General features: G+C 39.9%; 69 protein-coding genes (2 of these 69 only partly in view). 52 read left to right on the forward strand and 17 right to left on the reverse strand.

Annotated elements, in window-relative coordinates; genetic code table 11:
- The 11 genes from G6069_RS01125 to G6069_RS01175 all read left to right on the forward strand — a co-directional run.
- A protein-coding gene (locus G6069_RS01125; RefSeq protein WP_197293116.1) for a type ISP restriction/modification enzyme crosses the window boundary here: on the forward strand, positions 1-2,632 show its 3' portion. Its footprint begins 830 nt before the window's first position; the window shows 2,632 of its 3,462 coding nt (coding positions 831-3,462); its start codon lies off the left edge, out of view; it ends in the stop codon at positions 2,630-2,632.
- A 258-nt stretch (positions 2,633-2,890) separates the two neighbouring features.
- Positions 2,891-3,970 carry a DNA-methyltransferase gene (locus tag G6069_RS01130; RefSeq protein WP_197293117.1) on the forward strand — a complete coding sequence of 360 codons (1,080 nt, stop codon included), beginning with the start codon at positions 2,891-2,893 and terminating at the stop codon, positions 3,968-3,970.
- The gene (locus G6069_RS01135; protein ID WP_197293118.1) at positions 3,970-4,842 is read left to right on the forward strand and encodes an HpyAIV family type II restriction enzyme; all 873 of its coding nucleotides are present in this window, start codon (positions 3,970-3,972) and stop codon (positions 4,840-4,842) included. Before G6069_RS01130 ends, G6069_RS01135 begins: the two co-directional genes overlap by 1 nt.
- Positions 4,843-5,067: 225 nt before the next feature.
- On the forward strand, positions 5,068-6,432 hold the full coding sequence (locus G6069_RS01140; RefSeq protein ID WP_197293119.1) for a S41 family peptidase: 1,365 nt from the start codon (positions 5,068-5,070) through the stop codon (positions 6,430-6,432).
- A gap of 6 nt (positions 6,433-6,438) precedes the next feature.
- Positions 6,439-7,614: an SH3 domain-containing protein gene (locus tag G6069_RS01145; protein WP_197293120.1), complete on the forward strand. Its 1,176-nt coding sequence runs from the start codon at positions 6,439-6,441 to the stop codon at positions 7,612-7,614.
- The gene (locus G6069_RS01150) at positions 7,601-8,314 is read left to right on the forward strand and encodes a 1-acyl-sn-glycerol-3-phosphate acyltransferase (protein WP_197293121.1); all 714 of its coding nucleotides are present in this window, start codon (positions 7,601-7,603) and stop codon (positions 8,312-8,314) included. Before G6069_RS01145 ends, G6069_RS01150 begins: the two co-directional genes overlap by 14 nt.
- Positions 8,311-9,012, forward strand: a complete 702-nt coding sequence (ung, locus tag G6069_RS01155) for a uracil-DNA glycosylase (RefSeq protein WP_197293122.1) — start codon at positions 8,311-8,313, stop codon at positions 9,010-9,012. Before G6069_RS01150 ends, ung begins: the two co-directional genes overlap by 4 nt.
- 88 nt (positions 9,013-9,100) lie before the next feature.
- Positions 9,101-10,093: a type I glyceraldehyde-3-phosphate dehydrogenase gene (gap, locus tag G6069_RS01160; protein WP_197293123.1), complete on the forward strand. Its 993-nt coding sequence runs from the start codon at positions 9,101-9,103 to the stop codon at positions 10,091-10,093.
- Between the two features lie 15 nt (positions 10,094-10,108).
- The gene (locus tag G6069_RS01165) at positions 10,109-11,317 is read left to right on the forward strand and encodes a phosphoglycerate kinase (RefSeq protein WP_197293124.1); all 1,209 of its coding nucleotides are present in this window, start codon (positions 10,109-10,111) and stop codon (positions 11,315-11,317) included.
- A gap of 15 nt (positions 11,318-11,332) precedes the next feature.
- Complete coding sequence (gene corA, locus G6069_RS01170) at positions 11,333-12,289, forward strand: magnesium/cobalt transporter CorA (RefSeq protein WP_000248511.1); 957 nt, start codon at positions 11,333-11,335, stop codon at positions 12,287-12,289.
- 6 nt (positions 12,290-12,295) lie between these two features.
- Positions 12,296-13,024, forward strand: coding sequence for a TerC family protein (locus G6069_RS01175; RefSeq protein ID WP_197293125.1), 729 nt, complete (start codon positions 12,296-12,298; stop codon positions 13,022-13,024).
- A gap of 143 nt (positions 13,025-13,167) precedes the next feature.
- On the opposite strand, the gene hopM is transcribed toward G6069_RS01175, so the two are convergent.
- From hopM to exbB, 4 genes are all read right to left on the reverse strand, one after another.
- Positions 13,168-15,249 carry a Hop family outer membrane protein HopM/HopN gene (gene hopM, locus G6069_RS01180; protein WP_231627792.1) on the reverse strand — a complete coding sequence of 694 codons (2,082 nt, stop codon included), beginning with the start codon at positions 15,247-15,249 and terminating at the stop codon, positions 13,168-13,170.
- Positions 15,250-15,438: 189 nt separating this feature from the next.
- Positions 15,439-16,293, reverse strand: coding sequence for an energy transducer TonB family protein (locus tag G6069_RS01185; protein WP_197293126.1), 855 nt, complete (start codon positions 16,291-16,293; stop codon positions 15,439-15,441).
- Positions 16,259-16,648, reverse strand: coding sequence for a TonB system transport protein ExbD (exbD, locus tag G6069_RS01190; protein WP_000836345.1), 390 nt, complete (start codon positions 16,646-16,648; stop codon positions 16,259-16,261). Before exbD ends, G6069_RS01185 begins: the two co-directional genes overlap by 35 nt.
- Positions 16,645-17,082: a TonB-system energizer ExbB gene (exbB, locus tag G6069_RS01195; RefSeq protein WP_000508568.1), complete on the reverse strand. Its 438-nt coding sequence runs from the start codon at positions 17,080-17,082 to the stop codon at positions 16,645-16,647. The genes exbD and exbB overlap by 4 nt, the downstream gene beginning before the upstream one ends.
- A 323-nt stretch (positions 17,083-17,405) precedes the next feature.
- On the opposite strand from exbB, the gene nikR reads away from it, so the two are divergent.
- Positions 17,406-17,852, forward strand: coding sequence for a nickel-responsive transcriptional regulator NikR (nikR, locus tag G6069_RS01200; protein ID WP_197293127.1), 447 nt, complete (start codon positions 17,406-17,408; stop codon positions 17,850-17,852).
- Positions 17,845-18,360, forward strand: a complete 516-nt coding sequence (gene nadD / locus G6069_RS01205) for a nicotinate (nicotinamide) nucleotide adenylyltransferase (RefSeq protein WP_197293180.1) — start codon at positions 17,845-17,847, stop codon at positions 18,358-18,360. The genes nikR and nadD overlap by 8 nt, the downstream gene beginning before the upstream one ends.
- On the opposite strand, the gene G6069_RS01210 is transcribed toward nadD, so the two are convergent.
- Positions 18,357-19,118 carry a J domain-containing protein gene (locus G6069_RS01210; protein ID WP_197293128.1) on the reverse strand — a complete coding sequence of 254 codons (762 nt, stop codon included), beginning with the start codon at positions 19,116-19,118 and terminating at the stop codon, positions 18,357-18,359. The two genes, nadD and G6069_RS01210, sit on opposite strands and share 4 nt — an antisense overlap.
- Positions 19,119-19,258: 140 nt before the next feature.
- Between G6069_RS01210 and mnmA the strand changes: the two genes are divergently transcribed.
- Positions 19,259-20,287, forward strand: a complete 1,029-nt coding sequence (gene mnmA / locus G6069_RS01215; protein WP_197293129.1) for a tRNA 2-thiouridine(34) synthase MnmA — start codon at positions 19,259-19,261, stop codon at positions 20,285-20,287.
- A 41-nt stretch (positions 20,288-20,328) separates the two neighbouring features.
- On the opposite strand, the gene G6069_RS01220 is transcribed toward mnmA, so the two are convergent.
- Positions 20,329-21,408 carry a hypothetical protein gene (locus G6069_RS01220; protein WP_231627796.1) on the reverse strand — a complete coding sequence of 360 codons (1,080 nt, stop codon included), beginning with the start codon at positions 21,406-21,408 and terminating at the stop codon, positions 20,329-20,331.
- Positions 21,409-21,589: 181 nt separating this feature from the next.
- Between G6069_RS01220 and dnaJ the strand changes: the two genes are divergently transcribed.
- Genes dnaJ through G6069_RS01235 form a run of 3 tightly spaced genes read left to right on the forward strand, consistent with a single transcriptional unit; the run spans position 21,590 to position 23,737 of the window.
- The gene (dnaJ, locus tag G6069_RS01225; protein WP_197293131.1) at positions 21,590-22,699 is read left to right on the forward strand and encodes a molecular chaperone DnaJ; all 1,110 of its coding nucleotides are present in this window, start codon (positions 21,590-21,592) and stop codon (positions 22,697-22,699) included.
- A 10-nt stretch (positions 22,700-22,709) separates the two neighbouring features.
- Positions 22,710-23,396: an azaleucine resistance protein AzlC gene (gene azlC / locus G6069_RS01230; protein WP_197293132.1), complete on the forward strand. Its 687-nt coding sequence runs from the start codon at positions 22,710-22,712 to the stop codon at positions 23,394-23,396.
- Positions 23,390-23,737 carry a branched-chain amino acid transport AzlD family protein gene (locus G6069_RS01235; protein ID WP_120889688.1) on the forward strand — a complete coding sequence of 116 codons (348 nt, stop codon included), beginning with the start codon at positions 23,390-23,392 and terminating at the stop codon, positions 23,735-23,737. Before azlC ends, G6069_RS01235 begins: the two co-directional genes overlap by 7 nt.
- Here G6069_RS01235 and G6069_RS01240 read toward each other — a convergent pair.
- From G6069_RS01240 to crdA, 4 genes are read right to left on the reverse strand one after another with little or no spacing between them, the layout of a single operon-like run.
- On the reverse strand, positions 23,734-26,847 hold the full coding sequence (locus G6069_RS01240; protein ID WP_197293133.1) for an efflux RND transporter permease subunit: 3,114 nt from the start codon (positions 26,845-26,847) through the stop codon (positions 23,734-23,736). The genes G6069_RS01235 and G6069_RS01240 overlap by 4 nt on opposite strands.
- Positions 26,848-27,864, reverse strand: a complete 1,017-nt coding sequence (locus G6069_RS01245; RefSeq protein ID WP_197293134.1) for an efflux RND transporter periplasmic adaptor subunit — start codon at positions 27,862-27,864, stop codon at positions 26,848-26,850.
- A complete protein-coding gene (gene crdB / locus G6069_RS01250) occupies positions 27,861-29,099 on the reverse strand; it encodes a copper resistance outer membrane protein CrdB (protein ID WP_197293135.1) in 1,239 nt (412 codons plus the stop codon). Before crdB ends, G6069_RS01245 begins: the two co-directional genes overlap by 4 nt.
- 4 nt (positions 29,100-29,103) lie before the next feature.
- Entirely contained in the window at positions 29,104-29,481 is a 378-nt protein-coding gene (gene crdA, locus G6069_RS01255; RefSeq protein WP_000731610.1) for a copper resistance determinant CrdA, read from the reverse strand.
- A 174-nt stretch (positions 29,482-29,655) separates the two neighbouring features.
- Here crdA and fumC point away from each other — a divergent pair, with 174 nt between their 5' ends.
- From fumC to G6069_RS01270, 3 genes are read left to right on the forward strand one after another with little or no spacing between them, the layout of a single operon-like run.
- On the forward strand, positions 29,656-31,047 hold the full coding sequence (fumC, locus tag G6069_RS01260) for a class II fumarate hydratase (protein ID WP_197293136.1): 1,392 nt from the start codon (positions 29,656-29,658) through the stop codon (positions 31,045-31,047).
- 21 nt (positions 31,048-31,068) lie between these two features.
- Positions 31,069-31,320 (forward strand): hypothetical protein, encoded by a 252-nt coding sequence (locus tag G6069_RS01265; RefSeq protein ID WP_197293137.1) that lies wholly within the window; start codon positions 31,069-31,071, stop codon positions 31,318-31,320.
- Positions 31,321-31,349: 29 nt separating this feature from the next.
- Entirely contained in the window at positions 31,350-31,964 is a 615-nt protein-coding gene (locus G6069_RS01270) for a ribonuclease HII (RefSeq protein WP_197293138.1), read from the forward strand.
- On the opposite strand, the gene G6069_RS01275 is transcribed toward G6069_RS01270, so the two are convergent.
- Positions 31,938-32,516 carry a hypothetical protein gene (locus G6069_RS01275; RefSeq protein WP_197293139.1) on the reverse strand — a complete coding sequence of 193 codons (579 nt, stop codon included), beginning with the start codon at positions 32,514-32,516 and terminating at the stop codon, positions 31,938-31,940. The genes G6069_RS01270 and G6069_RS01275 overlap by 27 nt on opposite strands.
- Positions 32,517-32,748: 232 nt before the next feature.
- On the reverse strand, positions 32,749-33,834 hold the full coding sequence (locus tag G6069_RS01280) for an ATP-binding protein (RefSeq protein ID WP_197293140.1): 1,086 nt from the start codon (positions 33,832-33,834) through the stop codon (positions 32,749-32,751).
- A gap of 210 nt (positions 33,835-34,044) precedes the next feature.
- On the opposite strand from G6069_RS01280, the gene rpsJ reads away from it, so the two are divergent.
- The 29 genes from rpsJ (at position 34,045) to rplQ (ending at position 47,885) form a co-directional block, all read left to right on the forward strand.
- Positions 34,045-34,359: a 30S ribosomal protein S10 gene (gene rpsJ, locus G6069_RS01285; protein WP_000411561.1), complete on the forward strand. Its 315-nt coding sequence runs from the start codon at positions 34,045-34,047 to the stop codon at positions 34,357-34,359.
- A gap of 36 nt (positions 34,360-34,395) precedes the next feature.
- The gene (gene rplC / locus G6069_RS01290) at positions 34,396-34,971 is read left to right on the forward strand and encodes a 50S ribosomal protein L3 (RefSeq protein WP_000395323.1); all 576 of its coding nucleotides are present in this window, start codon (positions 34,396-34,398) and stop codon (positions 34,969-34,971) included.
- Between the two features lie 34 nt (positions 34,972-35,005).
- Positions 35,006-35,653 carry a 50S ribosomal protein L4 gene (gene rplD / locus G6069_RS01295; RefSeq protein ID WP_053576800.1) on the forward strand — a complete coding sequence of 216 codons (648 nt, stop codon included), beginning with the start codon at positions 35,006-35,008 and terminating at the stop codon, positions 35,651-35,653.
- A gap of 3 nt (positions 35,654-35,656) precedes the next feature.
- The gene (locus G6069_RS01300; RefSeq protein ID WP_000763613.1) at positions 35,657-35,938 is read left to right on the forward strand and encodes a 50S ribosomal protein L23; all 282 of its coding nucleotides are present in this window, start codon (positions 35,657-35,659) and stop codon (positions 35,936-35,938) included.
- 15 nt (positions 35,939-35,953) lie between these two features.
- Positions 35,954-36,784, forward strand: coding sequence for a 50S ribosomal protein L2 (gene rplB / locus G6069_RS01305; protein WP_000985807.1), 831 nt, complete (start codon positions 35,954-35,956; stop codon positions 36,782-36,784).
- Positions 36,785-36,794: 10 nt separating this feature from the next.
- Positions 36,795-37,076: a 30S ribosomal protein S19 gene (gene rpsS, locus G6069_RS01310; protein WP_000091385.1), complete on the forward strand. Its 282-nt coding sequence runs from the start codon at positions 36,795-36,797 to the stop codon at positions 37,074-37,076.
- A 9-nt stretch (positions 37,077-37,085) separates the two neighbouring features.
- Complete coding sequence (gene rplV, locus G6069_RS01315; RefSeq protein WP_000030375.1) at positions 37,086-37,454, forward strand: 50S ribosomal protein L22; 369 nt, start codon at positions 37,086-37,088, stop codon at positions 37,452-37,454.
- Between the two features lie 3 nt (positions 37,455-37,457).
- On the forward strand, positions 37,458-38,162 hold the full coding sequence (gene rpsC, locus G6069_RS01320; protein WP_000529972.1) for a 30S ribosomal protein S3: 705 nt from the start codon (positions 37,458-37,460) through the stop codon (positions 38,160-38,162).
- 2 nt (positions 38,163-38,164) lie between these two features.
- Positions 38,165-38,590, forward strand: a complete 426-nt coding sequence (gene rplP / locus G6069_RS01325) for a 50S ribosomal protein L16 (protein ID WP_000928961.1) — start codon at positions 38,165-38,167, stop codon at positions 38,588-38,590.
- Positions 38,577-38,777, forward strand: coding sequence for a 50S ribosomal protein L29 (rpmC, locus tag G6069_RS01330; RefSeq protein WP_000877895.1), 201 nt, complete (start codon positions 38,577-38,579; stop codon positions 38,775-38,777). The genes rplP and rpmC overlap by 14 nt, the downstream gene beginning before the upstream one ends.
- A gap of 14 nt (positions 38,778-38,791) precedes the next feature.
- On the forward strand, positions 38,792-39,052 hold the full coding sequence (gene rpsQ / locus G6069_RS01335) for a 30S ribosomal protein S17 (protein WP_001092746.1): 261 nt from the start codon (positions 38,792-38,794) through the stop codon (positions 39,050-39,052).
- A 2-nt stretch (positions 39,053-39,054) separates the two neighbouring features.
- On the forward strand, positions 39,055-39,423 hold the full coding sequence (rplN, locus tag G6069_RS01340; RefSeq protein ID WP_000616110.1) for a 50S ribosomal protein L14: 369 nt from the start codon (positions 39,055-39,057) through the stop codon (positions 39,421-39,423).
- Positions 39,423-39,644, forward strand: a complete 222-nt coding sequence (gene rplX, locus G6069_RS01345; RefSeq protein WP_000834240.1) for a 50S ribosomal protein L24 — start codon at positions 39,423-39,425, stop codon at positions 39,642-39,644. The genes rplN and rplX overlap by 1 nt, the downstream gene beginning before the upstream one ends.
- A 12-nt stretch (positions 39,645-39,656) precedes the next feature.
- The gene (rplE, locus tag G6069_RS01350; RefSeq protein WP_000467371.1) at positions 39,657-40,202 is read left to right on the forward strand and encodes a 50S ribosomal protein L5; all 546 of its coding nucleotides are present in this window, start codon (positions 39,657-39,659) and stop codon (positions 40,200-40,202) included.
- Positions 40,203-40,211: 9 nt separating this feature from the next.
- Positions 40,212-40,397 carry a type Z 30S ribosomal protein S14 gene (locus tag G6069_RS01355; protein WP_001085694.1) on the forward strand — a complete coding sequence of 62 codons (186 nt, stop codon included), beginning with the start codon at positions 40,212-40,214 and terminating at the stop codon, positions 40,395-40,397.
- A gap of 9 nt (positions 40,398-40,406) precedes the next feature.
- Entirely contained in the window at positions 40,407-40,802 is a 396-nt protein-coding gene (gene rpsH / locus G6069_RS01360) for a 30S ribosomal protein S8 (protein ID WP_000245805.1), read from the forward strand.
- A gap of 10 nt (positions 40,803-40,812) precedes the next feature.
- Positions 40,813-41,349, forward strand: coding sequence for a 50S ribosomal protein L6 (gene rplF / locus G6069_RS01365; RefSeq protein ID WP_000086582.1), 537 nt, complete (start codon positions 40,813-40,815; stop codon positions 41,347-41,349).
- A 13-nt stretch (positions 41,350-41,362) separates the two neighbouring features.
- Complete coding sequence (gene rplR, locus G6069_RS01370) at positions 41,363-41,719, forward strand: 50S ribosomal protein L18 (protein ID WP_000991861.1); 357 nt, start codon at positions 41,363-41,365, stop codon at positions 41,717-41,719.
- 14 nt (positions 41,720-41,733) lie between these two features.
- On the forward strand, positions 41,734-42,177 hold the full coding sequence (gene rpsE, locus G6069_RS01375; protein WP_001860543.1) for a 30S ribosomal protein S5: 444 nt from the start codon (positions 41,734-41,736) through the stop codon (positions 42,175-42,177).
- A gap of 17 nt (positions 42,178-42,194) precedes the next feature.
- Entirely contained in the window at positions 42,195-42,596 is a 402-nt protein-coding gene (rplO, locus tag G6069_RS01380; protein ID WP_000522167.1) for a 50S ribosomal protein L15, read from the forward strand.
- Positions 42,597-42,635: 39 nt separating this feature from the next.
- Positions 42,636-43,898 (forward strand): preprotein translocase subunit SecY, encoded by a 1,263-nt coding sequence (gene secY, locus G6069_RS01385; RefSeq protein WP_001030180.1) that lies wholly within the window; start codon positions 42,636-42,638, stop codon positions 43,896-43,898.
- Positions 43,898-44,659: a type I methionyl aminopeptidase gene (gene map / locus G6069_RS01390; RefSeq protein WP_001008111.1), complete on the forward strand. Its 762-nt coding sequence runs from the start codon at positions 43,898-43,900 to the stop codon at positions 44,657-44,659. The genes secY and map overlap by 1 nt, the downstream gene beginning before the upstream one ends.
- A complete protein-coding gene (gene infA, locus G6069_RS01395) occupies positions 44,659-44,877 on the forward strand; it encodes a translation initiation factor IF-1 (RefSeq protein ID WP_000090248.1) in 219 nt (72 codons plus the stop codon). Before map ends, infA begins: the two co-directional genes overlap by 1 nt.
- Positions 44,878-44,955: 78 nt before the next feature.
- On the forward strand, positions 44,956-45,069 hold the full coding sequence (rpmJ, locus tag G6069_RS01400) for a 50S ribosomal protein L36 (RefSeq protein WP_000868339.1): 114 nt from the start codon (positions 44,956-44,958) through the stop codon (positions 45,067-45,069).
- A 3-nt stretch (positions 45,070-45,072) separates the two neighbouring features.
- On the forward strand, positions 45,073-45,435 hold the full coding sequence (rpsM, locus tag G6069_RS01405; RefSeq protein WP_079360276.1) for a 30S ribosomal protein S13: 363 nt from the start codon (positions 45,073-45,075) through the stop codon (positions 45,433-45,435).
- Positions 45,436-45,457: 22 nt separating this feature from the next.
- Positions 45,458-45,853, forward strand: coding sequence for a 30S ribosomal protein S11 (gene rpsK / locus G6069_RS01410; protein WP_001129289.1), 396 nt, complete (start codon positions 45,458-45,460; stop codon positions 45,851-45,853).
- A 9-nt stretch (positions 45,854-45,862) separates the two neighbouring features.
- A complete protein-coding gene (gene rpsD, locus G6069_RS01415; RefSeq protein WP_000135247.1) occupies positions 45,863-46,489 on the forward strand; it encodes a 30S ribosomal protein S4 in 627 nt (208 codons plus the stop codon).
- 11 nt (positions 46,490-46,500) lie between these two features.
- Positions 46,501-47,535 carry a DNA-directed RNA polymerase subunit alpha gene (locus G6069_RS01420; protein WP_197293141.1) on the forward strand — a complete coding sequence of 345 codons (1,035 nt, stop codon included), beginning with the start codon at positions 46,501-46,503 and terminating at the stop codon, positions 47,533-47,535.
- Positions 47,535-47,885, forward strand: a complete 351-nt coding sequence (rplQ, locus tag G6069_RS01425; RefSeq protein ID WP_001216119.1) for a 50S ribosomal protein L17 — start codon at positions 47,535-47,537, stop codon at positions 47,883-47,885. Before G6069_RS01420 ends, rplQ begins: the two co-directional genes overlap by 1 nt.
- A 633-nt stretch (positions 47,886-48,518) precedes the next feature.
- On the opposite strand, the gene G6069_RS01430 is transcribed toward rplQ, so the two are convergent.
- The 4 genes from G6069_RS01430 to G6069_RS01445 all read right to left on the reverse strand — a co-directional run bounded on the left by G6069_RS01430 (position 48,519) and on the right by G6069_RS01445 (position 50,874).
- Positions 48,519-49,133 carry a thiamine diphosphokinase gene (locus G6069_RS01430; RefSeq protein WP_197293142.1) on the reverse strand — a complete coding sequence of 205 codons (615 nt, stop codon included), beginning with the start codon at positions 49,131-49,133 and terminating at the stop codon, positions 48,519-48,521.
- Positions 49,121-49,783 (reverse strand): nicotinamide riboside transporter PnuC, encoded by a 663-nt coding sequence (pnuC, locus tag G6069_RS01435; protein ID WP_079373420.1) that lies wholly within the window; start codon positions 49,781-49,783, stop codon positions 49,121-49,123. The genes G6069_RS01430 and pnuC overlap by 13 nt, the downstream gene beginning before the upstream one ends.
- 176 nt (positions 49,784-49,959) lie before the next feature.
- Positions 49,960-50,469 (reverse strand): hypothetical protein, encoded by a 510-nt coding sequence (locus tag G6069_RS01440; protein WP_079373421.1) that lies wholly within the window; start codon positions 50,467-50,469, stop codon positions 49,960-49,962.
- Between the two features lie 39 nt (positions 50,470-50,508).
- Entirely contained in the window at positions 50,509-50,874 is a 366-nt protein-coding gene (locus G6069_RS01445; RefSeq protein WP_165508608.1) for a pantothenate kinase, read from the reverse strand.
- Between the two features lie 727 nt (positions 50,875-51,601).
- On the opposite strand from G6069_RS01445, the gene tenA reads away from it, so the two are divergent.
- Entirely contained in the window at positions 51,602-52,255 is a 654-nt protein-coding gene (gene tenA, locus G6069_RS01450) for a thiaminase II (RefSeq protein ID WP_197293143.1), read from the forward strand.
- A gap of 63 nt (positions 52,256-52,318) precedes the next feature.
- Here the strand turns inward: tenA and G6069_RS01455 are convergent, their stop codons facing one another.
- A complete protein-coding gene (locus G6069_RS01455; protein WP_197293144.1) occupies positions 52,319-52,867 on the reverse strand; it encodes a YceI family protein in 549 nt (182 codons plus the stop codon).
- Positions 52,868-52,990: 123 nt separating this feature from the next.
- On the opposite strand from G6069_RS01455, the gene G6069_RS01460 reads away from it, so the two are divergent.
- On the forward strand, positions 52,991-53,728 hold the full coding sequence (locus G6069_RS01460) for a 5'-nucleotidase, lipoprotein e(P4) family (RefSeq protein ID WP_197293145.1): 738 nt from the start codon (positions 52,991-52,993) through the stop codon (positions 53,726-53,728).
- 67 nt (positions 53,729-53,795) lie between these two features.
- Positions 53,796-54,565: the 5' portion of a glycosyltransferase family 9 protein gene (locus tag G6069_RS01465; RefSeq protein ID WP_197293146.1), read on the forward strand. 271 nt of this gene lie beyond the right edge of the window; the window shows 770 of its 1,041 coding nt (coding positions 1-770); the start codon lies at positions 53,796-53,798; its stop codon lies off the right edge, out of view.

Below are 54,565 nucleotides of genomic sequence, written 5' to 3' on the forward strand. Positions count from 1 at the left end.
TCATGTTGATATGGACTCTATCCTTAAAGATTTGAATGACGATAAAGACCCTTATTTGCACTTTTATGAAACCTTTTTAAGCGCTTATGACCCTAAATTACGAGAGAAAAAGGGCGTGTATTACACCCCAGATTCTGTGGTGAAATTCATCATTAACGCTTTGGATAGCCTGCTCAAAACGCATTTCAAAGACGCTCCCTTAGGCTTAAAAAGTGCTTTAGATAACGAAAACATCAAGCTCTTAGATTTTGCTACCGGCACAGGCACTTTTTTATTGGAAGCGTTCAGAAAAGCGCTAGAAACGAGAAAAACAAGCGATGGAGGCACCTCCACTAAAGAGGACAAATACCAAAACCTTTTGAAGCAATTTTATGGGTTTGAATACTTGATCGCTCCTTATGCGATCGCTCATTTGAATCTCAGCCAAGCCTTTAAGGAGGAATTTAAAAAGCCTCTCAAAGACAACGACGCGCTTAAAATCATTTTAACCAACACCCTCATACAGCCTAGTGAAATCGTTGCTTATCGTGGGCTAAACCCGATTTTTGAAAAAGAGCTTTTAAACGCCAAAGAAATCAAAAAAAATGAAAACATCCTTATCATCACCGGTAACCCCCCTTATAGCGGGGCGAGCGAGAATAAGGGCTTGTTTGAATGGGAAGTGAAAGCCACTTACGGTATAGAGCCTGAATTTCAAACCATAGAAATAGAAAAAACGGTTAAACTTGCCGATAAAATCCAAACGCTTTTAAAGAACATTCAAAAACAAAAAGAAAGCGGCAGTAAAAACGCCCTAAAGGAACTTAAAAATCTCCACTCTAAATACAAATTGCAAAAGGAGAAAAACCCTAAATGGCTCTTAGACGATTACGTGAAATTCATGCGTTTCGCTCAAAACAAGATCGAATTATTAGGGCATGGCCTTTTTGGCTTTATCTCTAACAACGCCTTTTTAGACAACCCTACTTTTAGGGGGTTAAGGCGCTCTCTTTTAGAATGCTACGATGAGCTTTATATCCTAAACCTGCATGGAAACGCTAGGAAAAAGGAGAAAACCCTACAAGGCGCAACAGATGAAAACGTTTTCAATATCATGCAAGGTGTGTCCATTAATCTCTTTGTCAAAAAGGCGCAAGCCACCAAGCAAAAAATCCACTATTACGATGTGTATGGCGGAAGGGCTGAAAAATACGCCTTTTTAGCCCAAAACGATTTGGATAGGATTGAATGGCTTGAGCTTGCCCCAAGAGAGCCTTTTTACTTACTCATACCCCAAGAAACGCCCTTGTTAGAGGAATACGAACAAGGCTTTAGCGTCCAGGAGATGTTTCAAATTGGAAGCACCGGTATTTGTTCGCAACGAGACCATGTCGTTTTTCATAAGGATAAAGAAAGCTTGCTCAAGCTTCTAAAAGATTTTTCAACCTTAGAACCTAGCGAGTTACGCAGAATTTATAATATTAAAAAAGATGGTAGGGATTGGCGTTTAGAATATGCCATTAAAGATGTTAAGGCAAACGCTAACAATTTAGAAGAATACATTGTTTCGTGCCAATACCGCCCTTTTGATTTTTACTACACTTATTATACCGGTAAATCAAAGTCTTTTATCGCTTATCCACGAGGCGAAGTCTTCAAGCACATGTTACCCCCCCCCCCAACAAACCCTAAAACACCCAATCAAACGCGCCAAAATGTCGCGCTAAACACCCCACGACAGCTAAAAAACAACGATAAAAGTTGGACGCAATGCTTTATAAGCTCTAGCATTAATGATCAAGGGTTAAGCTCTGGGGGCAATGGAGCTGGGGTTAATTACCCCCTCTATCAATTCAAACACCCCAACTACACCGAAAATTTTACGCCAGAGTTTAGAAGCTTTATAGACAAGCATTATAGCCACCATTTTGAGCCGTTAGAGGTTTTAGGCTATATCTATGCGTTATTGTATTCCCCACATTACCGCAAGCGTTATGAAGACTTTCTCAAAGCCGATTACCCTAAAATCCTTTTCACAAACAATAAAGATTTGTTCAGGGTTTTAAGCCTTTTAGGGATTGAACTAATCGGCTTGCATGTCTTAAATAAAGAAAGCCTGAATCACAGCTTTGACAAATTAAAAGACGCCACCATAGGCGAATCCTACTACAAAGAAGAGCATGATCGCATCATCAAAAAACCCTCTCATAACGAACCAGAACAACGGCTTTATATCAACCATAGCGCTTATTTTAAGGGGGTGAGTAAAGAAATTCATGATTATAGAATAGGGGGGTATGGCGTTTTAGACAAGTATTTAAAAAGCCACAAAAACGAGCCTTGCGACTTTGATCATGTAACTAATATCATTAAAGTCATCGCGCGCACGATTGAAATCCAAAAAACGCTTGGATTTTTAACGAGCGATTTGCCCCATTTAAAAGGGAATGACAGCGAAGCGTTAATGCAAGAAATCTTGCAAAATCCACCCCCCCCCCCATTTAATACCAATATCGCCCTTATCTTATCGCGCCAAGCCAAAGCCATCGGAGATTTTGACTTTGATGCCGCATTCATCAGCAAAGAAACAAGCGACAACAATATCTATCGCAGAGGCGGAGGATCGGCTTTCCCCTTATTCTGTATTGCCTAATCTTGCTCTCATTTGCGATAGAGGCTCTAAAGTAAGCCCCATTTCTAATGTTTTTGTAACGGGCATGCTTTGCGATTTGCATTTGAACGGATCGGGGAGTTATGCGTTTTTGTTGTATCGTTTAACATAGGTGGGGATAGGTAGCTTCTATCATTTGATGCATTTGATGAGAACAAAGCTAAAGACTAAACATTAAGATAGCCTTAAAACGCTTGTGTTAAAATGGCTAGAGTAGCAGATATAAAAGGTTAATTAATAATGGATTTTTTAAAAGAAAACTTAAACACTATCATAGAGGGGGATTGTTTAGAAAAATTGAAAGACTTTCCTAACAGAAGCGTTGATTTTATCTTTGCTGACCCCCCTTATTTTATGCAAACAGAGGGGGAATTGAAGCGTTTTGAAGGCACAAAATTTCAAGGCGTTGAGGATCATTGGGATAAATTTGGCTCTTTTAAAGAATACGATACCTTTTGTTTGGGTTGGCTAAGAGAGTGCCAAAGGATTTTAAAAGATAATGGCAGTATTTGTGTGATGGGGAGTTTTCAAAATATTTTTAGAATTGGTTTTCATTTGCAAAATTTAGGGTTTTGGATACTCAATGATATTGTTTGGCACAAGAGTAATCCGGTGCCTAATTTTGCTGGCAAGAGACTATGCAACGCCCATGAAACGCTTATTTGGTGCGCTAAACACAAAAACAGCAAAGTTAGCTTTAATTATAAAACAATGAAGTATCTCAATAATGACAAACAAGAAAAATCGGTTTGGCAAATCCCTATTTGCATGGGTAACGAAAGACTAAAAGATGCGCAAGGTAAAAAAGTGCATTCCACGCAAAAACCAGAAGCGCTTTTAAAAAAAATCATTTTAAGCGCGACTAAACCTAAAGATATTATTTTAGATCCCTTTTTTGGCACAGGCACAACAGGGGCTGTGGCTAAATCCATGAACAGGTATTTTATTGGCATTGAAAAAGATTCTTTTTATATTAAAGAAGCGGCAAAACGCCTGAATAACACTAAAGATAAAAGCGATTTTATCACTAATTTAGAATTAGAAACTAAACCCCCAAAAATCCCTATGAGTCTTTTAATTTCTAAACAACTATTAAAAATCGGGGATTTTTTATATTCATCTAACAAGGAAAAAATTTGTCAAGTTTTAGAAAACGGACAAGTGAGAGATAATGAAAATTATGAAACTTCTATTCATAAAATGAGCGCTAAATATTTGAATAAAACCAACCATAATGGTTGGAAATTTTTTTATGCGTATTACCAGAATCAATTTTTATTGTTAGATGAATTGCGTTATATCTGCCAAAAGGACTCTTAATGGACTATCAAACCTTTAACGAGATTTTTAATCGGTTTGTTTTTGGAACATCTAAAGCAAAGTTACTTGAAAATATTGCCGAAAACCCTGAACGCTATTTGGGGATTTTTAGACCCACTAAGCCTAAAACAAAATTATTACAAAATTTATTGACTTCCCATGAGATTAAGTTTGGCGATGCGTTTGAATGCTTAATAGAACAATATTTAAAAGAGCATAACTTTTCACCTTTATCTAAAAAAATCCCTTATTACAATAAGGATAAAGAAAAAAGGGAATCTTTAGAATTAGATCAGTTGGCTAAAAAAGATAACACCTATTATTTTATAGAACAAAAAATGCGAGATGACCATGACAGCGCCAAAAAGAGAGGGCAAATAGACAACTTTGAAAGGAAATTAGAGGCTTTAATCCATCGTTATGGCGAAAACATTCAAGGCTATTTTTACTTTATAGATGAGGGTTTGAATAAAAATCAAAATTATTATAAAGAAGAATTGCAAAAATTATCTGTTGATTATGGCGTGCCTTTGAGCTTGTGTTATGGTAAGGAGTTGTTTGAAAAACTTAATATTCCGCAAGTTTGGGATGAGGTTTTAAACCATTTAGCGCGATGGCGTGAAATTTTACCTGATTTACCCAGTTTGAATTTTGATGAAAATCCTTTAGAAAGCTTTAAAGAAATCAAAGATTTAGCGCCAAGCGTTTATAGGAAGCTTTTGGATAATGATGAAATTTTCAATCTTGTGTTAATTTTATTCCCAGAACAAAAAGTTTTAAAAATGTTAGTAGAGCATTTTAGACAACAAAATAAAACAATTTATCAGCAATTAGCGTCAAAGTTAGCACAAAAGTTATTGTCTTTGCGATAGAGGCTCTAAAGTAAGCCCCATTTCTAATGTTTTTGTAACGGGCATGCTTTGCGATTTGCATGTGAATGGATCGGGGAGTTACGCGTTTTTATGTATACCGATTAGGCTCAAAATGAGTGAACGAATGGGCATGTTATCTAAATTTTAGATAGAATAAACGCAAAAATTGAATAAAACCTTAAAGGTGATTCTTTCTAATCTCAAAAATGGGTGGTGCTATTAACAATGACAAAACGACTTTTTAAAGGGTTGTTAGCGATTTCTCTTGCGGTGAGTTTGCATGGTGGTGAAGTTAAGGAAAAAAAGCCGGTCAAGCCGGTCAAAGAAGATCCGCAAGAATTAGCGGCTAAAAGGGTGGAGGCGTTCAGTCGTTTCTCTAATGTGGTTTCAGAAATTGAAAAAAAGTATGTGGATAAAATCAGTATTTCTGAGATCATGACTAAAGCGATTGAGGGCTTGCTCTCTAATTTGGACGCGCATTCAGCGTATTTGAATGAAAAGAAGTTTAAGGAGTTTCAAGCTCAAACCGAGGGCGAATTTGGGGGGCTTGGGATCACGGTGGGCATGCGCGATGGCGTTTTGACCGTTATTGCTCCCTTAGAAGGCACTCCCGCTTACAAGGCTGGGGTTAAATCAGGCGATAACATTTTAAAAATCAATAACGAAAGCACGCTGAGCATGAGCATTGATGATGCGATCAACCTCATGCGCGGCAAGCCAAAGACCCCTATTCAGATCACCATTGTGAGAAAAAACGAGCCAAAACCCTTGGTGTTTAATATCGTTAGGGATATTATCAAGATCCCCTCTGTCTATGTGAAAAAGATTAAAGACACGCCTTATTTGTATGTGAGAGTCAATTCTTTTGATAAAAATGTTACCAAATCGGTTTTAGAAGGCTTAAAAGCTAACCCTAAGGCTAAGGGGATCGTGTTGGATTTAAGGGGGAATCCTGGAGGGCTGTTAAACCAGGCGGTAGGCTTGTCTAACCTCTTCATTAAAGAGGGGGTTTTAGTTTCTCAAAAAGGCAAAAACAAAGAAGAAAATTTAGAATACAAGGCTAACGGCAGAGCCCCTTATACCAATTTGCCTATAGCGGTGTTAGTCAATGGCGGTTCAGCGAGCGCGAGCGAGATCGTAGCAGGAGCGTTGCAAGATCACAAACGAGCCATCATTATCGGTGAAAAAACCTTTGGTAAGGGAAGCGTGCAGATGCTGCTCCCTGTCAATAAGGACGAAGCCATTAAAATCACGACCGCACGCTACTATTTGCCGAGCGGGCGCACCATTCAGGCTAAGGGGATCACGCCTGATATTGTGATTTATCCGGGTAAAGCGCCAGAAAATGAAAATAAATTCAGCTTGAAAGAAGCGGATCTAAAACACCATTTAGAGCAAGAGCTTAAAAAACTTGATGATAAAACCCCTAATTCCAAAGAGGCGGATAAAGACAAGAAAAATGAAGAGGAAAAAGAGGTTACTCCTAAAATGATCAATGATGATATTCAGCTAAAAACCGCTATTGACAGCTTGAAAACCTGGTCTATCGTTGATGAGAAAATGGATGAAAAAGCGCCTAAGAAGAAATAAAAACTCATGGGGTTTTTATTTGAAAAATCGTTAATGATTTTTTTCGCCCACTCAATCAAAACCCTTAAAATCATCAGTTTGATTTTAAGCCTTTTGGTAAGCTTTTGGACAAGCTTTTTGGTTGCCGAGAACGCTCATGAGCCAGAAGAGATCAAAGCTAAAGTGGCTTATGTGAAAATCCCCCAATTAGAAGATTTGGAAAACAATCCGGTTTATATCGGTCAAATTATAGGCGTAACTTATGATTTATTGCTGTTTGACGCTGAGTTTTTGGAAGCCAAAATCAAAGACGGGTTGGATAAAACCCAAATTGAGCTTTTAAATAAGATGCCTAAATGGAAAAAGGTGGAAAAAGAGCTTTTCAGAGCGACTTATTATTACAAGATTAAGGGCATAAAAGCGATTATTCCGTCCTTAGAAGTGAGCGCGTTTTCCAATAAAGACAAATACATCGATCATTCCATAGCCCCAAAAGTTGCTTTGCAGGTAACGGATTTGTCCAAAAACCCTCGTTATGCGAATGTCATGGCTAAAGATTTACAAGTTGTGCAATACAAAACTAAAGACTATGACGATAAAAACAATATTTTGGTGATGGAATTAGCGTTCAAAGAGGCTAATTGGGAAGATTTTCACATCAAAGAAGCACTAAAACAGGGGTTTGATAACGCCTCTTTAAGCCAGATCAAGGCTAAAGAAGGGAGCGTTTTTTATTATTGCGTGCTGCCTAAAACCCTTCAAAACCTTTCTTTTGATTATTTTTCGCTTTCAAATAGGCAGTTTAAAACGCTGTCTTTTTCAGCCATTCCCACTCAAGACACTACCGGTATTCAAAGCGATCTCATCCCTAAAAACAATTTTTTAGTCTTTTCTAATGTGGCGCTGCTTGCTTTGTGCGTGTTTTTTTTGGTGTTGTTTTTCATTTTTGGGCACAAACTCATTTTTTTAGGGTTTGGGATTTTGTGCTTAGGGTTTGTTTTGTATCACCTTTTATTCACGCAAAAATCAGCCCTATTGCTCGCTCATAAAAAAATCCGCATTCTGCCCACGCAAAATTCCACCATTTTAGGGCTTTCTAAAGATGAAATGCCCATTAAAATCTTAGGTTCGCATGATGATTATTATAAAATCCTAACGCCGCATGAACAAATAGGATGGGTCAAAAAAGATGAAGTCAAATAAAAAATCCAATCATTTAAGAGCGATTTATAGGGCTTTAGTAATCGCTATAGGACTAGCTGTTATCATTGTTTTCAATTATTTTAACCGCAAAAACAATAACGCTCGTTCTAGCCGTAGGGCTTGTTCGTGCTTTTTTTCCCTTACCAGGGTTACTTTAGAAAAAATAGGCGCTTTTGATACGGACGCTAAACTCATTGTCTTAAACCACCAAAGCTTACTGGACATCATTTATTTAGAAGCCTACCACCCTAGCAATATTTGCTGGATCGCTAAAAAAGAGCTGGGTGAAATCCCCTTTTATGGGCATGCCTTAACGGATACCGGAATGATCTTAATTGACAGAGAGGATAAAAAAGGGATAGTGAGTCTTTTGAAAGCGTGTAAGGAAAAACTAGACCAAAACCGCCCTTTAGTGATTTTCCCTGAAGGCACTAGAGGCAAAGGAGGAGAAAAATTCCTCCCTTTCAAGCAAGGGGCTAAAATCATCGCCGAAAAATTCCAGCTCAAAATCCAGCCGATGGTGTTAATCAATTCCATTAAAATCTTTAATTCCAAACCCCTAGAAGCCTATAAAGCGCGCACCCGTTTAGTTATGCTAGAAAGCTATACGCCTGATTTTAACTCGCCCACCTGGTATGAAGAATTACAAGAACGCATGCAAAAAGAGTATTTAAAACACTACCACGAACTAAACGCATGAAGCTTTTTGACTACGCTCCTTTGAGTTTGGCTTGGCGGGAGTTTTTGCAAAGCGAATTTAAAAAACCTTATTTTTTAGAAATAGAAAAACGCTACTTAGAAGCCCTAAAAAGCCCTAAAACCATTTTCCCTAAAAGCTCTAATCTGTTTTATGCGCTCAATCTAACGCCCCCTAGCGCGGTTAAAATCATTCTTTTAGGGCAAGACCCTTACCATTCCACCTACCTAGAAAATGAACAAGAATTGCCGGTGGCGATGGGGTTGAGCTTTAGCGTGAAAAAAAACGCCCCCATTCCTCCAAGTTTAAGGAATATTTTTAAAGAATTGCATGCGAATTTAGGCGTGCCTGTGCCTTGTTGTGGGGATTTGAGCGTGTGGGCTAAAAGGGGCATGCTGTTATTGAACGCCATTTTAAGCGTGGAAAAAAACCAAGCCGCTTCGCACCAATATATTGGCTGGGAAGCTTTTAGCGATAGGATACTGATGCGTCTTTTTGAAACGATCTCCCCTTTAATCGTGGTGCTATTAGGGAAAGTCGCCCAAAAAAAGATCGCGCTAATCCCTAAAAACAAACACATTATCATCACAGCCCCTCACCCCAGCCCATTATCTAGGGGGTTTTTAGGGAGTGGTGTTTTTACAAGCATCCAAAACGCCCACAGAAAAATTTACCATAAGGATTTTGATTTCAGTTTATGATTGATGCTTAATGAGACAGAACCCCTTAAGAATACCTTTATTTAAGAGCATTTGTGATAGAATGTTAATTTTTAAATAAAGGGAAAACATGCCAATTAGAATCGCTATCAATGGGACCGGGCGCATCGGTTTGTGCGCTATAAGAGTTGCTAGCCAAAGAAAGGATATAGAAATTGTCGCCATCAATTCTACCGCTGAATTAGAAACTCTTTTGCATTTGATCCGCCATGACAGCGTGCATGGGCATTTTGAAGCCCAATTAAACGCCAATAGAACCCTAAATATCGGGCATAGTAAAAATATTTTAGTGTTGAGCGAGCGAGACATTAACAAGCTTGATTTTTCTGTCGCTAACGCAGAAATCATCATAGAATGCACGGGGAAATTCAATTCCTTAGAAGCTTCAAGCACTCATCTTAAAAACAGTGTGAAAAAAGTCATCATCTCCGCTCCCGCGCAAAACACCCCCACCTTTGTCTATGGGGTGAATCACACCCATTATCATAACGAAAGCGTGATTTCTAACGCCTCTTGCACGACTAACGCTACCGCTCCTTTATTAAAAATCTTAGATGAAGCCTTTAAAGTAGAAAACGCGCTTTTAACCACCATCCACAGCTACACTAACGATCAAAACCTCTTAGACACCAAGCACAAAGACATCCGCCGCGCTAGAGCGGCTAGCCTTAATCTTATCCCCACAAGCACCGGCGTGAGCAAAGCCATTTCGCTAGTCTTACCGCATTTAGGTCCTAAAGTTACAGGCCTTGCGATTAGAGTGCCTACCCCTAATGTGAGCTTGGTGGATCTATCTTTAAATTTTAAAAAATCCGTGAGTAAAGCAAGCGTTCAGCATGCGCTTAAAGACGCTTGTAAGCATGCCTTTAAAGGGGTTGTGGGCATTGATGAAGAAAGGCTTGTTTCAAGCGATTTTATTTCTTCGCCTTTTAGCGCGATCGTGATTGATGATCAAATCATGACAATAGGCGAAAAAAATGCTAAAGTATTGGCATGGTATGATAATGAGATGGGTTATAGCGAGCGCTTGATAGACATGGTGCAATATATAGCACAAAATTAAAAGAAAGGATTTTTCATGTTAGCTAAAATGTCGTTTATGCAAAATGTTAAAAACATTCAAGAAGTGGAAGTGAGCCATAAAAGGGTGCTTATTAGAGTGGATTTTAATGTGCCTTTAGATGAAAATTTGAATATTACCGATGATACGCGCATTAGAGAGAGCTTGCCTACCATCCAATATTGTATTGACAACAAGGCTAAAGATATTATTTTAGTGAGCCACTTGGGCCGCCCTAAAGGGGTTGAAGAAAAATTGAGTTTAAAACCCTTTTTAAAACGCCTTGAAAGACTTTTAAATCATGAAGTGGTTTTTTCTCAAAATATCGCGCAACTCAAGCAGGCTTTAAACGAAAACGCGCCCACAAGGATTTTTCTTTTAGAAAATATCCGCTTTTTAAAAGGCGAAGAAGAAAATGATGAAAATCTGGCTAAAGATTTAGCGAGTTTGTGCGATGTGTTTGTGAATGACGCTTTTGGCACGAGCCACAGAAAGCATGCCAGCACTTATGGCACGGCGCAATTCGCCCCTGTTAAAGTGAGCGGGTTTTTACTCAAAAAAGAAATTGATTCGTTTTATCAAGCGTTTAACCACCCTTTACGCCCTTTATTGTTGATTGTAGGGGGGGCTAAGGTCAGCTCCAAACTCACCCTATTAAAAAACATTTTAGATCTCATTGACAAGCTCATCATTGCCGGGGCGATGAGCAACACCTTCTTAAAAGCCTTAGGCTATGATGTGCAGGATTCTTCTGTGGAAGACGCCCTAATCAATGACGCCCTAGAGTTATTGCAAAGCGCCAAAGAAAAAAAAGTCAAAGTCTATTTGCCCATAGACGCTGTAACCACTGATGACATTCTCAACCCCAAACACATCAAAATTTCACCCGTCCAAGACATTGAGCCTAAGCACAAGATCGCTGATATAGGGCCTGCGAGCCTGAAATTATTTTCTGAAGTCATAGAGAGTGCGCCCACCATTTTATGGAATGGCCCCTTAGGCGTGCATGAAAAACAAGAATTCGCTAGAGGTACAACCTTTTTAGCCCACAAGATTGCTGACACTTACGCTTTCTCGCTCGTTGGTGGGGGCGATACCATTGATGCGATCAATCGCGCGGGCGAAAAGGATAACATGAGCTTTATCTCTACCGGTGGGGGGGCGAGCTTGGAATTGTTAGAGGGCAAAATTTTACCTTGTTTTGAGGTTTTGGACAAACGCCATTAACTCTAAGGATCGCTTATGGTGAATGTGTTTTTCAAGCAGCAAAAATTCGTCATTAAAAAACGCTTTAATGACTTTAATGGTTTTGATATAGAAGAAAATGAAGTGTTGTGGTTTGAGTTAATCAACCCCACGCCTAATGAATTAGCCACTCTAAGCCAAGAATACGCCATCCACTACAACACGGATCATTCCCAACGAGTCTCATCAGTTACCAAATATTGGGAAGACAGCTCCAGCGTTACGATCAACGCTTTTTTCACCAATCAGGATGAAAATGAGACTTTTCATACGGAAATGGCGACCTTTATTTTGTCTAATAACATTCTTTTCACGATTTATTATGGGACTTTAGAAATCTTTGATTCTATCCAAAAAAAGGTTTTGGCTAGCCCTAAAAAATTTGAAGACGGGTTTGATATTCTAACCAAAATCTTTGAAGTGTATTTTGAAAAAGGCGTGGAATGTTTGGAGTGGATCAACAAACAAACGAGCCTGTTGCGCAAAAACATCATTTTCAAAGAAACTTCTACGCATGATGATATTTTAGTGCGCTTGTCCAATTTGCAAGAATTTAATGTGGCTTTAAGGGATTCTTTTTTTGACAAACGGCGCATTATCACCGCTTTATTAAGGAGCAATAAAGTGGATAGCGATACTAAAAATAATTTAAATATCATTTTAACCGATTTTAGCTCTTTGGTGGAGTCTACAACGGTCAATCTCAACTCGCTTGATAATATCCAAAACCTGTTCGCTTCTCAAGTGAATGTGGAGCAAAATAAAATCATCAAGCTCTTCACTGTGGCGACTATGGCGATGATGCCCCCCACATTGATTGGCACGATTTATGGCATGAATTTTAAATTCATGCCGGAGTTAGAATGGCAATACGGGTATCTTTTCGCGCTGATTGTCATGGCGATTTCTACGATTTTGCCTGTGCTCTATTTTAAAAAGAAAGGCTGGTTGTAGCCTTTTATGGAATTTTTATCCTCACTCTTAGACGCTCTTTCTACACCGCATGGCATAGTCTCCTTGGCTACGCTCACGCTTTTAGAGATCGTTTTAGGGATTGATAATATCATTTTTATCACGGTGATGGTCTATAAACTCCCCAAACACCAGCAAAATAAGGCCATGATTTTAGGCTTGGGCTTAGCGATGATCGCTCGTATAGGGCTTTTAGGGAGCTTGTTTTTTATCAGCCATTTGCAAAAGCCTTTATTCACTATAGCGGGCATGAGCTTTTCATGGCGTGATGTGGTGTTGCTTGTAGGGGGGGCGTTTTTGGCTTTTAAGGCGTTAGTGGAACTAAAAGAGCAGATTTACCCTAAAGAAAAACGCCAAGAAAAAGCGTTTGGCTTTTCCATCGCCTTAATAGAAATCATGTTTTTAGACATTGTCTTTTCTTTAGACTCTGTGATCACGGCTATTGGGATCGCTAAACACTTAGAAGTCATGGCGCTTGCTATTATTTTATCCGTAATCGTGATGATGTTTTTTTCCAAAATCGTTGGCGATTTTATTGAAAGGCATTATCGCATCAAAACTTTAGCCTTTGTGTTTTTGCTCGTTGTGGGCGTGTTTTTGTTTTTAGAAGGCTTGCATTTGCATGTTGATAAAAATTATTTGTATGCGGGTATTGGTTTTGCCTTGCTCATAGAATGCTTAAACATTTTCATAGAAAAGAAAATGAAAAAAAGTTAAAAAGCGTTTTTTAAAAACAAAATTAAAGGAGTTATTTGTAAAAGGCTTTCATGCTTTTATGAACAACTAAATTTTAATCAAAACTCATAAGCGCATAGGGGCATTTCGCAATGAAACCCCCTTAAAAAGAGGATTTGTGCCACCTAGTAAGCAAACACATAATTGAGATACACGCTATAGAGCCTTCGGTATTCTAGTTTCGCGCCCATGAAAGAATAATAGTTGGTGTTGATCGTAGGGATTTTAAAGCCTAGTTCAATGCCATGCTGAGCGGTATGATCGTTGCCTTTTTTCTTAGGCCTAGCGAGGTTCATTCTCAAGCCTAAGTCAAACAAAAATTGGAAGTTAGAAGTGCTGACATTAGCGTTATAAATGCCATTCATCATGGTCAAATTCACTTGTTGGGAATTAAGCCACGAAGTCCCGGCTAACGCAAAGCCACCAAAAAGCCCCACGGAAAGCTTGTTGTTCTTGCCTAAAAAGTTGGTGTTTTTATCGTTGATGAAGTTATAAAGCGCATCCATACCCACCCCATAAGTCCACACGTCAGAAGCCGAGTTGAAGAAGTTGGATTTGATATAAGCATGGTTGTAATCAAAGAAACCATAATACCTTAACCCCCAATTCCTTTTTTTACCAAAGAATTGTTTGTAACCCACTTGCACGCCGATCCCGTTCATCGCCCCGTTATTGTTTTGGTAGTCAATCACGCCGATGCGCCTAAAGGGGTTTTTGCCTAATTCTTGCGCGATGGTTTGGAATTGGTTGTATTTGCTGGTATCCAAAGAATAGGTGAGCAAACCTTCTGGGGAATTAGGGTTTTGAGCGGCATGCGTCATGTTTTGAAGAGATTTAGCGTTAGGCAAGTGAGAGATACCGCTATTGATTGCTGTAGAATCTTTATTCAGGGTGTTAAGGGCTTCTTTAAAATTCAAAATGGTTTGAGACAAAGCCTTATCCTGATTGACCTGGTTGCCATAATAAGCGGTGTGTTGCTCTAAGGAATTGAGAGTCTCTTTCACAAACGCGCAACCTGAACCCCAAGTGTTATTAGTGATCACGCCAGCCGATCCTGCTTTACATTCTTCTAAATCCCCTTGGATAGGCCCTTGAATGCTGTGGAAATTGTCCGCAACTTGCTTAGCTAAACCTAAAATCTCTGCTTGAGCTTCAGCCCTATTGAGCATTTCTTGAGCGAACTGCGTGTCTTTAGAAGTGTAGGGGTTGAAATTGTCTGGTTGCGTGATTTGGGTGTTTTCATTAGCGTTAAGCTGTTTGGTTTTTTCTAAAACGGCTTGAGCGTTTTTGATCATTTCGTTAATAGCGTTAAAAGAAGGGCCAAAAATATCCACTACATTCCCAGGCGTAGAACTCAACCCCCACGCTTTACCGCCATTGCTCGTTTGCACATGGGGGTTTTGAGTGGTAAGGACTTGCATGATAGTAGCGGCTTGTTGCAAAAGGTATTCAGCGTTATTGTGGTATGTCAATTGTATTGTAGGTGAGAATGCTGATCCGCCTGAATAAGAGGTTGGGATCTCTTTCCCATTCTCTGTATAATAATGCTCTATGATGTTGTTTTGTGTGGTGGTCTTATAATTGGTTTGTTGTATGTTGACTACCCCTGTTTTGGTGGTGTCATTCAAGGCAGGCATCCCACCCCCTTGACTTTGGTTTAAAGCGGTTTGGATGATCTGATAAGCTTGGTTGAGTTTTTGGTATTCGTCAATGGATAGGATGCCATTAGGGCCTGTCCCATACGCTTGATTGCAAGTGGTGGTGGTCCCATTAAGGGCTGGTGTGTTACCAAACGATTGGTAGCTTTGATTGTTGGTAGGGCCAGGGCCACAGCCAATAAAAAGGGCTATGACTTGCCACATGCCAACAGCCGCATTGAGCGCTAAAGCCACAGCTTGATAGGCGGGGGAAGTGGTGGTAGCGCTAGTGAGGTTGATCGCGCTTGAGCTTAGATTGTCAATCGCACCCGTGATAGCGCTAGGCGTGCTGGCTAGATTGACTAAGGAATTTAAGTAATTGTATTGGTTTAAAAGGTTGCTCAAATTATCGTATCTGTCCGCAAGATTTTGCAACGCTCCAGTGTTTTTCACTTTTTGAACCGCTTCACCGATTTGATAGCCCACGCTCATGTAAAATCCGTCATCTTCAGCTCTTGATAATGAGAGCATGAGAGAAAGAGAGAGCAAGAGAGATTTTTTGATTTTCATGTTTTTCTCCTTTTATTAGATTTTTCTTTGATACAAAGAAACTTCATATTATAAGCAATAAATGGAATTTTATGGCTAATTTTAGCTCTAAATTTTAGAGATTTTGTTTTTTTTTTTTTTGTAAATTGCGAAAAATAGGGGTTTTGGCCTAACTTTTAAGGCTTGAATCGCCCCTAAAAGAAAGGCTAGTTAGTCTTCTTTCAAGCTATAAGCGATAGGGATTTTTAGATGCACGGTTTCGTCTGGTTTAGGGAACAAATGCGCCGCGCTCTTAATGGCTTCTAAAGCCGCATGGTTTAAAATATCCGTCGTGTTGCTTTTGACGACTTTAATGTCTGTAACGCTCCCATCAGCATTGATCGTAAAGCTCACTAACACTTCGCCCTCAATGCCCCTAATTTGCGCCATTTTAGGGTAGCGGTTTTTAGAAGAAATAGCGGTTTGGATCTTCATTAAAAATTCGTTGCTTACCCCTGGGTTATAAGCTTGAGCTTCAGAAGTTGCACCCTCAGAGGTTTTGTTAGACTCTTCTTGCTTGTCTTTTTCTTTGACTACATCTTTAGTCGTTACTTGTTTAGGAGCGCTTTTTTCTTTAGCTTCCTCTTTAGCTTCTTCTTTTTTGGGTTCTTCTTTAGGCTCTTCTTTCTTAGGTTCTTCAACTTTAGGTTCAGGCTTAGGCTCGGGTTTTGGTTCAGGTTTGGGTTTTGGCTTTGGTTTAGGTTTTGGTTTTGGCTTGGGTTTGGGTTTGGGTTTAGGCTTTGTCTCTTTTTTGGGCTCTTCTTTTTTTGGCTTTTCTTTCTTGGGTTCTTCTTTAGGCTCTTCTTTGGGTTTAGCCGACTCAGCATTGGTCTTTGTATTGGAATTGGTGTTAATGCTGGCTAAACTCATGGTAACCTTAGTGGTCCCAGCTTGTGCTAAAGGCTCTGGGGCGTCTTCGTGCAGTAAAAAATAGCCAAACCCTATAGCGTATAGGGCAAAAGAAATTAAAAAGCTAACACTCGTTGAAACTTTACTGAGCTTGCGTGGAGATGGAGAAATTTTCATGATTATGCTCTTTTAAAATATCCATAATGCTGATAAAAGTTTCAAAACGAGAGCTTTTGTCGCTTTTTAAGTCTATAAGGGTTTTAGGGTCTGTTTGTTTGACTACAGCGCTCAAAGCTTCTAAATTCGTCGGTTTGTCATCTACGAAAATATTGTCATGCTCATCTACGGAGATGACCACCACTTTTTGATCGTTTGACTGCGTTTTTTCCGCATTTTTAGCGTTAGGGAGATTGACTTTAATCTTACCTTGCGCGATAAAAGTAGAAATACTCAACACAATCGCTAGCAAAACGAGCATAATATCAATGAAAGGGACAACATTCAGCCCATCGCCTCTTCTGATGCTTTTCATTTTTTCATGATCCTAAATTTTTCACTCAAAACATCGGACTTTCTCAACAAGCTATTATAAGCGATCAAAGTGGGAATCGCCACAGCAAGCCCTAGAGCGGTCGCTTTTAAAGCTAAAGACAAACCTACCATGATCGTTTTAGCGTCCATCCCGCCGCTCATGCCCATGTCATAGAAAATTACCATGATCCCTAAAACCGTCCCCAATAAGCCCACATAAGGCGCGTTAGAAAAAATCACATAGAGAATGGTTAGATTCTTGGTTAAATCCAAATTTAGGGCATCTATATCATCATAAGCTTTCAAATCGACTTTAGAATAAAAAATAACCCTTTCAATCACAAACCACAAAGCTAAAAAACTGGCCACGCCAAGCACCGCAAAAACAAATATGTCCACATAATCTTTCAACATTCCCACTGAAAAACCGCCCATAAAAACTCCTTGTCTATGATAAAACAATTCCCTTAAGATTAAAGCAACATGCGATACAGCCATACTAAAGAGCATGCGCTCTTTAAGAAGCATTCGTTCGCATAAATGCTCCAAAATGATAAAAGAATGTTAGTTTGTTGATTATATTGTTTTAATAATAACAAGTCAATGATAATTAAGATAGTAATTGTAATTAAATTCAAACGCTCTTATGGCCAACCATTTAAATCCAATCTGTATTATAATTGTTCATTTTAAATTAATTCAATCATACTAGCATGAGCGGCTTTTAATAAACTCATGCCAAAAAAGGATTTTTCTCAATGGATACACCCAATAAAGACGATTCAATCATCCGCTTTTCGGTTTCTTTGCAACAAAATTTATTAGACGAATTAGACAACCGCATCATTAAAAACGGCTATTCTTCTCGCTCAGAATTAGTGCGCGACATGATCAGAGAAAAATTAGTAGAAGACAATTGGGCAGAAGATAATCCTAATGATGGGAGTAAGATCGCCGTGCTTGTGGTGATTTATGATCACCATCAAAGGGAATTGAACCAGCGCATGATAGACATTCAGCATGCCAGCGGGACGCATGTTTTATGCAACACTCATATTCACATGGACGAGCATAATTGTTTGGAGACGATTATTTTACAAGGCAATTCGTTTGAAATCCAACGCTTGCAATTAGAAATCGGGGGGCTTAGGGGGGTTAAATTCGCTAAATTGACTAAGGCGTCTAGCTTTGAACACAATGAATAGCGTCTTAAAATACAAAGAATTAGCGCTCTATGGAGGGAGTTTTGATCCCTTACACAAGGCTCATTTAGCCATTATTGAGCAAACTTTAGAATTACTGCCATTCGCTCAGCTCATTGTCTTGCCCGCTTATCAAAACCCTTTCAAAAAGCCATGTTTTTTGGACGCAAAAACCCGTTTTAAGGAATTAGAAATAGCTTTAAAGGGAATGCCTAGGGTGCTATTGAGCGATTTTGAAATCAAGCAAGAAAGGGCTGTGCCTACGATAGGAAGCGTGCTTCATTTCCAAAAACTCTACCGCCCACAAACGCTTTATTTAGTCATAGGGGCGGATTGTTTGAGGCACCTTTCTTCTTGGACTAACGCTACAGAGCTTTTAAAAAGGGTGGAATTAGTGGTTTTTGAAAGGATTGGCTATGAAGAGATCCAGTTTAAGGGACACTATCACCCTTTAAAGGGCATTGACGCGCCGATTTCTTCTAGCGCGATTAGGGCCAGTTTGGGGGTTTAGGCGTGTTTTTTAATGTGGCGGTAGGCTTCTTGAATAATAGCGAAGCGTTTGGCATAAAGAGCTTTTTTTTCTTTCAGATCGCATAAATCAGGGTGGTAGGTTTTAGCCAATTCTAAATAGCGTTTTTTGACTTCGCTGAAATCTTCATGCTTGATAAACCCTAGCGTTTTATAGCATTCTTTTAATTTGCGTTCAGCCATAGTGGTGTAGCTGTCCTTGCCAAAGCCATTAGGATAGATGAAATCTAAGCATGCGTTATGGACGATCTTGTTTTCGTTGAGCGTTAAAATAAGTTCCCAAAAACGCTCTGAATCGCCCCTTATATGCAATTCATCTTGGGTTTCTAAAAACACATAGCCACTAAATTTTTGGCGTAAAAAGCGCTTAGCGATAGGGTGCTTGGTGATAAAAAGCGCGTATTCTGCCCTAAAGGTTAGAACTTTCACCTCTATTTTTTCTAAAAGCGTGTTTTGATTGATGATTTTGATGCGTATGGGCAAGCGGCTTTTTTGTAAAATCTCTTCTAAAGAATGCATGCTAATATCTTTCTCATGCGCGCATTCAAGGGCATGATAGACCCAATTGAGCAAGTAGTTTTTTTTAAAACATTCCGTGTCGTTTAAAATGAGTAGCGATGAAGAGAGCATGTGGCACTGGCTGAAATGTTTTTTAGCGTAGTGTAAAACTTTTTTCAATAAAGGGTGGTTGTTAGGGAGCGCGATTTGCGTGAATCTGGCTAACAATTCAATTTTGGCCATTACCCTTATTTTCTCCATGCGTTTTAGGTGGTTTTAAAAAATACTAGGCGTATTTTAGCATGCCAATGGTTAAAAAGGGTAGTTATGAATGGTTTTTGCGCTAGACTACAAGCCACATACTAATGATGAAAGATACAAAAATGAAAATAGCGGTATTACTCAGTGGGGGGGTGGATAGCTCTTATAGCGCTTATAGCTTAAAAGAGCAAGGGCATGAATTAGTGGGGATTTATTTAAAACTCCATGCGAGTGAAAAAAAGCATGATTTATACATTAAAAACGCTCAAAAAGCGTGCGAGTTTTTAGGTATTCCTTTAGAGGTGTTGGATTTTCAAAAGGATTTTAAAAGCGCGGTTTATGATGAATTTATCAGCGCGTATGAAGAAGGGCAAACCCCTAATCCATGCGCGTTGTGCAACCCTTTAATGAAATTTGGGCTAGCTTTAGATCACGCTTTAAAATTAGGGTGTGAAAAGATCGCTACCGGGCATTATGCGAGAGTCAAAGAAATTGACAAGGTAAGTTATATTCAAGAGGCTGTGGATAAAACTAAAGATCAGAGCTATTTTTTATACGCTTTAGAGCATGAAGTGATCGCTAAATTGGTGTTCCCTTTAGGGGATTTGTTAAAAAAGGATATTAAGCCTTTAGCCTTGAATGCGATGCCTTTTTTAGGCACTTTAGAGACTTATAAGGAATCTCAAGAAATCTGCTTTGTGGAAAAAAGCTACATTGACACTTTAAAAAAGCATGTTGAAGTGGAAAAAGAGGGCGTGGTGAAGAACCTACAAGGCGAAGTCATTGGCACGCATAAAGGCTATATGCAATACACGATTGGCAAACGCAAAGGCTTTAGTATTAAAGGCGCGTTAGAGCCGCATTTTGTGGTGGGGATTGACGCTAAAAAGAACGAGTTAATTGTGGGCAAAAAAGAAGATCTCGCCACGCATTCCCTTAAGGCTCAAAACAAATCTTTGATGAAAGATTTTAAAGATGGCGAATATTCTATCAAGGCTCGTTACAGGAGCGTGCCTGCTAAAGCGTTTGTGAGTTTGAAAGACGAGGTGATTGAAGTGGAATTTAAAGAGCCTTTTTACGGCGTGGCTAAAGGGCAAGCCTTAGTGGTTTATAAAGATGACATCTTGCTTGGTGGGGGCGTGATCGTTTAAGGCTTTTTGCGTTTATAGCCTAGTTGATCGCTTTTTTAAGCTCACTCTCGCTTAAAATTTTCAAAGCTAGGGAATCCATGCGGATCTAGGCGGATATTTTTAATAAAAGCCTTTTTATCGCTCAAATCACCGCTCAAATTGAAAGGCTTTGGCGTTTTGGCATGCTGTTTGGCTAAAAGGGCTAAAACTTGGGCGTTTAACGCCATGGTTTCATTCAAAAACGCCATTTGCTCACTCAATTCGCTTAGAAATTCTATATTCAAGGTTTTTAAAGTGTGCTCGTAATTGGCTAAGATTAGAGCATGCTTTTCTTTGTTGTTTTTAGCGTTTTTTAATTCCTTGTCTCGCTCTATAAGGGCGTTTTGGTAGCGTTGGCGCAATTGGTTAGCGCATGATTTGAGATTTTCTTTGTCGCATAAAAAGCGCGATTTTAAAGTTTCTAGGCGTTTTTCTAGAGGTAAAAAGGTTTTTAGGGCGTCTTCTTTAGCTTGGATTTGGCTTTGAAGCTTGTTTTTAAATTTTCTCAAACGCATGGCTTTATAGGCTTGAAAATCATGGTTCATAAGAGCGTTGTATTCTAGGGTTTTGTTATGGGATTGTTGATCCTGTATTTCATTTTCTAAAACCTGATCGCATAAGGCGTTTAAAGCGCTCATCAAATCCAGTTGCGAGAGCAAATGGGCGAGTTTAGGCTCTTTGAGTAAGAAAAGGGCGTTGTTTTGCTCTTGGACTTCTAAAGCGTTTGAAGCCTCTTCTAAATTCTTAACGTCGCTCAAATAAGGGCAATGCTCTTGCAAAAAAAGCGTTTGGGATTCTTTGATTAAGCGTTCTTGTTCCATGCTCTCTTTTAAGCGTTTTTCTAAAGCTTGTAATTTTTCTAATTCCAAAGCGCTTTGTTTCAATAACGCATCCGTGTCCATAAGGCGGATTTGGCTGGCGTTAAAAAAACGCCTCTGGCTAGTTAGGGTGCTGTTAGCCTTTTTGATTTCTTTAAGTTGATCTTGGTTGTTGGAAAGCACGCTTTGATAGATTCTTAAACTTTCATTGAGTTTATAAAGCATGTCTGAGAGCTGTTCGTTAGAGCGTGAGAGTTTGGCGTTTGTTTGAGAATCAAAAGTCATCATTATCTGTGCGTTTGAAAAGGTTAGAGAAAATAAGAAAAAGCAAAAAAATCTCATAAGGTTATCTTTATTACTATAGTTTCATCGTGTTATTTTATCTAAGTTTTGGCATGCACTAAAACACGCAAAATTATCGCTTTTAAGATAAAATAAGCGTTTTGATGCCATTTTTGGAGCGATCGTGGAATTGAGTTATTATGAAATTTTAGAAGTGGAAAAACACAGCAACCAAGAGACCATTAAAAAGTCTTACAGAAAGCTGGCTTTAAAATACCACCCAGACCGAAACGCCGGCGATAAAGAAGCCGAAGAAAAATTCAAGCTCATCAATGAAGCCTATGGGGTGTTAAGCGATGAAAAGAAACGGGCTTTATACGACAGGTATGGTAAAAAAGGCTTAAACCAAGCCGGCACGAGCCAAAACGATTTTTCTGATTTTTTTGAAGATTTAGGCTCGTTTTTTGAAGACGCTTTTGGGTTTGGCGCTAGGGGGAGCAAAAGGCAAAAAAGCTCTATCGCACCGGATTATTTGCAAACCATTGAATTGAGTTTTAAAGAGGCGGTTTTTGGCTGTAAAAAAACCATTAAAGTCCAATACCAGAGTGTTTGTGAAAGTTGCGATGGCACGGGCGCTAAAGATAAAGCCTTAGAGACTTGCAAGCAATGCAATGGGCAGGGGCAGGTGTTCATGCGTCAAGGTTTTATGAGTTTTGCGCAAACTTGTGGGGCGTGTCAAGGCAAGGGCAAGATCATTAAAACCCCATGCCAAGCGTGTAAGGGTAAAACCTACATTCTTAAAGATGAAGAAATTGACGCGATAATCCCTGAGGGCATTGATGATCAAAACCGCATGGTGCTTAAAAATAAGGGCAATGAATACGAGAAGGGGAAAAGAGGGGATTTGTATTTAGAAGCGCGAGTCAAAGAAGATGAGCATTTCAAGCGCGAAGGCTGTGATTTGTTCATTGAAGCGCCGGTGTTTTTCACCACTATTGCTTTAGGGCATACGATTAAAGTGCCGTCTTTAAGAGGAGGCGAATTGGAATTAAAAATCCCTAGAAACGCCAAAGACAGGCAAACTTTTGCGTTTAGAAACGAGGGCGTGAAACACCCTGAAAGCTCTTATAGGGGGAGTTTGATCGTGGTGTTGCAAGTGATTTACCCTAAAAGCTTGAATAAAGAGCAGCAAGGGTTATTGGAAAAATTGCATGCGAGTTTTGGCTATGAGGGCGAACCGCATAAAAGCGTTTTAGAAACCTGTATTTCTAAAATTAAAGACTGGTTTAAGTAAAAGGTTATTGGTGCGCGAGTTTCTAAAAGCCTTCAAAGACGCTTTCCCTCATACCATTTCTATCTTTTTAGGGTATTTGCTTATGGGAATGACTTTTGGAATGCTTTTAGTCCAGCATGGCTATGATTATAAAGTCGCTCTGTTCATGTCGTTATTCATTTATGCTGGGGCGGTGCAGTTTGTAGCGATCACGCTTTTAAGCGCGCAAGCGAGCTTGATGAATGTCGTTATTGTGAGCTTGTTAGTGAACGCGAGGCAGACTTGTTATGCGCTTTCTATGCTAGATAGATTTAAAAACACCCAATGGCGTTTGCCCTATTTAGCACATGCGCTCACGGATGAAACCTTTGCTTTATTGAATTTATACGCCCCTAAAGAGGGGGTTAGTGAAAAAGACTTTATTTTTAGCATTTCCTTACTCAACCACTCTTATTGGATTTTTGGCTCGTTAGTGGGTTCGTTAGTGGGTTCGCATTTTTCTTTTGACACTCAAGGCATGGAATTTGTGATGACAGCGATTTTTATCGTGCTGTTTATGGAGCAATACAAACGCACCACGAATCATAAAAACGCATGGCTTGGGATTATTATTGCGGTCGTTTGTTTAGCGCTCTTTGGGACTGAATACTTTTTGCTCATCGCTTTAGTTTTAATGGTGCTTGTTCTCATTGTTTTTAGAAAGCAGTTAGAATGTTAACGCATTCTATACTTATTCTTTTAGTTATTATAATAACGACTTACTTCACGCGCATTTGGCCTTTTATGGTGTTTAACGCTAAAAACCCGCCCAACGACTTTGTGCGTTATTTGGGTAGGGCTTTATCATGCTCAGTGATAGGCATGCTCGTGATCTATTGTTTTAAAGACATTCACATTTTAAAACCCCCTTATGGGATCAATGAGATCACCGCTTTTTTGTCCGTTATCCTTTTGCACCGCATTTTTAAGGTGTTTGTTTTAAGCATCACGATCCCTACCATTCTTTATATGGTTTTAGTCCAAAGCCATGCGTTAGAAAAGGCTTTTTTTAATTCTTAAAATGATATTTGATTGCTTTTAATTCCCGCATTCTTGATCACAAAATACGCCGTAGGGATAATAAAAAGCGTTAAAACAACGCTACTTATCATTCCCCCTAGCATGGGTGCGGCGATGGATTTCATGATCTCACTACCTGTGCCATGGCTATACATGATCGGAATGAGTGAAGCTAAAATGCTAAAAAAGGTCATCAGCTTGGGCCTTACCCTAAGCACCGCCCCATGCATGATAGCTTCTTTTAAGGCGGTAGTCGTTCGCTCTTTTAAAGGGGTTTTGATGAATTTTTGAAACGCGTCTTCTAAATAAATGATCATCACAATAGCCGTTTCGCTCGCCACCCCCAAAAGGGCTAAAAAGCCCACTAACGCCGCCACGCTCATGTTAAATCCCATGAGATTCATAAAAATCAACCCCCCCAAAAACGCAAAAGGCAGAGTGAAAAAGCATAGTAAGGAATTAGTGAAATTTTTTAAAGCAAAGACAATTAAAATAAAAATGATAAAAACGCTCACCGGCACGATGTATTGTAAGGTTTTAAACGCCTCTTCTAAATACTGGCTTTCGCCGCTAAATTCATAATAATACCCGCTAGGCAATTGGATTTTTTCTAGCGCTTTTATCGCTAGTTGTCTGTAAGTGTCAGAGCTGATACCATTTTGCGGCACAATATAAATAAAATTCACGTTCAAGCCCTTTTCGCTCTTTAGCACCGCCGGCGAGTTGTCGTAATACACATGGGCTAATTCCCTTAAGGGCATGTAATTGTAAGCGGTTTTGATGTAGAGGTTTTTTAATTTTTCAATGGTGTCTCTATCGGTGTCTTCTAAGCGTAAAGAAATAGGGTAGCTTTCTACGCCTTTAATCATGGTCGTGAGCGTGGATCCGCCCAGAGCGAATTTAATCGTGTCCAATACGGCGTTTTTGTTGATGCCATAACGAGCCAGATTTTCATCGTTCAAATCCAGCGTGATGTAGTAGCCGTTATTCGATCGCTCGGCAAAGACGGATAAACTCTCTTTTAGGGTTTTGAGCTGTTGCTCCATAAGGATCGCTAATTCTTGTAATTTATCCGTGTCATTACCATAGAGCTTGATGCCTAGGGGCGTTCTAATGCCGGTTAAGAGCATGTCCGTTCTGCCACGAATGGGGTAAGTCCATGAATTAGTCAAGCCTTTTAATTGCAGGGTTTTTTCCAATTTGTCCCTAACTTCTTTATAACTGAGCTTTTCTTTCCATTCGTTTTTTGGCTTTAATTCAATGTAGGTTTCTATCATTCCTAAACCGGCGGCATCGGTGCTGGTGTTAGCACGCCCCACTTTACCAAAAACCTGTTTGACAAAATCCAGTTGCTTGATAGCGGCATTGCTTTTTTTCAAATATTCTAAAGCGGTGTCAATGCCCACGCCATTAAGCGTTACTGGCATATACATGATTACCCCTTCATTGATTTGGGGGATAAATTCCCAGTTGAGTTTTTTATACGCTAGATACAAGCCCCCTAAACCTAAGATGCTCGCTATTAAAAAAGCGTATCTGAATTTAAGCACAACATTCAAACTCACGCCATAAATTTTCATGAAAAAAGCGTTAATGGGGTTTTTAGACTCTTCTAAAATCCGCCCTTTAATGAGCCATACCATTAAAATAGGGACTATCGTAATAGAAAGCATTGCTCCCACTAGCATGGCAAAGGTTTTGGTGTAAGCTAAAGGGGCAAAAAGCTTTTCTTCTTGGCCGGTGAGCGCAAAAATAGGCAAGAAAGAAACCACGATGATCATTAAAGCAAAAAATATCGCACCCCCCACATGCTTAACCCCTTGCATGATGGCATTAACCCTTTGGATATTGTCTTTCGTATCAATGCGCTGCAAATGCTTGTGAGCGTTCTCCACCATCACAATCGCCGCATCCACCATCGCCCCTATAGCGATCGCAATGCCCCCCAAACTCATGATACTCGCTTCAATATTGAAATAACGCATGAGCAAGAAACTGATGCACACGCTTAAAGGCAGAGTGATAATCACCACTAAAGCGCTCCTGAAATGCAGTAAAAAAATCGCAATAATGACTAGCACAATGACGCTTTCTTCTATGAGCGTGTGGATCAAATTGTCAATGCCTTTTTCAATCAATTCGCTCCTGTCATACACGCTGGTGATTTTCACATCAGGGTTACTCGCTTGTAAGGTAGCGATTTTTTCTTTAATGGCTTTAAGCACCTTATAAGTGTCAGCGTGATAGCGCACCATGACAATCCCGCCTACCACTTCCTTATCGCCGTTGAGATTGGCTGCTCCTCTGCGCGGTTTTGGCGTTAGCCTAACGCTGGCTATATCTTTGATTTTTAAAGGGATAGCCCCTTCTTTTTTAACCACAATTTCTTCTAAATCCTTCAAAGATTGGATATAACCATGCGATCTTATGATTTTTTCAAACCCGTTTTCTAAAATAACGCCCCCACCGGTATCGTTGTTGGAATTTTTAATCGCGTTAGCGACTTGCTCTAAACTCAAGTTATAGCGGATCAGAGAATCGTTTTGAAGCGTTACTTCATAATCTTTTACAAATCCCCCCACACTCGCAACCTCACTCACCCCATCAACCCCTAAAAGCGCGTAGCGGTAATAGAAATCTTGCAAGACTTTCAAATCGCTTAAATTCTTGCTATCGCTAGATAGAGCGTATTGATACGCCCAGCCAATAGAAGTGGAATCGCTCCCTATTTCCACTTTAGCGTCCTTAGGCAGATTATTCACTCGGTTTAGCTGCTCTAAAACCCTATCCCTAGCCCAATACAAATTGACGCCGTCTTTAAAAATGATGTAAATCAAGCCGCTTTCATAGCTAGAAATCCCCCTAACCGTGTCAATGTTAGCGATGCTCATGAAAGTAGAAACTAGTGGGTAAGTAACCTGCTCTTGCACGATTTTAGGGCTTTGATTGGGGTAAGTGATTTGCACGACCACTTGAGCGGGGCTTAAATCCGGCAAAGCGTCTAAACGAACGCTTTTTATCGCCCACAAAGAGGCTAAAAAAATGAGTAGAGTGAATAAAGTGGTAAGGAGTTTGTTTTTAACGCTTAAATCAATGATTTTTTCTATCATTCAATAATCCCCATTGTTTTGAGCGTCAGCGTCTAGCACGAATAAAGCGTTATTAGCGACTTCTTCGCCCGCTTCTAAACCCTCTAAAATTTCATAATTCCCATCGCTCAAGCGAACGGCTTTAATTTCTAACGGGCTTAAGCCAAAATCATCTTTTTTAAACACGATAGCTTTCCCCCCCTTAATCAAAACCGCTTCTTTAGGCAAAATCTTCATTTTTTGTGGTTTTTGAAAGATTTCTACTTGAGCGAACATGTTAGGGTAGTAAAGCTGTTTAAGATTAGGCACATTGAAGCGCGCTTCTAGCATTTTATCTTGCGCATTTATGATGGGGTTGATGTTTTCAAGCGCGATTTCTTGCTTGCCTTTAACCCCTTCTACGAACAAGATCGCTTGATGCGTGTTTTTTAAAAACTCTAAATCCTCTTGATTGACTTTAACAAGCGCCCACAATCGGCTTAAATCTATGATTTGAAACAACTCTTGCCCTTTTTTAATGAAACTCCCCTCATTGAGATTGGGGCTTTTTTTAAAAATAACGCCGTTGAAACGAGAGTAAATAGTGATTTCATTTTGGACTTTATGGCTACTGATGATTTTTTCAATGCTAAAGTTTTCTAGCCCTAGTAGTTTTAATTTTTCTTTAATCGCTCCCACTTGTTGGTTGAATTTCAATGACGATAACAATTCGCTTTGAACGCCCGCTAATTCAGGGGAATACACGCTCAATAACCTGTCGCCCTTTTTAATGGGGGTATAGGTTTTATTCGCATAAAGCTTTTCCACATAGCCATCAAAACGCAGGGTTTGAGAAAAAATCAGCGCTTCATTAGGCTCTAAAATCGCATAATAGCGCCGGCTTTGGGCGAATTCTTTTTCTATGACCTTAGTGGTGGAAATATTAAAACGGGTTTGGCTTTTAGCTTCTTTGGTTTCTTTAATTTCTTGAGTTTTTTGAGTGTTAGCGAATAAGGGGTTAAAAAATAAAATCAAGGCCAACAATAAAAGCCGTTTCATTCTAATCCTTTAAGGTTTTGTAAAGACAAATAAGCGCTATTTAGAGCGCTTAAGGTTTCAAGCTGGGTGATTTGGATAGTGATTTTGTCGTTAAAAGCGTTGTAATAAGCGTTGTAATCGCCATTAGATTTCAAGTCAAGCGCATAAATTTGCGCGATTTTTTCATTCTGCTTGATGATTTTATTGATCGATTCTAGGTTTTTTTGCAAGGTTTCTAATTTTTTAAGGAGTTTTAGGGCCAGGTGGCGCGTTTTGTTTTTGGTGTTTTCCACTTCGCTTTTAAACACCAAGCTTTCTTTTTTCTTTTGCTCCACTAATTTGGCTTGCTTGCCATAAAGGGGCAAAGGGATGGACAAGGCGACGCTAAACATGTCATAGTTATAGTATTGTTTGGAGCGGAAATAATACACCCCGGTAACATTCACGTCTTCTAAAAAGCTTTTTTTAGCCAAAGTGATGTCTTTTTGCGCTTTTTCTTCATCAAGCCTGGCGATCGCAATATCGTAATTAGTGGCGCTAATGTTATATAACTCTTGCTCCTTATTAAATTCAAAATTTTTAGGGGCAATACTTAAAAGCTCGTTTTCTTTAAAAGCCAATTCACCCATGGAATAATGGCTACTAGAGAGCGCTTCTTCTAAATTGTTTTTTTTGATTTCTAATTGCGATTTTAAAATTTCTAGCTTGGCGATCGCTATTAAATCGGGCGAACTGGAATGGTTGGCTTGATAAAGGGTGTTTTCTAAATTTTTAATCGCTGTGTTTAAAAGCTCTATTTCTTGTTGGTTTTTATAATTTTCAATGCCGCTTATCATTAAACTAATCGCTAATTGCTGCTTGGTTTTTTTAAGCTCTAATATCTTTTTTTGCTTTTCTAAATTAATCATTTTAGACTGCGTGAGTTTTTTACCATTTAAATCCACTTTTTGAGATAAACCCACGCTCATGTTTTGCATTAAGGTGCTATCCAGCCTGAAAAAATCGCTCACATTAGCGTTGTTATAGCCTAAATACAAAATAGGGTTATCCCACTTACTAACGGCTTTTTCTTGAGAACTTAAAGCGTCAATTTGCTCTTGTAAGGCTTGTATTTTTTGATTTTTAGAAAGGTATTTAGCCACAAAAGATTGGATCTCTAAATCTTTAGCAAAACCCAAACTAAAAAGCAGTAAAAAAGCACTTAAAAGGCGTATTGAAACGCCCCTTTTATAAAACGCACTTATAAAAGATAGCATGCTCTTATAAATCCAGGCTTGTTTTAGCGCGATAAACCTGGCCCTCTTTAGATTTAATATCCACCCTCACCTGCCATGTCCCGTTCATAGAAAGATTGGTTTTCGCTTCATAAAGGCCGTTTTTTTCACTCACTTGCGCCATTTCTTTCATCGCTGGCATGCCAGGCATTTCAGGCATCATAAACTGCACCCTAACGATAGCTTTTTCTAAAGCCTTACCTTTTAAAGTGGGGCTAAGCACAAAAGTGTTATCGCCTTTAATGGGGTTACCCACGGATTTGATTTTCACTTCCAAGTCATTGGCTTTTAGGGTTTGCTCCCATGCGTTCAAACTCATAACCCCCAACGCGCTTACTAAAAATAAAGCGGCTAACTTTTTCATCGTTTTGACCTTTACATTAATATAACAAGAAAATTCTTGTTGCGGACGAATGATAACCCTCTTTTGTGTAAAAATTGTGGAAATGGTTTTTAAAAAAAATGGGGTTTTAAGTAGAAGGTATAAGAGTTTATGCTATTTTTTTAAGGTTTTAAAATCAAATTTCAAAGGATTAGCATGCAATTTAGAATTGAACATGACACGATGGGCGAAATCAAAGTAAATGATAGCCAATACTGGGGGGCTCAAACGCAACGCAGTCTTGAAAACTTTAAAATCGGCACTGAAAAAATGCCTAAAGAACTCATTGGCGCGTTTGCCAAACTCAAAAGGAGTCTGGCGGTTGTCAACCACAAGTTAGGGAAATTAAGCTTGGAAAAATCGCAAGCCATTATCAAGGCGTGCGATTGCATTTTAAAAGGCGAGCTGTGCGGCGAATTTCCCCTAGCGATATGGCAAACAGGGAGCGGGACTCAAACGAATATGAATCTCAATGAAGTCATTGCCAATAAGGCTACCGAAATTTTAGGGGGCAATTTCAGGGAGAAAAAACTCATCCACCCTAACGATGATGTGAACATGTCTCAAAGCTCTAATGACACTTTCCCTACCGCAATGCATATTGTGAGCGTGCTAGAAATCACGCATAAACTGCTCCCTAGTTTAGAGAATCTGTTAAAAACCTTTAAAGACAAAAGCCAGCAATTTAAAGAGATTGTCAAAATCGGGCGCACGCATTTACAAGACGCTACGCCTTTAACTTTGGGGCAAGAATTTAGCGGGTATGCGAGCATGTTAGAGCATTCTAAACAACAAATTTTAGAGAGTTTGGAGCATCTAAGAGAATTAGCCATAGGCGGGACGGCCGTAGGCACAGGGCTAAACGCTCATAAAGAATTGAGTGAAAAAGTGGCTGAAGAATTGAGCCAGTTTAGCGGCGTGAAATTCATTTCTGCGCCCAATAAATTTCATGCGCTCACTAGCCATGACGCTATCGCTTATGCGCATGGGGCTTTTAAGGCTTTAGCGGCGAATTTAATGAAAATCGCTAACGATATTAGATGGCTTGCGAGCGGACCGCGCTGTGGTTTGGGCGAGCTTAATATCCCTGAAAACGAGCCGGGCAGTTCTATTATGCCCGGTAAAGTCAATCCCACGCAATGCGAAGCGATGACAATGGTGGCCGTGCAAGTGATGGGGAATGATACCGCTATTGGCATTGCGGCCAGTCAGGGTAATTTTGAATTGAATGTGTTCAAGCCGGTGATCATTTATAATTTCTTGCAAAGTTTAAGGCTCTTAAGCGATAGCATGGAAAGTTTCAATATCCATTGCGCGAGCGGTATTGAGCCTAACAAAGAAAAAATTGATTATTACTTGCACCATTCTTTAATGCTAGTAACCGCCCTAAACCCGCATGTAGGCTATGAAAACGCCGCTAAAATCGCTAAAAACGCCCACAAAAAAGGTATTTCTTTAAAAGAAAGCGCGCTGGAATTGAAACTCTTGAGCGCTGAAGACTTTGACAAATTCGTGGTGCCTGAAAAGATGATCGGACCTAAGGCTTGAAACCTTGGGCGGGCGTGCGAGATGAATCCTGAAAAAGCCACTCATTGCAAAGAGATTCGTAAGATCTTAAAAGAAGCGTTGCACGACAATAAAGATTTGAATCTTTATTTGGAATCTGGAAGCAAGCATGCCAAGCTAACTGATGGGGCGCATCATTTGACTATCCTCTCATCGCCAAGCGACAGAAAAAGCGTGAAAAACTTTGAAAAAGAATTAACAGAGTTTATTAAGAAGCTAAGAGAAAACAGGATAACGCATGGAACGTGTGAGTAGGAATTTTATACCGGTTTGGTTGCGTATCAATGATTTTAGGCATTGATGAAGCGGGTAGGGGGTGTTTGGCCGGTTCGCTTTTTGTGGCGGGGGTGGTGTGCGATGAAAAAACGGCCTTAGAATTTCTAAAAATGGGCCTTAGGGATAGCAAGAAGCTCAGCCCAAAAAAGCGCTTTTTCTTAGAAGATAAAATCAAAACGCATGGTGAGGTGGGGTTTTTCGTGGTTAAAAAAAGCGCGAATGAAATTGATAGCTTGGGCTTAGGGGCGTGTTTGAAACTCGCTATTGAAGAGATTTTAGAAAATGGTTGCTCTTTAGCCAATGAAATAAAAATAGACGGCAACACGGCGTTTGGCTTGGATAAACGCTACCCCAATATACAAACCATCATCAAGGGCGATGAAACAATCGCTCAAATCGCTATGGCGTCTGTTTTGGCGAAAGCTGCTAAGGACAGAGAAATGCGACAATTGCACGCTTTGTTTAAGGAATACGGCTGGGATAAGAATTGCGGGTATGGGACTAAACAACATATAGAAGCGATCATTAAGCTAGGGGCTACGCCTTTTCATCGGCATAGCTTCACGCTTAAAAACCGCATCTTAAATCCCAAACTTTTAGATGTGGAACAACGCCTTATTTAAAAGGGCGCTGAGATGGGTAGCGCTCGCTGAAGAAAGACTGATGCGTTTGGTTTTAAAGTAAGCGATTAAGTCTTCAGGCTGAATGAAAGGGAATTGCACCATGACATACACACGATGGTTGGTGGTATCCACGAACCTTTTAGCCAAAATGGATTTAGACGTTAAAAAATCAACAAGCCCGAATAAATAGCTGATAGAGTTATTTTTAACTTGAAGCACTTTAACAATGCGATGGTGTATTTTAGTGATTAAAACGCTTTCTAACGAGCTGTAAGCGTTCATTCTGGCCCTTAAAAGAGCGATTTCTTCAGCGTTTTGTTCAGGGGGCAATTGGTCATCATAGGGGATGTAGTTGGCGTAAAAATCGTTCCTTTTACCAGAAATAAAAGCCGATCCGACATATTGATTGGGCGGGTTCTTTTTGTCAAAAAGATTGACTTTAAGCCAACTAGGATAGTTGATCGTGTCCTTTAAACTATGAGCATGCGCTGTTTGAGCGAAGAGGCCTAGGGATAACAAGGCGCATAAACTTAATTTTTTCAATGCGTTCATTGTAGCTTCCTTTCTATAAAAAAAATATCCTACGCTTTTAGGGTAGGCGGTATTTCTCAAAAAGGCGAAATACTGGGATAGCTTATAGCGAGTTAGCTTAAGAAAAAATAAAAAATATTAAATAATCAATTAAAAATTTTAGTAATAATATTAAATACATAAATACATAAATACATAAATACATAAATACATAAATACATAAATACATAAATACATAAATACATAATAACTATTATACCAAAATAGATTGAATATCCAAAGAAAAATCAATGAAATTAAGGTGTTTGTAGGGGGTATTGGTTGCTGAAATAGGGGCGTTGATAGAAACCACCACGATATTTAAAAACCCATGCTCATGGCACCATAGAAGCTGTTTTTCTAAAAAATGGGGCGTGGGGAAAGCGTGGGCGATGAGGGCGAGCTTGCTGGTAGGATTTCGCAAGATAAAAATCCCATTATCATGGGAGTAAAGCTCATAATGGGGGAATTGCTTGTAAAGCTCTAAAAAAACCATGTTTTCAAAAACGCTTAAAAGCGAGGGGCTAGGAGTCAGGCTATAAGGCAAGGCAAAATCGCACAAATACAATTTGGTTTTATGGCTTTCAAAACTAGGGACTAAAAAAAGGATGCGTTGTTTTTCTAGCGCGTGTAACAATTTATAAAGGGTGTCTTTAGAGGTTTTAAGCTCTTTTTTGAATTGCGTATAAAGATAAAAAGCGCTCACAAACTTAGATTGATACGCACAGATTTTAGCCATTAAGGGGGCGTAAGCTTGAAAGGCTAGTTTGATATTTTCTTGTTTTTTTAGGATTTTTTCTTGTTCGTTTTCTGTAAAAAGCGAGTCTAAAGCGTTGCCGTCTCTTAAAAAGCGGTTAAACAGGGTGTTTTTAGGGGTGTTGGATTTGAAAAAGCTAATATATTCTTTAAAATTCAACCCTAACGCATAGCGCAAGCTAAAATTGGGCACTGTTATGGGGCTTAAATAATTAGGGATAAGAACGATTTTAGGGAGCTTAGGCAGGCTGAAATCCAAGCGCTCAATATGATCTAAAATGAGCAAGTCCATTTTCTTTTCTAAATGCCATTTTAGAAGCCATGAGCTTAGAATGTTTTGGTTCAAACGCATGTCATTGTAATTGAGATACACAGGGTTTTTGAAATTTTTCGCTAGTTTGAGGGCGAAAGTGGTTTTACCGGATTTCATCGGCCCTAAAAGACAGATTTTATCGCTTGAAGGCGCCTTTAAAAGCGGGTTGTTTAAAGCCGGCTCTTTAGGGGTTTCAAAAGGCCCAAAAGGGTGCAAGCAAGAAAGGGGCATGAACTTCCTTACAAAGGGGATTGGATTAAGATAATCGTAGCGCATTTTTTTATATTTCCTTATAAAAAGGAAGTAAAAATCTCTAAAAAGCCCTAAAAATAGCAAAAGTTATTGACTAAATGGCGCATTTTGAGTAGTATTTCAGTTTTTATTTTATTGTTTTATTCTGTTTTTAAGTAACGAATGAAACGAGTTCTTTTAGGAGAGTTTATGGAAAAAATCAGGTTGAAGCTCAAAGCTTATGACCATAGAGTGTTGGATCGCTCTGTTGTGGCTATCGTGGAAGCCGTAAAGCGCTCAGGTTCTGAAATTAGAGGGCCTATCCCTTTACCGACTAAGAATAAGCGTTACACCGTTTTGCGCTCCCCGCATGTCAATAAGGATTCAAGAGAGCAGTTTGAGATTAGGGTTTATAGCCGATTGATTGATATTATTTCGGCCACCCCAGAAACCGTGGATAGCTTGATGAAGTTGGATTTGGCTCCTGAAGTGGATGTAGAAGTAACCTCTATGGAAACGAAGTAGTCCTAACGCATTGAGATAATAAAATAAGGGTTAGATATGGAATTTTTAGTTCAAAAGATAGGCATGAGCCGCACGATTGATGCTAACAGCACACCTGTAACCTTGCTTAAAGTCTTGCAAGCGAAAGTGTGCCAGCTAGAAAACGGGAAAGCTTTAGTGGCCTATGCGATGCATAAAAAACACAATAAGGCGATTGAAGGCCAGCAAAAGAAATACCAACTCAGCAAAGAGTTTAACCACTTCGCTACCTTAAAAGCTTCCCAACAACAAGAGTTGGGCGATTTGGATTTGAGCGCTTTAGAAACGCTTAAAAGGGTTAAAGCGAGCTTTAAAACTAAGGGGAGAGGCTTTGCGGGGGTGATGAAGCGTTGGAATTTCCAAGGCGGGCCTGCAGCGCATGGGAGCCGTTTCCATCGCCGTCCTGGCTCTATTGGTAACAGAGAATGGCCAGGAAGAGTGCAAAAAGGTAGGAAAATGGCAGGGCATTATGGCAATGAGCTAGTTACTTGCCAAAACGAGGTGCTCTCTTTTGATAAAGAAAGTATGGTATTAGTGCTAAAGGGTTCAGTGGCCGGCTTTTCTGGGGCTTATGGACGCATTAGAGCGGTATAAAACCATACATTGAATATAATATAAAGGGTTTGATATGAGTAAGGCCATCGTTTTAGACAGCCATTTGAAAGAAAAGGGTAGCGTGGAGTTACCTAAAAGATATGAGGGTATCAACAGCCATAACCTCTATCTTTATGTGAAACATTATTTATCTTCTGTGCGCGCTAATACCGCTAAAAGTAAAAACCGTGCTGAAGTGAGCGGGGGCGGCAGGAAGCCTTGGGCGCAAAAAGGGGGCGGAAGAGCCAGAGCAGGGAGCATCACTTCGCCTGTGTTTGTGGGTGGGGGTGTCTCTCATGGGGCTACGAATGAGCGCAATTACAACCTTAAAATCAATAAAAAACAAAAACGCCTGGCTTTAGAATACGCTTTAGAAGAAAAAGCGCAAGCGAACAAGCTTTTTGTGGTGGAAAAAATCGCTATAAAAGGCGTGGTTGAAGACAACAAAAGAAAGCATTTGACTAAAGAAGCCAACCAAATGTTCCAGGCTTTGGAGCAACGAGACACTTTGTTTGTGTGCATGAACATGGACGAATACACCGAGTTAGCCTTTAGTAACCTTAAAAAATGCCTTATTGTTGATGTGAGCGAGTTAAACGCTTATCTTTTAGCGGCGTTTAGCTCTGTCGTGATGGAAGAAGCAGCGTTTCAGCATGTGGTGCAAGATAAGACAGAGGAGTAAAAAATGGCAGACATCATGGATATAAAGTCAATTCTTTACACTGAAAAGTCATTAGGATTGCAAGAAAAAGGTGTTTTAGTGGTCCAAACGGCTCAAAATGTAACCAAAAACCAGCTCAAAGAAGTGTTTAAAACTTACTTTGGCTTTGAGCCTTTGAAAATCAATTCTTTGAAACAAGAAGGTAAGGTGAAACGCTTTAGAGGGAAGCTTGGACAAAGAAAGTCGTTTAAGAAATTTTATGTGAAAGTTCCAGAGGGCGCTAGCATTGCCGCCCTTGGCGCGTAGAAAGGAGAAAGCGTTATGGCGATTAAAACTTATAAGCCCTACACCCCAAGCAGACGCTTCATGTCGGTGTTGGACTCTAAAGACATTACCGCAAAAAGCAGTGTCAAAGGCTTACTCACTAAGCTTAAAGCGACAGCAGGGAGAAACAATAACGGGCGAATCACTAGCCGCCACAAAGAGAGAGGGGCTAAAAAACTCTATCGCATTATTGATTTCAAACGCAATAAATACAATATTGAAGGGAAAGTGGCTGCGATTGAGTATGATCCTTACAGAAACGCGCGCATCGCTCTTGTAGTCTATCCTGATGGGGACAAACGCTATATTTTACAGCCAAGCGGTTTGAAAGTGGGCGATAGCGTTATTGCTGCTGAAGGCGGTTTGGATATTAAAGTGGGCTTTGCGATGAAGTTAAAAAATATCCCTATAGGAACGGTGGTGCATAACATTGAAATGCATCCAGGGGCTGGCGGGCAATTAGCCAGAAGCGCAGGGATGAGCGCTCAAATCATGGGTAGAGAAAATAAATACACCATTATTAGAATGCCAAGCTCTGAAATGCGCTACATTTTAAGCGAATGCATGGCGAGTGTTGGTGTGGTAGGGAATGAGGATTTTATCAATGTCTCTATCGGTAAGGCAGGGCGTAACCGCCACAGAGGCATTCGCCCACAAACTCGTGGTAGCGCGATGAACCCAGTGGATCACCCGCATGGTGGGGGTGAGGGTAAAACAGGGACAAGCGGTCATCCTGTATCGCCTTGGGGCACTCCAGCTAAGGGCTATAAAACTAGAAAGAAAAAAGCTAGCGACAAGCTCATCATTTCCAGAAAGAAACATAAATAAAGGTTAAAGAATGTCTAGGTCAATTAAAAAGGGTCCTTTTATAGACGACCACTTGATGAAAAAAACGCTCAAGGCAAAAGAGGGTAAGGATAACCGCCCGATTAAAACATGGTCTAGAAGAAGCACCATTTTGCCTGAAATGATTGGTTTTACTTATAATGTGCATAACGGAAGGGTTTTTGTCCCTGTGTATATCACAGAAAACCATGTGGGTTATAAGTTAGGGGAATTCGCTCCTACAAGAACTTTTAAAGGGCACAAAGGCAGTGTCCAAAAAAAGATTGGCAAGTAAGGGGGCAGAATGAGTAAAGCGTTATTAAGATTTGTGCGGTTATCTCCTACTAAAGCCAGATTGATTGCAAGACAGATTCAAGGCATGAACGCTGAATTAGCGATCGCTAGTTTGGAATTTACGCCCAATAAAGCCGCTAGAGTGCTTTCAAAAGTGGTGGCTTCTGCGGTCGCTAACGGCTCTTTAGACGCCAAGAGCGCTCTGATTGTTTCTTGTAGAGTGGATGCTGGCCCTGTGCTTAGGCGCTCCATTCCAAGAGCTAAAGGCAGAGCCACAGCCATTAGAAAGCCAACATCTCATGTATTCGTAGAAGTAGCAGAAGGAAAAGAAATGAAATCTTCTAAAAGCCATAAAAAAAATCAAGCAGAAGGTAAGTAGGGCATGGGACAAAAAGTTAATCCGGTAGGTTTAAGATTAGGTATTAATAGGAATTGGACTTCCAGATGGTTCCCTAGCGCTCGCACCGCTCCAAGCAATATTGATGAAGACAATAAAATTAGGAAGTTCCTTAAAAAAGAGCTTTATTACGCTGGCGTGAGCGAGATTGTGATTGAAAGAGCGGCTAAAAAACTGCGCGTTACGGTCGTAGCGGCTCGCCCAGGGCTTATCATTGGTAAAAAAGGCGTGGATATTGAAAAAGTCAAAGAAGGCTTAAAAACGCTCATTAAAAAAGAAGTCTCCATTAATATTAAAGAAGTCAAACGCCCCCAAGCTGACGCCCAATTAGCCGCAGAAAATGTAGCCACCCAGCTAGAAAAAAGGGTCGCTTTCCGCCGCGCGATGAAAAAAGTCATGCAAGCGGCGTTAAAATCCGGTGCTAAAGGGATCAAGGTGCGCGTTTCTGGCCGTTTAGCAGGGGCTGAAATCGCTCGCACCGAATGGTATATGGAAGGGCGCGTGCCTTTACACACCTTAAGGGCTAAGATTGATTACGGCTTTGCTGAAGCGATGACGGTATATGGTATTATTGGCGTGAAAGTGTGGATTTTCAAAGGGGAAGTTTTGCAAAAAGGCATCCAATTTGAGAAAAAAGAAGAGGCTAAAGAAGAAAGAGAGCCTAGAAGAAGCAGAAGAGGGAGGCAATAATCATGTTAATGCCAAAAAGAACAAAATACAGAAAGCAAATGAAAGGGCGCAATCGTGGGAAAGCCCATCGTGGTAACTCTATTGCGTTTGGGGATATTGCGATTAAAGCCATAGAGCATGGGAGGATTGATTCACGCCAGATTGAATCCGCAAGGGTGGCCATGACAAGGCACATTAAAAGAGCGGGTAAGGTGTGGATTAGAGTGTTTCCCGATAAGCCTTTGACCGCCAAACCTTTAGAAACGAGAATGGGTAAAGGTAAAGGCTCTGTGGAAAAATGGGTGATGAATATCAAGCCGGGCAGGATCGTTTATGAAATGCTAGGCATTGAAGAAGGACTAGCGAGAGAAGCTTTAGCGTTAGCTCAGAGCAAACTTCCTTTTAAAACCAAAATTGTAACTTGTGAGAGCGAAAATGAAATATACTGAATTGAAAGATAAAAGTATCAAGGAATTAGAAGAGTTGTTGCATGCTAAAAAGGCGGAGCTTTTTGAGTTGCGCGTTAAGTTAAAGACCATGCAATTGAGTAATCCTAACGAGATTAAGAAAGCTAGAAGGAATATCGCTCGCATTAACACGGCCATTAACGCATATTATTCTTCTAGCGTTGAGTAAAAAAAGGGTAAGCAATGAATACAAAAGAGCCGCATAAAAGGCTGGTGCAAGGCAAGGTTATCAGCAAGTTTGCTGAAAAAAGCGCTGTGATTCTTGTGGAAAGAAAAGTGGTGCATGAAAAATACCGCAAGATTGTTAAAAAGTTTAAAAAATACACTATCCATGATGAAAACAATCAGGTGAAAGTAGGGGATTTTGTGAGCGCGATTGAGTGCAGACCGCTTTCTAAAACCAAGTCCTTCACGCTTAAAGAAATTTTAGTGGTGGGAGTATAAGCATGATACAGAGTTTTACGAGATTGAATGTCGCTGACAATAGTGGCGCGAAAGAAATCATGTGCATTAAGGTGTTAGGAGGCAGTCATAAACGCTATGCGAGCGTGGGTAGCGTGATCGTGGCTTCCGTGAAAAAAGCTATCCCTAATGGTAAGGTGAAGCGCGGTCAAGTCGTCAAAGCCGTTGTGGTGAGAACGAAAAAAGAAATCCAAAGGAAAAATGGTTCTTTGGTGCGTTTTGATGACAACGCAGCAGTGATTTTGGACGCTAAAAAAGATCCTGTTGGCACAAGGATTTTTGGGCCAGTGAGCCGAGAAGTGCGTTACGCTAATTTTATGAAAATCATTTCTCTAGCGCCGGAGGTTGTGTAATGAAAAGCGAAATCAAGAAAAATGACATGGTGAAAGTCATTGCAGGAGACGATAAGGGTAAGGTCGCTAAGGTTTTAGCGGTGTTGCCTAAGACTTCTCAAGTGGTTGTTGAAGGGTGTAAGGTGGTGAAAAAAGCGATTAAACCTACTGATGATAACCCTAAAGGGGGCTTTATTAAAAAAGAAAAGCCCATGCACATTTCCAATGTGAAGAAAGCCTAAGGAGTTGGATACATGTTTGGTTTGAAACAATTTTATCAAAATGAAGTGAGGGCGAAACTCGCTCAAGAATTAGACATCAAAAACCCCATGCTTTTGCCCAAGCTAGAAAAAATCGTTATCAGCGTGGGTGCTGGGGCTTATGCAAAAGACATGAAAATCATGCAAAATATCGCGCAAACGATTTCTTTGATTGCAGGGCAAAAAGCCGTGATCACTAAAGCGAAAAAATCCGTTGCAGGCTTTAAGATCAGAGAAGGCATGGCGGTAGGGGCGAAAGTTACCTTAAGGAATAAACGCATGTATAATTTCTTAGAAAAGCTGATTGTGATTTCATTGCCCAGAGTGAAAGACTTTAGAGGGATCTCACGGAATGGCTTTGATGGGCGCGGGAATTACACCTTTGGGATCAATGAGCAGTTGATTTTCCCGGAAGTGGTTTATGATGATATTATGGTCAGTCATGGCATGAACATCACTATGGTAACTTCTACGGACAACGATAAAGAAGCGTTCAAGTTGTTAGAATTGCTTGGATTGCCTTTTGCAAAAGTGAGATAAGGGGTTAATATGGCTAAAAAATCAATGATAGCAAAGGCTCAAAGGAAACCAAAATTTCAAGTGAGAGCCTATACGAGATGCCGCATTTGTGGGAGACCTCATTCGGTTTATAGGGATTTTGGGCTTTGTAGGGTGTGCCTTAGAAAAATGGGCAGTGAGGGACTCATCCCAGGCTTGAGAAAAGCCAGTTGGTAAGGATAAGATATGGTAAATGATATAATTGCAGATTCATTAACTCGTTTGAGAAACGCTTCTATGCGCCGTTTAGAATTCACGCAACTTTATTACGCAAAGATCGTGGTTTCTATCTTAGAGATCTTTAAAGAAAAGGGTTTCATTAAAGATTTCAATGTCAAAGATAAAGACAAGAAACAATCGGTTTATGTGCAATTGGCTTATGATGAAAAAGGGCATTCAAAAATCAGCGAAGTGAAGCGCTTAAGCAAGCCCGGTCGTCGTGTGTATAAGCAAAAAAACGAGTTGAAGCGCTTTAAAAATGGCTATGGCGTGATTGTGGTAAGCACTTCTAAGGGTGTGATCACTAACGAAGAAGCTTACAGACAAAATGTCGGTGGCGAAGTGCTTTGCAGCATTTGGTAAAGGATTAAAAATGTCAAGAATCGGGAAAAGAATCATTGAAATCCCAAGCTCTGTGCAAGCGAGCGTGGAAGGGAGCAAGCTTCTTTTTAAAAACAGCAAAGAAAAGCATGAGTTAGAAACTCACAACCGAGTGAAAATCACGCTTGAAAACAACCAATTGAGCTTCCAACCTGTGGGCGAAGACGCACAGTCTAGGGCTTATTGGGGGACTTATGGGGCTTTAGCGAATAACATTGTAATAGGATTAAGCGCCGGTTTCAGTAAGACTTTAGAAGTCAATGGCGTGGGCTATAAGGTGGCCTTGGGTCATAAAACTTTGGATTTGAGCTTGGGTTTTAGCCACCCGGTGAAATACCCCATTCCAGCAGGGATTGAAATGGTGGTGGAAAAAAACACGATCACTATCAAAGGGAGCGATAAGCAACAAGTAGGGCAAGTCGCCGCTGAAATCAGGAGCTTCAGACCCCCAGAGCCATACAAAGGCAAGGGCGTGAAATACAGCAATGAAGTCATTATTAGAAAAGCTGGTAAAACAGCTAAAAAATAAATAAGGTGAAATGATGAACGCAAAAGCATTGTATAAAAAGAAAGCCTTAAGAGATCGCCGAAAATTAAGAATCAAAAGCAAGCTCTTGGGCGATAAATTAAGGCCTAGGGTGAGCGTTTTTCGTTCCAACCGCTATTTTTATGCGCAAGCGATTGATGATACTAAACAAAGCACCATAACGCATATTGACGGCAGGAAAATGGGCTTTAAAAACACGCAAGAAGACGCTAAAAAATTAGGCGCTCTCTTTGCTGAAGAATTGAAAAAAGCAGGGATTGAGCGAGCGGTTTATGACAGGAATGGTTACCTCTATCATGGCGTGGTGGCAGCGTTTGCTGAAAGCTTGAGAGAGAATGGGATCGCTCTATGACAGAAAGGAAAGGTATGGAAGAGATTAACAGAGAAGAGTTTCAAGAAGTCGTTGTGAATATTGGCCGCGTAACCAAAGTGGTTAAGGGCGGTAGGCGGTTTCGTTTTAACGCTTTAGTGGTTGTGGGCAATAAAAATGGGCTTGTAGGCTTTGGTTTGGGCAAGGCTAAGGAAGTCCCTGATGCGATTAAAAAAGCGGTAGATGATGCGTTTAAAAACCTGATTCATGTAACGATTAAAGGCACGACTATCGCTCATGATATTGAGCATAAATACAACGCAAGCCGTATTTTACTCAAACCGGCAAGTGAGGGAACGGGAGTGATTGCTGGGGGTTCAACGCGCCCTATCGTGGAATTAGCAGGCATTAAGGATATTCTCACCAAATCTTTAGGCTCCAACAACCCCTATAATGTGGTGCGCGCGACTTTTGACGCTCTAGCGAAAATCAAGGCGTAGTTAAAAAGGATATTGTAATGGGATTAGAAAATTTAAAACCGGCTAAAGGTAGCGTTAAAAAAATCAAACGAGTGGGCCGTGGTCAAGGAAGCGGCATGGGAAAAACGGCCACAAGAGGCGGTAAAGGTCAAACCGCAAGGACAGGTTATAAGGCTAAAAGAGGCTTTGAAGGAGGGCAACAACCCTTACAACGCCGTTTGCCTAAAATAGGTTTTAGGACTAAAGATTCTCATATCTATTCTATCAATGTGGAAAAGAATGAAGCGATTAAAAATTTAGAAGAAATCACTTTTTCAAGCTTGCGCGCTTTACACCATTTCCCCCTTTATATTGAGGGCGTGAAATTGATCGGTAAAGACGCTAAAAACTTGGCTTCTAAAATTAAAGATGAGAGAATCAAAACAAGCGGGCAGAAATAATGCCCCTGTTGTATCAGCTTGATTTAAGAGGAATAAGTTATGAATAAGGCCATTGCTAGTAAGATACTCATCACTTTGGGTTTTTTATTTCTCTACAGAGTCTTAGCTTATATCCCCATTCCTGGCGTAGATTTAGCAGCGATCAAGGCTTTTTTTGACAGCAATTCCAACAACGCTTTGGGGTTGTTTAACATGTTTAGTGGGAATGCGGTTTCTCGCTTGAGCATCATCTCTTTGGGTATCATGCCCTATATCACTTCTTCAATTATCATGGAGCTTTTGAGCGCGACTTTCCCCAACCTGGCTAAAATGAAAAAAGAGCGAGACGGCATGCAAAAATACATGCAAATCGTGCGCTATTTAACCATTTTAATCACCCTAATCCAAGCGGTGAGCGTATCAGTGGGCTTAAGGAGCATTAGTGGAGGAGCCAATGGAGCGATCATGATTGATATGCAAGTTTTTATGATCGTTTCAGCGTTTTCTATGCTTACAGGGACGATGCTGCTCATGTGGATAGGGGAGCAGATCACGCAAAGAGGCGTGGGGAATGGGATCAGCCTTATTATTTTTGCTGGGATTGTTTCAGGGATCCCATCAGCCATTTCAGGCACATTCAATTTGGTCAATACGGGCGTGATCAATATCTTAATGCTCATTGGTATTGTGTTGATTGTTTTAGCGACGATTTTTGCGATCATCTATGTGGAATTAGCCGAGCGCAGGATCCCTATTTCTTATGCGCGTAAAGTGGTGATGCAAAACCAAAACAAGCGCATCATGAATTACATTCCTATTAAATTGAATTTAAGCGGGGTGATCCCGCCCATTTTCGCTTCAGCTTTGCTCGTGTTCCCTTCTACGATTTTACAGCAAGCCACAAGCAACAAAACCTTGCAAGCGATTGCGGATTTTTTAAGCCCGCAAGGGTATGCGTATAATATTTTGATGTTCTTACTCATCATCTTTTTCGCTTATTTTTATTCTTCTATCGTGTTCAATTCTAAGGATATTGCGGATAATTTGAGGCGTAATGGCGGGTATATTCCAGGGCTTAGGCCTGGAGAGGGGACTTCATCGTTTTTGAATGCTGTAGCGAGCAAACTCACTTTGTGGGGTTCGTTGTACTTGGCGCTCATTTCTACCGTGCCTTGGATTTTGGTTAAGGCTATGGGCGTGCCTTTTTACTTTGGAGGCACGGCGGTGCTGATTGTGGTTCAAGTCGCTATTGATACCATGAAAAAGATTGAAGCGCAAATTTATATGAGCAAGTATAAAACTTTAAGCGCGGTAGGCTTTTAATGGCGATCTCTATTAAAAGCCCAAAGGAAATCAAAGCCCTAAGAAAAGCCGGGGAATTGACCGCACAAGCGTTAGCCCTTTTAGAGCGAGAAGTAAGGCCTGGGGTTTCACTTTTAGAGCTGGATAAAATGGCTGAAGATTTTATCAAATCCTCTCATGCTAGGCCTGCTTTTAAGGGGCTTTATGGTTTCCCCAACTCGGTGTGCATGTCTTTAAATGAGGTAGTCATTCATGGCATTCCTACGGATTATGTTTTACAAGAAGGGGATATTATAGGCTTGGATTTGGGGGTGGAGGTGGATGGCTATTATGGCGATTCGGCAATCACTCTCCCCATAGGCGCGATAAGCCCGCAAGATGAAAAATTGCTCGCTTGCTCTAAAGAGAGCTTGATGCATGCCATTAGCTCAATTAGAGTGGGCATGCATTTTAAAGAGTTGAGTCAGATTTTAGAGGGCGCTATTACAGAAAGGGGCTTTGTGCCTTTGAAGGGGTTTTGTGGGCATGGCATTGGTAAAAAACCCCATGAAGAGCCAGAAATCCCCAATTACCTAGAAAAAGGCGTCAAAGCTAATAGCGGCCCTAAAATCAAAGAGGGCATGGTATTTTGCTTAGAGCCTATGGTGTGTCAAAAACAGGGCGAGCCTAAAATACTAGCGGATAAGTGGAGCGTGGTTTCAGTGGATGGGCTTAACACAAGCCACCATGAGCATACTATCGCCATAGTTGGCAATAAAGCAGTGATTCTTACGGAGCGTTAATGGCAAGAGATGATGTTATAGAAGTGGATGGGAAAGTGATTGAGGCGTTGCCTAACGCCACTTTTAAGGTGGAATTAGACAATAAGCATGTGGTGTTGTGCCGTATTTCTGGAAAGATGCGCATGCACTATATTAGGATTGCTTTAGGCGATAGGGTCAAGCTAGAGCTTACGCCCTATAGCTTGGACAAGGGTCGGATAACTTTTAGATATAAATGAATTTAAGGGTTATTTCAATGAAAATATGTTAGTATAAAAGTTTTTAGTAGTGCCTAATTTTTTCAAAGGAGAAAAATCATGAAAGTCAGGCCATCAGTGAAAAAGATGTGCGATAAGTGCAAAATCATTAAAAGAAGGGGCGTTATTAGAGTGATCTGTGCTACCCCTAAACACAAACAAAGACAAGGATAAAGCATGGCAAGGATTGCTGGTGTGGATTTACCAAAAAAGAAGAGAGTAGAGTATGCCCTTACCTATATTTATGGGATTGGGCTTAAGAGTTCTAGAGAGATTTTAGAAGCGGTGGGCATTTCTTTTGACAAACGCGTGCATGAATTGAGCGAAGATGAAGTGTCTAGTATCGCTAAAAAAATCCAACAAAGCTACTCAGTAGAGGGCGATTTGCGTAAAAAAGTTCAAATGGATATTAAATCCTTAATGGACTTAGGGAATTATCGTGGGATCAGGCATCGTAAGGGTCTTCCTGTGAGAGGCCAAACCACCAAAAATAACGCTAGGACTCGTAAGGGTAAGAAAAAAACCGTGGGTAGCAAGTAGCGGATAAGGAGATGATGATTTAATGGCTAAGAGAAATGTAACGGCTAAAAAGAAAGTAGTCAAAAAGAATATTGCGAGAGGGGTTGTTTATATTTCAGCGACCTTTAACAACACCAACATCACGATCACTGATGAAATGGGCAATGTGATTTGCTGGAGCACGGCGGGCGGTTTAGGGTTTAAAGGCTCTAAAAAATCCACCCCTTATGCGGCCCAACAAGCTGTAGAAAGTGCTCTAAGCAAGGCTAAAGAGCATGGCGTTAAAGAAGTGGGCATTAAGGTTCAAGGGCCAGGTAGTGGGCGTGAGACCGCTATTAAGAGCGTGGGCGCGACAGAGGGCGTTAAAGTGCTTTGGATTAAAGACATCACCCCGCTCCCTCATAATGGTTGCAGACCCCCTAAAAGAAGAAGAGTGTAAGGAGGCTTTATGGCAAGATATAGAGGCGCAGTAGAAAGACTAGAAAGGCGTTTTGGGGTTTCTTTAGCTTTAAAAGGTGAAAGGCGGTTGAGCGGGAAGAGCGCGCTAGATAAAAGGGCTTATGGGCCAGGCCAGCATGGGCAAAGGCGCGCTAAGACTTCTGATTACGGGTTGCAATTGAAAGAAAAGCAAAAAGCTAAAATGATGTATGGCATTTCTGAAAAGCAATTCAGGAGTATTTTTGTGGAAGCCAATCGCTTGGACGGCAATACGGGTGAAAACCTTATCCGTTTGATTGAAAGAAGATTGGATAATGTCGTCTATCGCATGGGGTTTGCGACCACTAGAAGCTCTGCTAGGCAATTGGTAACGCATGGGCATGTGCTTGTGGATGGTAAGCGTTTGGACATTCCCTCTTATTTCGTGCGTTCAGGGCAAAAAATTGAGATCAAAGAAAAAACCAAGAGCAACCCTCAAGTGGTGCGTGCGATGGAATTGACAGCTCAAACAGGGATTGTGCCATGGATTGATGTGGAAAAAGATAAAAAATACGGCATATTCACCCGCTACCCTGAAAGAGAAGAAGTGGTTGTCCCTATTGAAGAAAGACTCATTGTAGAATTGTATTCTAAGTAAGGGGTTAGAGCATGAAAGTTATCAAAACAGCACCTTTGATCCCATCAGAAATTAAGGTGCTAGAGAAAGAGGGCAATCGGGTTAAGATTTCTCTGGCTCCATTTGAGTTTGGTTACGCTGTTACGCTCGCTCATCCTATTAGAAGGCTCTTGCTTTTAAGCTCTGTGGGGTATGCTCCTGTAGGTTTAAAGATTGAAGGCGTCCATCATGAGTTTGACTCTTTAAGGGGGGTTACTGAAGATGTGTCGCTTTTTATCATGAATTTAAAGAATATCCGCTTTATAGCTAAGGCGTTAGTGGGGCAGGATAGCTCTTTGGAAAACCAATCGGTTGTAGTGGATTATTCTTTTAAAGGGCCTATGGAGCTTAGGGCTAGGGATTTGAATTCTGAGCATATAGAAATCGTCAATCCGGAAATGCCCCTAGCGACAATCAACGAAGACGCTCAATTGAATTTTTCGCTCATTATCTATAAAGGGATGGGGTATGTCCCAAGCGAAAACACAAGGGAATTGATGCCTGAGGGCTACATACCGCTAGACGGCTCTTTCACGCCGATTAAAAATGTCGTTTATGAGATTGAAAATGTTTTAGTTGAGGGCGATCCTAACTATGAAAAAATCATTTTTGATATTGAAACAGATGGGCAGATTGACCCTTATAAAGCGTTTTTATCAGCGGTGAAAGTGATGAGCAAGCAACTGGGCGTTTTTGGTGAAAGGCCCATTGCTAACACGGAGTATTCAGGCGATTACACTCAAAGAGATGACGCTAAAGATTTGAGCGCTAAGATTGAAAGCATGAATTTGAGCGCTAGGTGTTTTAATTGCTTGGATAAAATCGGCATCAAGTATGTGGGCGAACTCGTGTTGATGAGCGAAGAAGAACTTAAGGGCGTGAAGAACATGGGTAAAAAATCCTATGATGAAATCGCTGAAAAATTGAATGATTTGGGCTATCCGGTAGGCACAGAATTAAGCCCTGAACAAAGAGAGAGTTTAAAGAAAAGATTAGAAAAATTAGAAGACAAAGGAGGTAACGACTGATGAGACACAAACACGGATACCGCAAGCTTGGGAGAACCAGCTCGCACAGAAAGGCGTTATTAAAGAATTTAGCGATCGCTTTGATTGAGCATAACAAAATTGAAACAGGGATTTATAAGGCTAAGGAATTGCGCAGTTACATTGAGAAATTAACGACAGCGGCTCGTGTGGGCGATTTTAATGCGCACCGCCATGTTTTTGCATATTTGCAAAACAAAGAAGCCACCCACAAGCTTGTAACTGAAATCGCGCCCAAATACGCGCAAAGGAATGGCGGATACACCAGGATCCAACGCACCACTTTTAGAAGAGGGGACGCTTCCACTCTAGCCACCATTGAATTTGTATGAAATTTGATGAACTGCTAGCCAAGATTTAGTCTTGGTTGGTGGTTATCGCTTTGATTTTATCTTTTTAAAAGAAGCACTTAAAAGCTTTGACTTTGTTTTATTGATCATGAAATTTAAAAAATGCTAAAAAACATTTTCTGTGATCAAAATATAAAAGAGCTTAGTTAAGCGATAATCTCAAAACGGCAAAAATAAAGTAACTAAAACCCTATTTTTTAAAAAATCAAAATAAACTCAAAACTCGCTTCTATCCCACCCTTTAATTGAGCGGTATTTCTTGCATTTTTATTAAGGCTTCTAATTGGTTTGATGATTTTAAGAAATCCAACTGCTGGAGATTGAGCCAGATGGGTTGTGTTTTAGACATGCCAGATCTTGGTTATTTTTTATACTAAACTACTTTGGATTTTAGCCGATATGGGTAGTGGGTTGATTTGTTTGCTTTGTAGTGGTTTTGTTAAAAAATCATGAACTCCTATCATTGTGTCCGCCACACAATGCATAATGAAAACGCAAACTACAACCGCCTTTGCCACACAAAGCGAGACTGAATCAATCTTTTTATACTTGCTTATTCAAATGCTCCTTAATTTGGCGCAATATACAGACAAAAACTTGCCTAACAAAACCCGCTCATAAAAACTTTTGATACACCAACACCACCGATTTAGGTTCAGAGCTAAGGCTAAAAAAATGATCTGTAGCTTCATTGAGCGAACCAGAAAAGAGCGTTTTTAAACGCAAGTTTTTTAAGGGGTATTTGAGGTTTTTAGAAGTGAATCGGGCTTTAAGATCCAGGCTAAAAAGCGAGATTTGCTCCCCTTTAAAACTAGGTAAAGTAAAAGGGGTTTCTAACACCCTAAAAAGACCATAGTCGCTTATGGCTTGGATTTTTTGGCAAAATTTAAAATACTCCAACAATAAAAAAGTGTTCGCTAAAGCGTGATCTTCTCGCTTGCCATTCAACCCTAAAAAAATAAAATCATCACAGCCCCTATTCAAGGCATAAAAAAAGGCTTTGGATAAATCGTTGCTGTCTTGTTCGCTCATGCGTATAGGGTTATACAAAGCTTTCAAATGCGAATCAATGCTATCTAGATCGCCTATAACAACGCTGGGTTTGAATTGAAGCGCATGCAATGATATAACAGCCCCATCGCATGCGATTAAAAAGGGAGCGTTTTTTAAAAGGTCTAAGCATTTTTGGGATTTAGGAAACTCCCCATTCGCTAAAATCACTGCTTGCATGACTGGTTCCAACGGTTAAAATAATACAAACCAATAAAAAGGTATAGGATCGTTGTGAAGAGTTGCACCAAGCTCTCTGTAGAAATTTGGAAAATACAAAACCACACGATAATGGACACGATATTCCCCAAAGTCATTAAAACATAACTCTCCGTATAACGCAAAACCTGCAAAATAAAAGCAATAATAAAGATGACGAAATTAAAACTCTCTGCCCATAAAAAATTCGTTTTAATCTCTTTAAAAAACAAAGCACTCACACAAGTTAAAACCCCTACGCCTAAAATGAGTATAAAACGCCAATTTTTAGAAAGTTTTTGAGCCTTAATAGCACCTTCATGCTGCTCTGTCTTTTTCCACGCAAATAGCCCATAAATCGTTACTGGCATATACAAAAAAAGGCATAAAATCACATCAGCGTTTAATTTCCACTGATAAGCGACATAAGCGTAACTCAAATTATAAACAAGACCAAACACAAAGCAAATTGTTTGCCTTTCTCCGGCAAAAAACGCATACAAAACCCCACTAAGCCCTGCTAAAAGATTGATAAACGAGCCTTTGACAAGGATATTAGTAACGATCAAAAACACGCAAGAAAGAATGAGTGTGGCGTAAAATCGTTTGGATAGTTGGGTGGTTATTAACATGCTATTTCCTTACGCAAGAATTACCTTGACAAGTTCTACGGGTTTGATCTCAGCCTTTTAAAAATTTGAGCGTTTTTAAAAAGCACCCCTTAAATGCTCCTTATTGTAACACAAATCAGTGAGAATGCGCTTTAAAGTTTTTATGTCCCCCTCAATTTAATGCCATTTGAGTTAAATCACCACCCTAATTTAGCGCAAAGCCTAGAACAAATCCCAAAACACACAAGAAAGCCAAGCATAACCAAACCCTCTATAAGGAAGTTGCTAGGATGCCCACAATACGCCGAGATCTCATGGATGGCGGCAATAAAGGGCATCGTTAAAAGCATCACATAAAAATCCCTTAGTCTTGATCCTAACACAGCGTTATAAAACGCACCAAAAAACCTAGCCTTAAAAATGGCTTTCAAAAACTTGGGGAATCCTACTTGTAAGAATTTATAACAATCCCTACCTCGTGGGTCAAACAAGAGATTAGACAACAAAGCCGCTATTAGACCCACTAGCCACATATAATAGCTATTTTTAGGGTCAAAAATCGAATCGCTAGCTGAACCATCCATGTCATAAAAAATCCTAGCGTTTATGGAGATACATATCGTATAGACTAGAGCCACTGCCCATTGATATTCCCAATCGCTCAAACGATTTTTTGAGCCATTCAAGTTCTCTTTTGTAGTATCCATGTTATTTCCTTCCCCACCATCACCTTGGCTCATTTAAGATCACCAAGCATGCCCAAAACTATAGCCGTAATCATAAAAATCACGGATAGGTTCTCTTGGGGCTTGTGGTTCTCTAGTTTGAGGCTCTCTATCAACGCCACGGATATAATCTTCTACCCTATCGCCTATTTCAGACCCAATATATCCTCCTGCTGTGCTACCAAGAAATCTCCCTAATCCAATACCCACTGGACCTCCAGGAACCCCAATTGCTCCTCCAATTTTATCACCAACAAAACCCCCAACACCACCCCCTATAAGTTTGCCTAATTCACCCCTTGCCTCTATTTTAGGACTAGCTATAGCCGTATTAGCCATTGCACCGCATAAAACCACTACACAACTAAATGTTTTTAATCCACTCATAACAAATCCTTTCATCAATTGAGATTCAAAGCATGTTGGGCACACCTTGATAAGAATATTTATACCACAACCCTATTAAAAGCATTGTTATAGATCGGAAAAATATCACAAGAAGCTCAATAAATGTTTTGTTTATTCACAAATTACAGGATTAAAGTAAATCATTGGTTTTATGGTTTTAGCATTTTTTAAGCGTTTTAGAGCGTTAAGTTTCAAGCATTAAAGCCTTTAATTGCGTTTTTACACCAACCGCTTAAAAATTGAACGCCTATTTTGAATATATTAGACGCTTTTTTATTTTTATGCTAAACTATTTTAAGTTTCAGCCGATATGACTTCATACAGAGATTAAACCAATCATAAATAGTAAGGTTAGTTCCATCTCGCTCTGTAATAGGTTTGAAACCATGCACCTAAGATTGACTCCTATCTTGTAAGTGCCATACTACAAGTTCCCATAATAAAAACTTCTAAAAATCAAAACCTACAGAGCGAGATGGAATTAACCTTTTGTGATTACAAAGGATAGCCAATTTTAAACAACATAAAGGTAATACAAGCCCTATAATATCATTAACCGCTATTCAAAATCACAGATATTTTAATACAGCGTTCAATTTTTGAAAACAAGAGCCCACTCACAAATCTTTTTAACAACAAATTTTTATACCATGTTGATAGCTTTCGTGTTAGAATGCGTGTTGAATTGGATTTTAGGAGTGTAAAAATGCAAGTTTCACAATATCTGTATCAAAACGCACAATCTATTTGGATGGATTGCATTTCCCATCCGTTTGTTCAAGGCATAGGGCGTGGGACTTTAGAAAGAGATAAATTCCGTTTTTATATTATTCAGGATTATTTGTTTCTTTTAGAATACGCTAAAGTGTTTGCTTTGGGCGTAGTTAAGGCTTGTGATGAAGCGGTGATGAGAGAGTTTTCTAACGCTATACAGGATATTTTGAATAACGAGATGAGTATCCATAACCATTACATTAGAGAACTTCAAATCACTCAAAAAGAATTGCAAAACGCACGCCCCACTCTAGCGAATAAATCCTATACAAGCTACATGCTCGCTGAAGGGTTTAAGGGTTCTATCAAAGAAGTTGCGGCGGCTGTTCTATCCTGTGGTTGGAGCTATTTAGTGATCGCGCAAAATTTAAACCAAATCCCCAACGCTTTAGAACATGCCTTTTATGGGCATTGGATTAAGGGCTATAGTTCCAAAGAATTTCAAGCGTGCGTAAATTGGAATATTAATTTGCTTGATTCCCTCACCCTCGCTTCTTCAAAACAAGAAATTGAAAAATTAAAGGACATTTTTATCACTACAAGTAAATACGAATACCAGTTTTGGGATATGGCGTATCAAAGTTGAGTAAAAGTTTTTGTGCTGTTAGAAAAACGCAAGAGAAGAAAATATCTATCTCTTACAAAACGATTATTGGGCGTAAGCTTCTAGTTTGAGCTCAATTTTTACCTCATCCCCGACGACAGCGTCGCTAAAGGTTTTACCGATACCAAAATCCTTGCGGTTGATTTTGCCTTCAGCTTGTAACACCATGAATTCTTTTTTATTCATGGGGTTTTGTAAGGGGGCTTGGATTTTGGATTCCAATACGACAGGTTTGGTTACGCCATGAAGGGTCAAATCCCCATGGATTTTACCATCTTCGTATTTGGTCATTTTAAAGCTCCCTTTGGAGTATTTCATGGCATCAAAAAACTCTGCTGTCCTTAAGTGGTCGTCTCTTTTTTTGTTCCTGGTGTTAATGCTTTTAATATCAATTTTACCTTCAAAAACATTGAGAGCCTTGGTATTAGGATCGGCATCAATTTTGCCATCAAAACTATCAAACACGCCTCTTGTTTCATTGAATTTGAAGTGTTTAACCTCAAACCACACACTAGAGTTTGCCTTATCAATCGTATAAGGTTTTGCAAACACCAGACTAACACCAAAAAGGGTGAACATTAACGCTTTTTTCATTGTTTCCTCACTTCATTTTGAATTAAAAACGCCAACTATACAACAAATTGGTTAATGGTAAAATACTCCTAATCATCTGTTTTAAGGTATAATACAAAAAATCCCCATTAGGTAGGTGTTGTTATGATAAAAAAGACCTTTGCATCAGTTTTATTAGGATTGAGTTTGATGAGTGTGTTAAATGCTAAAGAGTGCATTTCGCCCCTAACAAGAAGCGTTAAGTATCATCAGCAAAGTGCTGAAATTAGAGCCTTGCAATTGCAAAGTTACAAAATGGCGAAAATGGCGCTAGACAATAATCTCAAGCTCGTTAAAGACAAAAAGCCAGCCGTCATCTTGGATTTAGATGAAACCGTTTTGAACACTTTTGATTATGCGGGCTATTTGGTCAAAAACTGCATTAAATACACCCCAGAAACTTGGGATAAATTTGAAAAAGAAGGCTCTCTTTCGCTCATTCCTGGAGCGCTAGACTTTTTAGAATACGCTAATTCTAAAGGTGTTAAGATTTTTTACATTTCTAACCGCACGCAAAAAAATAAGGCATTCACCTTAAAAACGCTCAAAAGTTTTAAACTCCCCCAAGTGAGCGAAGAATCCGTTTTATTAAAAGAAAAAGGCAAGCCTAAAGCCGTTAGGCGAGAATTAGTCGCTAAGGATTATGCGATTGTTTTGCAAGTGGGCGACACTTTGCATGATTTTGACGCGCTTTTTGCTAAAGACGCTAAAAACAGCCAAGAACAACGAGCTAAAGTCTTGCAAAACGCTCAAAAATTCGGCACAGAGTGGATCATTTTACCCAACTCTCTCTATGGCACATGGGAAGATGAACCCATAAAAGCATGGCAGAATAAAAAATAAAATTTATCCATCGCATAAGAACAATTTTTGCTAACATGACAAAAAATTTGATCTCTTAGGCGGAGTTATGGATTTTGTAGGGTTTGAAGATTTAAAATGCAAAGATAAAGAAAACTCTCAAAAAGTTTTTGTGATCCGTAACGACAAGTTAGGCGATTTTATTTTAGCCATACCCGCTTTAATCGCTCTAAAGCAAGCTTTTTTAGAAAAAGGCAAGGAAGTGTATTTGGGCGTGGTTGTGCCTAGCTATACCACCCCAATCGCCTTAGAATTCCCTTTCATTGATGAAGTCATTATAGAAGACAACCATTTGAGCGCCACTCTCAAAAGCAAACCCATTGACGCTCTTATCTTTTTATTTTCCAATTTTAAAAATGCCAGACTCGCTTTTAGTTTGAGAAAATTTATTCCTTATATCCTAGCCCCAAAGACCAAAATCTATTCTTGGTTTTATCAAAAGAGCGTGCGTCAAAGCCGATCGCTGTGTTTAAAAACCGAATACGAATACAATTTGGACTTAATCCATGCGTTTTGTAAAGATCACAATCTCCCTAACGCTTCAATTAAAAAAATCGCATGGAAGCTTAAAGACAAATCCAAAGAGCGATCCATCATCGCTTCAAAACTCAACGCTAATGTTGGTTTGTTGTGGATTGGCGTGCATATGCATAGCGGAGGCAGTTCGCCCGTATTGCCTGCTTCGCATTTCATTGAGCTGATTGATTTTTTACACAAGAATTTGAGTTGTGAGATCATTCTTATTTGCGGGCCAGGCGAGAGGAAAGCCACAGAAGAACTCCTTAAAAAAGTCCCCTTCGCTCGCCTCTATGATACGAG

Origin of the sequence: Helicobacter pylori (assembly GCF_017594925.1) — a bacterium.
Classification (GTDB): domain Bacteria; phylum Campylobacterota; class Campylobacteria; order Campylobacterales; family Helicobacteraceae; genus Helicobacter; species Helicobacter pylori_DP.

Bases quoted from the DNA above. Each gene is read 5' to 3' on its own strand.
- rplR (WP_000991861.1), top strand. From the start codon at position 41,363: ATGAACGCAAAAGCATTGTATAAAAAGAAAGCCTTAAGAGATCGCCGA.
- G6069_RS01270 (WP_197293138.1), top strand. From the start codon at position 31,350: ATGATTTTAGGCATTGATGAAGCGGGTAGGGGGTGTTTGGCCGGTTCG.
- crdA (WP_000731610.1), bottom strand. From the start codon at position 29,481: ATGAAAAAGTTAGCCGCTTTATTTTTAGTAAGCGCGTTGGGGGTTATG.
- rplP (WP_000928961.1), top strand. From the start codon at position 38,165: ATGTTAATGCCAAAAAGAACAAAATACAGAAAGCAAATGAAAGGGCGC.
- rpmJ (WP_000868339.1), top strand. From the start codon at position 44,956: ATGAAAGTCAGGCCATCAGTGAAAAAGATGTGCGATAAGTGCAAAATC.
- nikR (WP_197293127.1), top strand. From the start codon at position 17,406: ATGGATACACCCAATAAAGACGATTCAATCATCCGCTTTTCGGTTTCT.
- map (WP_001008111.1), top strand. From the start codon at position 43,898: ATGGCGATCTCTATTAAAAGCCCAAAGGAAATCAAAGCCCTAAGAAAA.
- G6069_RS01150 (WP_197293121.1), top strand. From the start codon at position 7,601: ATGAAGTCAAATAAAAAATCCAATCATTTAAGAGCGATTTATAGGGCT.
- rplO (WP_000522167.1), top strand. From the start codon at position 42,195: ATGGGATTAGAAAATTTAAAACCGGCTAAAGGTAGCGTTAAAAAAATC.
- G6069_RS01460 (WP_197293145.1), top strand. From the start codon at position 52,991: ATGATAAAAAAGACCTTTGCATCAGTTTTATTAGGATTGAGTTTGATG.
- fumC (WP_197293136.1), top strand. From the start codon at position 29,656: ATGCAATTTAGAATTGAACATGACACGATGGGCGAAATCAAAGTAAAT.
- hopM (WP_231627792.1), bottom strand. From the start codon at position 15,249: ATGAAAATCAAAAAATCTCTCTTGCTCTCTCTTTCTCTCATGCTCTCA.
- G6069_RS01140 (WP_197293119.1), top strand. From the start codon at position 5,068: ATGACAAAACGACTTTTTAAAGGGTTGTTAGCGATTTCTCTTGCGGTG.
- G6069_RS01355 (WP_001085694.1), top strand. From the start codon at position 40,212: ATGGCTAAAAAATCAATGATAGCAAAGGCTCAAAGGAAACCAAAATTT.
- G6069_RS01455 (WP_197293144.1), bottom strand. From the start codon at position 52,867: ATGAAAAAAGCGTTAATGTTCACCCTTTTTGGTGTTAGTCTGGTGTTT.
- mnmA (WP_197293129.1), top strand. From the start codon at position 19,259: ATGAAAATAGCGGTATTACTCAGTGGGGGGGTGGATAGCTCTTATAGC.
- G6069_RS01440 (WP_079373421.1), bottom strand. From the start codon at position 50,469: ATGGATACTACAAAAGAGAACTTGAATGGCTCAAAAAATCGTTTGAGC.
- G6069_RS01130 (WP_197293117.1), top strand. From the start codon at position 2,891: ATGGATTTTTTAAAAGAAAACTTAAACACTATCATAGAGGGGGATTGT.
- G6069_RS01245 (WP_197293134.1), bottom strand. From the start codon at position 27,864: ATGAAACGGCTTTTATTGTTGGCCTTGATTTTATTTTTTAACCCCTTA.
- rpsE (WP_001860543.1), top strand. From the start codon at position 41,734: ATGGAAGAGATTAACAGAGAAGAGTTTCAAGAAGTCGTTGTGAATATT.
- rplD (WP_053576800.1), top strand. From the start codon at position 35,006: ATGAGTAAGGCCATCGTTTTAGACAGCCATTTGAAAGAAAAGGGTAGC.
- G6069_RS01300 (WP_000763613.1), top strand. From the start codon at position 35,657: ATGGCAGACATCATGGATATAAAGTCAATTCTTTACACTGAAAAGTCA.
- rpmC (WP_000877895.1), top strand. From the start codon at position 38,577: ATGAAATATACTGAATTGAAAGATAAAAGTATCAAGGAATTAGAAGAG.
- rpsM (WP_079360276.1), top strand. From the start codon at position 45,073: ATGGCAAGGATTGCTGGTGTGGATTTACCAAAAAAGAAGAGAGTAGAG.
- rpsJ (WP_000411561.1), top strand. From the start codon at position 34,045: ATGGAAAAAATCAGGTTGAAGCTCAAAGCTTATGACCATAGAGTGTTG.
- corA (WP_000248511.1), top strand. From the start codon at position 11,333: ATGGTGAATGTGTTTTTCAAGCAGCAAAAATTCGTCATTAAAAAACGC.
- rpsK (WP_001129289.1), top strand. From the start codon at position 45,458: ATGGCTAAGAGAAATGTAACGGCTAAAAAGAAAGTAGTCAAAAAGAAT.
- rpsC (WP_000529972.1), top strand. From the start codon at position 37,458: ATGGGACAAAAAGTTAATCCGGTAGGTTTAAGATTAGGTATTAATAGG.
- exbB (WP_000508568.1), bottom strand. From the start codon at position 17,082: ATGGGCGGTTTTTCAGTGGGAATGTTGAAAGATTATGTGGACATATTT.
- G6069_RS01220 (WP_231627796.1), bottom strand. From the start codon at position 21,408: ATGACTTTTGATTCTCAAACAAACGCCAAACTCTCACGCTCTAACGAA.
- G6069_RS01165 (WP_197293124.1), top strand. From the start codon at position 10,109: ATGTTAGCTAAAATGTCGTTTATGCAAAATGTTAAAAACATTCAAGAA.
- G6069_RS01265 (WP_197293137.1), top strand. From the start codon at position 31,069: ATGAATCCTGAAAAAGCCACTCATTGCAAAGAGATTCGTAAGATCTTA.
- ung (WP_197293122.1), top strand. From the start codon at position 8,311: ATGAAGCTTTTTGACTACGCTCCTTTGAGTTTGGCTTGGCGGGAGTTT.
- rplB (WP_000985807.1), top strand. From the start codon at position 35,954: ATGGCGATTAAAACTTATAAGCCCTACACCCCAAGCAGACGCTTCATG.
- G6069_RS01240 (WP_197293133.1), bottom strand. From the start codon at position 26,847: ATGATAGAAAAAATCATTGATTTAAGCGTTAAAAACAAACTCCTTACC.
- rpsH (WP_000245805.1), top strand. From the start codon at position 40,407: ATGGTAAATGATATAATTGCAGATTCATTAACTCGTTTGAGAAACGCT.
- tenA (WP_197293143.1), top strand. From the start codon at position 51,602: ATGCAAGTTTCACAATATCTGTATCAAAACGCACAATCTATTTGGATG.
- rplQ (WP_001216119.1), top strand. From the start codon at position 47,535: ATGAGACACAAACACGGATACCGCAAGCTTGGGAGAACCAGCTCGCAC.
- rpsS (WP_000091385.1), top strand. From the start codon at position 36,795: ATGTCTAGGTCAATTAAAAAGGGTCCTTTTATAGACGACCACTTGATG.
- G6069_RS01280 (WP_197293140.1), bottom strand. From the start codon at position 33,834: ATGCCCCTTTCTTGCTTGCACCCTTTTGGGCCTTTTGAAACCCCTAAA.
- infA (WP_000090248.1), top strand. From the start codon at position 44,659: ATGGCAAGAGATGATGTTATAGAAGTGGATGGGAAAGTGATTGAGGCG.
- G6069_RS01185 (WP_197293126.1), bottom strand. From the start codon at position 16,293: ATGAAAATTTCTCCATCTCCACGCAAGCTCAGTAAAGTTTCAACGAGT.
- G6069_RS01420 (WP_197293141.1), top strand. From the start codon at position 46,501: ATGAAAGTTATCAAAACAGCACCTTTGATCCCATCAGAAATTAAGGTG.
- exbD (WP_000836345.1), bottom strand. From the start codon at position 16,648: ATGAAAAGCATCAGAAGAGGCGATGGGCTGAATGTTGTCCCTTTCATT.
- G6069_RS01145 (WP_197293120.1), top strand. From the start codon at position 6,439: ATGGGGTTTTTATTTGAAAAATCGTTAATGATTTTTTTCGCCCACTCA.
- G6069_RS01175 (WP_197293125.1), top strand. From the start codon at position 12,296: ATGGAATTTTTATCCTCACTCTTAGACGCTCTTTCTACACCGCATGGC.
- secY (WP_001030180.1), top strand. From the start codon at position 42,636: ATGAATAAGGCCATTGCTAGTAAGATACTCATCACTTTGGGTTTTTTA.
- rplN (WP_000616110.1), top strand. From the start codon at position 39,055: ATGATACAGAGTTTTACGAGATTGAATGTCGCTGACAATAGTGGCGCG.
- G6069_RS01430 (WP_197293142.1), bottom strand. From the start codon at position 49,133: ATGCAAGCAGTGATTTTAGCGAATGGGGAGTTTCCTAAATCCCAAAAA.
- pnuC (WP_079373420.1), bottom strand. From the start codon at position 49,783: ATGTTAATAACCACCCAACTATCCAAACGATTTTACGCCACACTCATT.
- rplE (WP_000467371.1), top strand. From the start codon at position 39,657: ATGTTTGGTTTGAAACAATTTTATCAAAATGAAGTGAGGGCGAAACTC.
- G6069_RS01135 (WP_197293118.1), top strand. From the start codon at position 3,970: ATGGACTATCAAACCTTTAACGAGATTTTTAATCGGTTTGTTTTTGGA.
- rplX (WP_000834240.1), top strand. From the start codon at position 39,423: ATGAAAAGCGAAATCAAGAAAAATGACATGGTGAAAGTCATTGCAGGA.
- G6069_RS01445 (WP_165508608.1), bottom strand. From the start codon at position 50,874: ATGAGTGGATTAAAAACATTTAGTTGTGTAGTGGTTTTATGCGGTGCA.
- G6069_RS01235 (WP_120889688.1), top strand. From the start codon at position 23,390: ATGTTAACGCATTCTATACTTATTCTTTTAGTTATTATAATAACGACT.
- G6069_RS01210 (WP_197293128.1), bottom strand. From the start codon at position 19,118: ATGGCCAAAATTGAATTGTTAGCCAGATTCACGCAAATCGCGCTCCCT.
- rplC (WP_000395323.1), top strand. From the start codon at position 34,396: ATGGAATTTTTAGTTCAAAAGATAGGCATGAGCCGCACGATTGATGCT.
- G6069_RS01275 (WP_197293139.1), bottom strand. From the start codon at position 32,516: ATGAACGCATTGAAAAAATTAAGTTTATGCGCCTTGTTATCCCTAGGC.
- nadD (WP_197293180.1), top strand. From the start codon at position 17,845: ATGAATAGCGTCTTAAAATACAAAGAATTAGCGCTCTATGGAGGGAGT.
- gap (WP_197293123.1), top strand. From the start codon at position 9,101: ATGCCAATTAGAATCGCTATCAATGGGACCGGGCGCATCGGTTTGTGC.
- rplF (WP_000086582.1), top strand. From the start codon at position 40,813: ATGTCAAGAATCGGGAAAAGAATCATTGAAATCCCAAGCTCTGTGCAA.
- rplV (WP_000030375.1), top strand. From the start codon at position 37,086: ATGAGTAAAGCGTTATTAAGATTTGTGCGGTTATCTCCTACTAAAGCC.
- rpsQ (WP_001092746.1), top strand. From the start codon at position 38,792: ATGAATACAAAAGAGCCGCATAAAAGGCTGGTGCAAGGCAAGGTTATC.
- crdB (WP_197293135.1), bottom strand. From the start codon at position 29,099: ATGCTATCTTTTATAAGTGCGTTTTATAAAAGGGGCGTTTCAATACGC.
- rpsD (WP_000135247.1), top strand. From the start codon at position 45,863: ATGGCAAGATATAGAGGCGCAGTAGAAAGACTAGAAAGGCGTTTTGGG.